The sequence below is a fragment of the Taibaiella soli genome (assembly GCF_003236175.1).
Lineage (GTDB): Bacteria > Bacteroidota > Bacteroidia > Chitinophagales > Chitinophagaceae > QKTW01.
In genome coordinates, this window is record NZ_QKTW01000010.1 from 31,958 (window position 1) to 89,628 (window position 57,671).

The 57,671-nt window shown below is 43.2% G+C and carries 45 protein-coding genes and 1 tRNA gene (1 of these 46 cut by a window edge); 19 read left to right on the top strand and 27 right to left on the bottom strand.

Features of this window, described 5'->3' with window-relative positions; all coding sequences use genetic code 11:
* Positions 1–178 precede the first annotated feature (178 nt).
* Positions 179–388 (bottom strand): hypothetical protein, encoded by a 210-nt coding sequence (locus DN068_RS06580; protein WP_110998109.1) that lies wholly within the window; start codon positions 386–388, stop codon positions 179–181.
* Between the two features lie 1,106 nt (positions 389–1,494).
* Between DN068_RS06580 and DN068_RS06585 the strand changes: the two genes are divergently transcribed.
* The 4 genes from DN068_RS06585 (at position 1,495) to DN068_RS06600 (ending at position 7,240) form a co-directional block, all read left to right on the top strand.
* The gene (locus DN068_RS06585) at positions 1,495–2,838 is read left to right on the top strand and encodes a DUF2252 domain-containing protein (RefSeq protein ID WP_207798865.1); all 1,344 of its coding nucleotides are present in this window, start codon (positions 1,495–1,497) and stop codon (positions 2,836–2,838) included.
* Positions 2,839–2,892: 54 nt separating this feature from the next.
* Positions 2,893–4,506, top strand: coding sequence for a rhomboid family intramembrane serine protease (locus DN068_RS06590; RefSeq protein ID WP_110998110.1), 1,614 nt, complete (start codon positions 2,893–2,895; stop codon positions 4,504–4,506).
* 143 nt (positions 4,507–4,649) lie between these two features.
* Positions 4,650–6,284: a rhomboid family intramembrane serine protease gene (locus DN068_RS06595; RefSeq protein ID WP_110998111.1), complete on the top strand. Its 1,635-nt coding sequence runs from the start codon at positions 4,650–4,652 to the stop codon at positions 6,282–6,284.
* A 23-nt stretch (positions 6,285–6,307) separates the two neighbouring features.
* The gene (locus DN068_RS06600; RefSeq protein ID WP_110998112.1) at positions 6,308–7,240 is read left to right on the top strand and encodes a hypothetical protein; all 933 of its coding nucleotides are present in this window, start codon (positions 6,308–6,310) and stop codon (positions 7,238–7,240) included.
* Here the strand turns inward: DN068_RS06600 and DN068_RS06605 are convergent.
* The 13 genes from DN068_RS06605 to DN068_RS06670 form a co-directional block, all read right to left on the bottom strand.
* Entirely contained in the window at positions 7,215–7,412 is a 198-nt protein-coding gene (locus tag DN068_RS06605) for a YqaE/Pmp3 family membrane protein (protein WP_110998113.1), read from the bottom strand. The genes DN068_RS06600 and DN068_RS06605 overlap by 26 nt on opposite strands.
* Before the next feature lie 15 nt (positions 7,413–7,427).
* Entirely contained in the window at positions 7,428–8,849 is a 1,422-nt protein-coding gene (locus tag DN068_RS06610; protein WP_123985255.1) for a hypothetical protein, read from the bottom strand.
* A gap of 115 nt (positions 8,850–8,964) precedes the next feature.
* Positions 8,965–10,377 carry a type III PLP-dependent enzyme domain-containing protein gene (locus tag DN068_RS06615; RefSeq protein WP_110998115.1) on the bottom strand — a complete coding sequence of 471 codons (1,413 nt, stop codon included), beginning with the start codon at positions 10,375–10,377 and terminating at the stop codon, positions 8,965–8,967.
* A gap of 279 nt (positions 10,378–10,656) precedes the next feature.
* Positions 10,657–11,343: an ABC transporter ATP-binding protein gene (locus DN068_RS06620; protein ID WP_110998116.1), complete on the bottom strand. Its 687-nt coding sequence runs from the start codon at positions 11,341–11,343 to the stop codon at positions 10,657–10,659.
* Between the two features lie 12 nt (positions 11,344–11,355).
* Positions 11,356–12,255, bottom strand: a complete 900-nt coding sequence (locus tag DN068_RS06625) for an ABC transporter permease (protein ID WP_123985256.1) — start codon at positions 12,253–12,255, stop codon at positions 11,356–11,358.
* Between the two features lie 376 nt (positions 12,256–12,631).
* Positions 12,632–13,447, bottom strand: a complete 816-nt coding sequence (locus tag DN068_RS06635; RefSeq protein WP_110998119.1) for an NHL repeat-containing protein — start codon at positions 13,445–13,447, stop codon at positions 12,632–12,634.
* A 407-nt stretch (positions 13,448–13,854) separates the two neighbouring features.
* Positions 13,855–16,002, bottom strand: coding sequence for a S46 family peptidase (locus DN068_RS06640; RefSeq protein ID WP_165836302.1), 2,148 nt, complete (start codon positions 16,000–16,002; stop codon positions 13,855–13,857).
* A 444-nt stretch (positions 16,003–16,446) separates the two neighbouring features.
* Complete coding sequence (locus DN068_RS06645; protein WP_110998121.1) at positions 16,447–16,824, bottom strand: DUF3592 domain-containing protein; 378 nt, start codon at positions 16,822–16,824, stop codon at positions 16,447–16,449.
* A 103-nt stretch (positions 16,825–16,927) separates the two neighbouring features.
* Entirely contained in the window at positions 16,928–17,521 is a 594-nt protein-coding gene (gene lptC / locus DN068_RS06650) for an LPS export ABC transporter periplasmic protein LptC (RefSeq protein ID WP_165836303.1), read from the bottom strand.
* Positions 17,514–18,812, bottom strand: a complete 1,299-nt coding sequence (locus DN068_RS06655) for a hypothetical protein (RefSeq protein ID WP_123985257.1) — start codon at positions 18,810–18,812, stop codon at positions 17,514–17,516. The genes lptC and DN068_RS06655 overlap by 8 nt, the downstream gene beginning before the upstream one ends.
* Positions 18,793–19,539, bottom strand: a complete 747-nt coding sequence (locus tag DN068_RS06660; protein WP_110998124.1) for a type III pantothenate kinase — start codon at positions 19,537–19,539, stop codon at positions 18,793–18,795. The genes DN068_RS06655 and DN068_RS06660 overlap by 20 nt, the downstream gene beginning before the upstream one ends.
* A 78-nt stretch (positions 19,540–19,617) precedes the next feature.
* Entirely contained in the window at positions 19,618–20,268 is a 651-nt protein-coding gene (locus DN068_RS06665) for an LON peptidase substrate-binding domain-containing protein (RefSeq protein ID WP_110998125.1), read from the bottom strand.
* 96 nt (positions 20,269–20,364) lie between these two features.
* The gene (locus DN068_RS06670; RefSeq protein WP_165836304.1) at positions 20,365–21,495 is read right to left on the bottom strand and encodes an O-antigen ligase family protein; all 1,131 of its coding nucleotides are present in this window, start codon (positions 21,493–21,495) and stop codon (positions 20,365–20,367) included.
* Positions 21,496–21,682: 187 nt separating this feature from the next.
* Here DN068_RS06670 and meaB point away from each other — a divergent pair, with 187 nt between their 5' ends.
* From meaB to DN068_RS06690, 4 genes are all read left to right on the top strand, one after another.
* Entirely contained in the window at positions 21,683–22,570 is an 888-nt protein-coding gene (gene meaB / locus DN068_RS06675) for a methylmalonyl Co-A mutase-associated GTPase MeaB (protein WP_243630137.1), read from the top strand.
* A gap of 29 nt (positions 22,571–22,599) precedes the next feature.
* The gene (locus DN068_RS06680) at positions 22,600–24,186 is read left to right on the top strand and encodes a heparinase II/III family protein (RefSeq protein ID WP_110998128.1); all 1,587 of its coding nucleotides are present in this window, start codon (positions 22,600–22,602) and stop codon (positions 24,184–24,186) included.
* Positions 24,187–24,190: 4 nt separating this feature from the next.
* Positions 24,191–25,282: a non-hydrolyzing UDP-N-acetylglucosamine 2-epimerase gene (gene wecB / locus DN068_RS06685; RefSeq protein ID WP_110998129.1), complete on the top strand. Its 1,092-nt coding sequence runs from the start codon at positions 24,191–24,193 to the stop codon at positions 25,280–25,282.
* Between the two features lie 268 nt (positions 25,283–25,550).
* Entirely contained in the window at positions 25,551–26,801 is a 1,251-nt protein-coding gene (locus DN068_RS06690) for an MraY family glycosyltransferase (protein WP_110998130.1), read from the top strand.
* 626 nt (positions 26,802–27,427) lie between these two features.
* Here the strand turns inward: DN068_RS06690 and DN068_RS06695 are convergent.
* Positions 27,428–30,142, bottom strand: a complete 2,715-nt coding sequence (locus tag DN068_RS06695) for a T9SS type A sorting domain-containing protein (RefSeq protein ID WP_110998131.1) — start codon at positions 30,140–30,142, stop codon at positions 27,428–27,430.
* Between the two features lie 732 nt (positions 30,143–30,874).
* Here DN068_RS06695 and DN068_RS06700 point away from each other — a divergent pair.
* Positions 30,875–32,761, top strand: coding sequence for a DNA polymerase III subunit gamma/tau (locus DN068_RS06700; protein ID WP_110998132.1), 1,887 nt, complete (start codon positions 30,875–30,877; stop codon positions 32,759–32,761).
* A gap of 161 nt (positions 32,762–32,922) precedes the next feature.
* Positions 32,923–34,608: a pyruvate dehydrogenase complex dihydrolipoamide acetyltransferase gene (locus DN068_RS06705; protein WP_110998133.1), complete on the top strand. Its 1,686-nt coding sequence runs from the start codon at positions 32,923–32,925 to the stop codon at positions 34,606–34,608.
* A gap of 270 nt (positions 34,609–34,878) precedes the next feature.
* Here the strand turns inward: DN068_RS06705 and DN068_RS06710 are convergent, their stop codons facing one another.
* On the bottom strand, positions 34,879–35,565 hold the full coding sequence (locus DN068_RS06710; RefSeq protein ID WP_110998134.1) for a porin family protein: 687 nt from the start codon (positions 35,563–35,565) through the stop codon (positions 34,879–34,881).
* A 20-nt stretch (positions 35,566–35,585) separates the two neighbouring features.
* Between DN068_RS06710 and DN068_RS06715 the strand changes: the two genes are divergently transcribed.
* From DN068_RS06715 to DN068_RS06750, 8 genes are all read left to right on the top strand, one after another.
* Positions 35,586–35,894, top strand: coding sequence for a hypothetical protein (locus DN068_RS06715; RefSeq protein ID WP_110998135.1), 309 nt, complete (start codon positions 35,586–35,588; stop codon positions 35,892–35,894).
* A gap of 89 nt (positions 35,895–35,983) precedes the next feature.
* Positions 35,984–36,748, top strand: a complete 765-nt coding sequence (locus DN068_RS06720; protein ID WP_110998136.1) for an MBL fold metallo-hydrolase — start codon at positions 35,984–35,986, stop codon at positions 36,746–36,748.
* Between the two features lie 64 nt (positions 36,749–36,812).
* Complete coding sequence (locus DN068_RS06725) at positions 36,813–37,346, top strand: TlpA family protein disulfide reductase (protein ID WP_207798866.1); 534 nt, start codon at positions 36,813–36,815, stop codon at positions 37,344–37,346.
* Positions 37,347–37,445: 99 nt separating this feature from the next.
* A complete protein-coding gene (locus tag DN068_RS06730; RefSeq protein ID WP_110998209.1) occupies positions 37,446–37,697 on the top strand; it encodes a type B 50S ribosomal protein L31 in 252 nt (83 codons plus the stop codon).
* A 138-nt stretch (positions 37,698–37,835) separates the two neighbouring features.
* Positions 37,836–39,038, top strand: coding sequence for a GlmU family protein (locus tag DN068_RS06735; protein WP_110998138.1), 1,203 nt, complete (start codon positions 37,836–37,838; stop codon positions 39,036–39,038).
* Between the two features lie 45 nt (positions 39,039–39,083).
* Positions 39,084–39,851 (top strand): triose-phosphate isomerase, encoded by a 768-nt coding sequence (tpiA, locus tag DN068_RS06740; RefSeq protein ID WP_110998139.1) that lies wholly within the window; start codon positions 39,084–39,086, stop codon positions 39,849–39,851.
* A gap of 80 nt (positions 39,852–39,931) precedes the next feature.
* A tRNA-Glu gene (locus tag DN068_RS06745) sits at positions 39,932–40,003 on the top strand.
* Positions 40,004–40,091: 88 nt separating this feature from the next.
* Positions 40,092–40,544: a DMT family transporter gene (locus tag DN068_RS06750; protein ID WP_110998140.1), complete on the top strand. Its 453-nt coding sequence runs from the start codon at positions 40,092–40,094 to the stop codon at positions 40,542–40,544.
* A gap of 54 nt (positions 40,545–40,598) precedes the next feature.
* On the opposite strand, the gene DN068_RS06755 is transcribed toward DN068_RS06750, so the two are convergent.
* The 3 genes from DN068_RS06755 to DN068_RS06765 form a co-directional block, all read right to left on the bottom strand.
* Entirely contained in the window at positions 40,599–41,021 is a 423-nt protein-coding gene (locus tag DN068_RS06755; protein ID WP_165836305.1) for an OmpA family protein, read from the bottom strand.
* Positions 41,022–41,349: 328 nt separating this feature from the next.
* Positions 41,350–41,628, bottom strand: coding sequence for an HU family DNA-binding protein (locus DN068_RS06760; RefSeq protein WP_110998142.1), 279 nt, complete (start codon positions 41,626–41,628; stop codon positions 41,350–41,352).
* A gap of 99 nt (positions 41,629–41,727) precedes the next feature.
* Positions 41,728–42,075, bottom strand: a complete 348-nt coding sequence (locus DN068_RS06765) for a hypothetical protein (RefSeq protein ID WP_123985259.1) — start codon at positions 42,073–42,075, stop codon at positions 41,728–41,730.
* Between the two features lie 191 nt (positions 42,076–42,266).
* On the opposite strand from DN068_RS06765, the gene DN068_RS06770 reads away from it, so the two are divergent.
* The gene (locus DN068_RS06770; RefSeq protein ID WP_123985260.1) at positions 42,267–42,833 is read left to right on the top strand and encodes a hypothetical protein; all 567 of its coding nucleotides are present in this window, start codon (positions 42,267–42,269) and stop codon (positions 42,831–42,833) included.
* Positions 42,834–42,947: 114 nt separating this feature from the next.
* Here DN068_RS06770 and DN068_RS06775 read toward each other — a convergent pair whose 3' ends face one another.
* The 8 genes from DN068_RS06775 to DN068_RS06810 all read right to left on the bottom strand — a co-directional run.
* Positions 42,948–43,166, bottom strand: coding sequence for a helix-turn-helix domain-containing protein (locus DN068_RS06775; protein ID WP_449651986.1), 219 nt, complete (start codon positions 43,164–43,166; stop codon positions 42,948–42,950).
* Positions 43,167–43,175: 9 nt separating this feature from the next.
* On the bottom strand, positions 43,176–43,679 hold the full coding sequence (locus DN068_RS06780) for a hypothetical protein (protein WP_110998145.1): 504 nt from the start codon (positions 43,677–43,679) through the stop codon (positions 43,176–43,178).
* Positions 43,680–43,960: 281 nt separating this feature from the next.
* A complete protein-coding gene (locus DN068_RS06785; protein WP_110998146.1) occupies positions 43,961–47,020 on the bottom strand; it encodes a beta strand repeat-containing protein in 3,060 nt (1,019 codons plus the stop codon).
* Positions 47,021–47,198: 178 nt separating this feature from the next.
* The gene (locus DN068_RS06790; protein ID WP_123985261.1) at positions 47,199–48,968 is read right to left on the bottom strand and encodes a tetratricopeptide repeat protein; all 1,770 of its coding nucleotides are present in this window, start codon (positions 48,966–48,968) and stop codon (positions 47,199–47,201) included.
* A 207-nt stretch (positions 48,969–49,175) separates the two neighbouring features.
* Positions 49,176–49,670, bottom strand: a complete 495-nt coding sequence (locus DN068_RS06795) for a hypothetical protein (protein ID WP_123985262.1) — start codon at positions 49,668–49,670, stop codon at positions 49,176–49,178.
* A gap of 145 nt (positions 49,671–49,815) precedes the next feature.
* On the bottom strand, positions 49,816–53,406 hold the full coding sequence (locus DN068_RS06800) for a right-handed parallel beta-helix repeat-containing protein (protein ID WP_110998149.1): 3,591 nt from the start codon (positions 53,404–53,406) through the stop codon (positions 49,816–49,818).
* 146 nt (positions 53,407–53,552) lie between these two features.
* Positions 53,553–56,498 carry a right-handed parallel beta-helix repeat-containing protein gene (locus tag DN068_RS06805; RefSeq protein WP_110998150.1) on the bottom strand — a complete coding sequence of 982 codons (2,946 nt, stop codon included), beginning with the start codon at positions 56,496–56,498 and terminating at the stop codon, positions 53,553–53,555.
* A gap of 146 nt (positions 56,499–56,644) precedes the next feature.
* A protein-coding gene (locus DN068_RS06810; RefSeq protein ID WP_110998151.1) for a right-handed parallel beta-helix repeat-containing protein crosses the window boundary here: on the bottom strand, positions 56,645–57,671 show its 3' end. It continues 2,567 nt past the right edge of the window; only the last 1,027 of its 3,594 coding nucleotides appear in the window; its start codon lies off the right edge, out of view; the stop codon is at positions 56,645–56,647.

The window sequence follows — 57,671 nt, forward strand, 5'->3', positions numbered from 1 at the left end:
ACGTCCACTCTCTGAGAGTCAACCTTCGAGCAAATAGCATCAACATCCGAGCTTTTTACTCCGAGTCTGGTGTTCAGAACCTCAACGTCCAAGCAAATAACCTCGACGTCGAAGCTTTTAACCTCAATTCTGCGCACTTAAATAAAAAAAGTCCTCCGTTTCGGGAGGACTTTCACTATTAATTCAACATTTTCTCATACAACTCCGTTTCGGGCAACAATGCTTTGAGCAATGCCAGGCAATTGACGTCATCAATTCTATCTGGCCGGCCGTCTTCATTGTACCGTTGCAGCACAGTGATGAGGCTTTCCTGCAAATCGCGGAGCATAGCCGCGGGATCGCAGGTGTCGATCTCAATGATCAGTTTGTTTTCGGTAGCACGTACCATCGTTAATAATTTAGGAATAAAAAAAGCCCGTGCTTAGATGTCCTACGCTTATTAACGGCGTTCGGGGGCTTTCGCCTCCCCGCATCATACACGGGTGTAAGTTGAATTTTACTTGTCATTGGTTAATAATTTAGGAGCTGCAAACATAATGTAAAAAGGGTTGAGTGACAATAAACAAAATTGTCGGGTCTGGTATAGCGTAAGTGTTTAATTACATGGTCATCCCGATGACGACGAAGGAGGAAGTGGGGATCTGATTTCGCGCTTAATGCTCCCGGCGAGCAAGCACACGTACAGTTGAGCGAAGTCTCCCGACTTCGTTCCAGCGGACGCGGTCTCCTGACCGCAGCAATCCGGTCGGGAGACCGGTTTCCATTACAACAAAGTCAGAGACTTTGCTGAACGGAGATTTCAATATATTATTGAAACAGGCCTTTGCAATAGCTACACAAAACTCAACGTATCAACACGCCTATCACACAAAAAATATTTGTTTTTAAACACAGTTCATCCCGATGACGACGAAGGAGGAAGTGAGGATCTGATTTCGCGCTTAATGCTCCCGACGAGCAAGCACACGTACAGTTGAGCGAAGTCTCCCGACTTCGTTCCAGCGGACGCGGTCTCCTGACCGCAGCAATCCGGTCGGGAGACCGGTTTCCACTACAACAAAGTCAGAGACTTTGCTGAACGGAGCCAGTCTCCCGACTGGCAAATATTTTGGACTAGAAACGAGACGTAGTCAAAGACTGCACTGAATTATAGACACGAGAGCGCTACGCTAACGCTCGCGCCAGTGAAATGTATATTGATAGATATTCTGGCGCTGAAATGTGCGACGCAACTCAGGATTAACCGGAGCGATGAAGTTGGTGGCAAAAAGTACCAGGCGCGAGTATCAAACGCGAAACCTGTTCCTCCCCGCAGTACTGTGGGGATACCTCGTCCTCGGGGCGGCCCGTATTTTCGCGGTTTCCCTTTTTAGTGCAGTTTGCTTCGTTCCTCGCAACAACGCGAGTGGGCCTATGTAGTGCGAACCACTCACGCTCGCATCAGTGGATTATTTTCGTTAAATTAGAAGGATAATTAATATAAAAACCTTTCACATGGATTTCTATCAGCAAGGAAAAGATGCCCGTCAAAAAGCAAATCGCAAAGAGCATGCAACCTTTAAGCTTAACCCCAGGCGACCAAGCGTCTTGAAAATGATTACAGATTCGAACTACGACCGTTTACAAAACCTGATTCCAATCCGTCATAAGCGAATGAGCGCCTCACCCTTTGCCTTTTACAGAGGTACCGCCGGTATTATGGCCCAGGACCTTTACTATTTGCCGCATGCCGGCATCAACATACAGGCAATCGGCGACTGTCACCTGATGAATTTTGGCGGTTTTGCCACACCGGAGCGCAGCATGATTTTTGACGCGAATGATTTTGATGAAACACATATCGCCCCCTGGAGCTGGGACCTGAAGCGTCTTGCCACGAGCTTTGTATTGGCGGCCCGCGACAAAGGCATGAGTGACGATGACGCCCGTGAGATTGCTTTTACGCTCGCGCAATCCTACCGCAAATTCATGCATGAATTTGCGGAAATCAGCTTGCTGGATCTCTGGTACATGAAAATTGACGCGGTAGAGATAAGGAATCAGGCGAAAAGTGAAAAAGCAAAAAAACTGATTGATGAAGCACTGATCAAATCACAAAAAGGAACGCACCAGAAAGTCTTCTACAAAATCACCCAAAGTGTTTTGGGCAATTTCGAAATCACTGATCAACCGCCCCTGATCTATCACCCAATGGATGTAAAAAAGGAGATCACCGCGATCAATATGTTTCTCGATAAATATGCAGATACGCTTCAGGGCGACCGTCGCTGGTTGTTTGAGCAATATCGCGTAGTGGATGTTGCACTGAAAGTGGTGGGTGTTGGCAGCGTGGGTACGCGCTGCTATGTGGTATTACTGATGAACCAAAACAATGAACCTCTTTTCCTGCAGGTAAAAGAAGCCCGCCGTAGCGTATTAGAGCCTTACACAGAAAAAAGCCGTTACGCACATTATGGCCAGCGCGTGGTAGAAGGTCAGCGACTGGTGCAGGCGGCGAGTGATATTTTCCTGGGCTGGAGCACTGGTCCTCAGGGAAGGCATTTTTATTTCCGTCAGCTTCGCGACCGGAAGATTGCACCGGAAGTAGATCTTTTCGACAAGACCCTACTCAACGCTTATGCCCGCCTCTGCGGCCGGATGCTCGCGCGGGCACACGCAAAAACCGGCAACGCCAAACTACTCTCCGGCTACATGGGCAAAAGTGAAGTGCTCGATGATGCCATCAGTCATTTCGGTATCGCCTATGCCGACCAAACTGAACGCGACTACGAAGATTTTATGAAAGCGATCCGTTCCGGAAAATTGAAAGTGGATGATGACCCTGCGATGGAAAAATAGGTGGTGATATAGGGAAAGAATGTAATTTCGAGCGATAATTCAGTACTGCTACAGATGAAAAATCTGACTTATAAACTCAAATCGATCTTCTTTCCGCTTTTACTTTTCTGCTTTAGCTTCATCGGAGTCTATTCGGCCTTTAACTGGCTGTTTATTATACGGCTGAAACTCCTTCCGATCAAAGAAGATGCAGCCAATTTCTTCTTGCCCACGATTCTCGCAGGAGTGCTTCTGTATTTCTTTATCAATCCACGGCTTGAAATTTTAATTCTGCAAACCGAAAACGGGAAAAGCAGAAGATTCTTCTATTTTCTGGTGATGCTCATAACAGTTCTAGCGCCAACCACTATAGCGCAGGATTGGATCAGCGCATCGGGAAGACAAATCAACCTACATTCCATTGAAGAAATCAATTCACAACCCGAAGGCAAATATTATACGCTTAAAAATTATTACATAGATAAGAGTAAAGCTATTTTCTACCCCACAGCAGCTGTTGGAGGCAAGTACAACGAAAATATTGGCTTCAATGCATACTATGTAATCCCAATCTACCCAACAATTGCGGACACAAACAAAGAATGTAGTGCGTGGCTGGGCAAGCAATATTCGCACAGAATCAGCAACTCCGGATCTGAGCAAAATAAAGTGGATTCGTTTTCAGCGTTTATTACCGCTTCGCAAGAAAAATTTGCTGCCGAAGATGTTCAAAAATTCACCTACCTCTCCCGAATTGGAAATACAAACGACGCGGACGAATACAAAAAGGCACTGGAATCAGAGCGTAAAAACACTAAGCTGACAATTTTGGTAGCGTCACACGAACCATTACAAGCGCGTTATGGAGAAAAACCTTTCTGGTTTTGCATCACGTTATCTGGTGGAATTTTACTGGTGTTTCTGACATTACTATTTGCCGGTGTAAAAAAGAAACTAGCAAACGTAATCTACGACAAATCATACCCGGGATACGCTACCGTCCGCAAAAAGCGATATAGCGAATTTGAATGGTATACATTTTTCATTCCTTCGAAGACTTTTTTTGTGACTCCAATACTGGTCGATTTAAACATTTTGATCTTTATTGCGATGATATTTTCTGGTTCTGACATTATCAGTATCAGAATCGATGACCTAATAAAATGGGGAGCCAATGATGCCATGTCTATCCACAATGGTGAGTGGTGGCGTCTGATCACCGGCATGTTTCTGCACGGTGGCTTTATTCACTTGACTAATAATATTTGTGCACTTGTTTTTGTGGGAGTAATCCTGGAACCTTTTTTGGGCAGAGCTACTTACACAAGTTTATATTTAATCACAGGCATTATAGCAAGCATTACCAGCTTGTGGCTGAATGCAGGTGTGAGCATCGGAGCCTCAGGTGCGATAATGGGTTTTTACGGCGTATCTCTGGCTCTAATTGTTACCCGGTTTATCTCTCCCGACTCAAGACGATTACTACTCATTCTCATCGCCATTTTCGTCCCAACCAGCTTGCTGATGGGTTTCTTAGGCCGCGCAGATAACGCAGGTCATATTGGAGGTCTGGTAAGTGGCCTTGTTCTTGGGTTGACTTATGTGCGCTACATGAAAATAAAAAACGGTTCCGCTCAGCCCGATGTTAGAAACAGCAACAATCAGCGCGATCACTCTATCAACATCTAACCCATGCCTCAATCCATTCAATCCGTTAAGCGCCGTTTGCGGAAAGGAGCAAAATTTCTTCACCCTATGGTAAACAATCCGAAAACGGTTTGAATTCTCCCGAAGAAATATAATTTTAACCCCAATATCTACACACACAACAAATGAAAGGTCTCGCTTATAAACTCAAATCGATCTTCCTGCCGTTTTTATTAATTGGCATCAGCACTATCGTGCTTTATACGTTCCTGAACTGGCTGCTCTTTGTGAAGTTTAATGTTTTCTCCGTAAAAGAAGATATTACCAACCTATTCATTCCAATCTTTATCGCTATAATACCTTTATTAATTTGGGTGAATCCGAAGTTCAAGAACCTAAAACTCGAGAACAAGCAAGGCAAAAGCTACGGCATGCTTTATTTCATAATCATGATGATTGCAATCGCGATTCCGACAGTCATTGCGCAAAACATTATGATTGCGGCTACGTCGAAATTGTCTGCACTAAACAATATCAACGAAATCAACTCGCAACCTGCTACAAAATATTATACGCTCAAAGAATACTATGTTGACAAAATCCACGCTGGCATTAACTCTGAAGCGGAGATTACAGGCAAGCACAATGAAAATGTAGCCTTCAGAATATACCTTTCTTTACCGATTTACAAAAGCGTTGCCGATACCACACAAGAACCTATTGCCTGGCTGGGTAAAGAATATTCTAAAACTGTCGACAACCCAAAGACCGATCAGCGGAGAGATGAGCTATACCATGAGTTCGCACAAAACACGCAAGCATTATTTGACCAGGCAGATTTTCAACAATTCACTTACCTGACGCGCCTTGGCAATACTGATGAACATGATGGTTTCAACAAAGCGATAAAACAAGCTGGAAGTGATAAAATTGTACCAGTACTGACCGCATCAGACGAACCTTTTGAAGGCGGCGTAGGCGACAGGCCCATATGGCTGGGCGAAAGTTTTCTTGGCGGTGCATTGATTATATTCCTGATGCTTTTAATTCCAGGCGTAAAAGAAAAAACATTTTATCCCGAAGCGAAAAAACACGAACAACATACCATCAGCAATGAAGCAGTAAATGCAAAGGCGGAAGATTTTAAATGGCATAACCTATTCCTTCCTTCGAAGGAATCTTTCATCACACCGATTCTGATAGATCTCAATCTCATCGTTTTTATCATCATGGTATTTACCGGCGCAGGCTTGATTTCTATTCAAAGTGAAACACTGGTAAAATGGGGTGCGAATTACGGTCCGCTTACAAAAGACGGTGAATGGTGGCGACTACTGACCAGTACCTTTTTGCACGGAGGTATCATGCACTTGTTGATGAATATGTATGCGTTGCTATTTGTCGGACTGTTCCTCGAAAAATCGTTAGGACGTGGTGTATATCTGGTACTTTACCTGATAACCGGCATTATCGCCAGCGCTACCAGTCTCTGGTGGCATGCCGACACGGTGAGCATTGGTGCATCGGGCGCTATCATGGGCATGTACGGTGTGTTTCTCGCACTGTTGCTCACAAAAATTTATCCGCCGGAATTCAACAAAGCTTTTCTCGCCAGCACAGGAATATTTGTTTTATTCAATCTGACTGCGGGAATGCAAGGCGGCGTAGATAACGCAGCACACGTTGGCGGATTAATAAGTGGCTTCTTGCTCGGTTTGCTTTATGTGCCTTATCTGAAGTTTAAAACTAAAGGAACTCCAATTCCGGATTTCATACAAAGCACGACTGACGAAGAAAATCATGCTGCGAATAATAATTAATGTTTCTGATCTCTGTATTCTAAATGAACCCTGAATTTTCATTTAAACTGCGGCGAATCTTCCTGCCGTATGCAATATTTACGGTAAGTGCTATCGCGCTCTATTCGTTGCTAAACCTGTACGACTATGATGACGAGTTTCCTGTCTTCACAGACACGACAGTAGATCATTATTTCCCTTTTCTATTTACACTGATCCTCTCGCCTATCTTCATATTCCGCAGGTTTAAACTTTTAGACCTCAATCCCAAAAACAATCCCAGACTAGAGCCATACGCGCCCATTTTCCTGGCATCTGTTGTAACGATTGGTTTTTCGATCGTCACCGCACAAAACTATTTACGGGATACCTACGGGAAATTCGTCCACCTTCAGCATATCGACGACATCCAGAACACGCAAAATCGTTTCTACACAGTTGGGAATTTTTATGTCAAGAAAAGTCATCCGCGAACGATTCTCAGAACCTATACAACAGGCAAACACAGTGAGCATTTAAATTTCGACTATTACTTTTTGCTTCCTCTTTACAATACTGTTACCGACACTAACCAAACCTGTAAAGCCTGGCTAGGTTGGATTTACAGTGAAGAGCAAAATAACCGCGGTGACGCGTACCAAGACAGTGTTGAAAAAGATTTTGTGCAGCGGGCATCTGTTATTTATGAAAAGCAAACCTTCCGAAACTTTCCTTATTTAATTCGCATCGGCAATACGGATGAACGCGTACGCTTTCGCGATATAATTCCCTTTGGCCTCCCCAAAGATAAAATGCCCATACTTGTAATGGCGGATGAGCCTTACAAACAAAAACGCAATATGGATTTATTGAAATTCCTGGGGGCATTTATCATTACGCTAGCATTGCCGTTTGGAATTATACTGTGCAATGACTTAAAAGAGGATGCCATGATTGACGAAGACCGTTACACTAGCCTTTTCTCATCGCCCGAATAAGCTTTCTATTCCGCCGGTTCTCCCGAGATTCCTGCAATGAAACCACCGCCCATATCGCAGCGGGAATCCAGCCAAGAATGGTAATCTGCAACAGCAGACAAATAAAACCTGTAATAATTCTACGTCTCAGAAAGAAGGACAGCCAGGGAACAAGAACGGCGATGAGCGTCATTTCCCGAAATTAAGATTAATTCCGTTTCAGCAATTCAAAATACCTATTACTGTCGATCGTGGTAAAATTGCCAAATGTCAGAGAATCCTGCGCTTTTTTGTCTTTGATGATCAGCCAGTCGAACGTCGCGAGTTGCTCTTTATTTAATACAGTTACGTCGGTCCGGATTTTATCCTTATGCAGCAATTCATACTGAAGACGTTCACCTGTGTAATAAGAATAAGGATCCTGTCCCCAGTCCAATACACCGATTTTATGCGCATCGGGCGTATGCGGAATATTGGCAAATGCATTTGCGATGGCGAAATCACAATCGTGCTCGGCACGGAATGCTTTAAAAAATGCGTTGTTTAGCAAAAATATACAGCATACAGAAAGAGCAATAATCGTAGTCAGTACAAAACCATTTGCTGAAGTAATTTTTATTAAAGCTCGGTCAAGTATCGCCATTAAACCAAGAGAAACGAACGGAACCAAATATATCCAGGTGCGCTCAAAAGGAATAACCCGGTGCAACAATAATATAAAGAAAGGCGACAAGAGGAATACCACTACAAACCAGTCAAACGTCCGGTTCATTGCCCGTTTTTCGGTCGCTCCCAATACTGCAACAGCCAGGATAACAACCAACAGGAAAGACATTCCCCAAGGCATTCCTACCATCCATTTTGCAACTGATATCAAATGTGTATTCACCTTCGGCAGCAGCTCAGCTTTAGACAAATGAACTACATGACTAAAAGCATCCGTACCATTAAGTTTCAAAACCGGCCGGTACAGCAGATAGGTGCCCATGCCGGCAAGCAAATTGCAGATCGTAAATCTTACAATCAATGCTTTTTCCCGACGGAAAATCAACAGTAAATACAACGCGACATTTGCCGCAAAAATCGCATAGACGCCAGACGGTATCGTATACAAAACGCCGCAAACAGATATTATGTACAACAAACTGTTCCGGAAAATCTGCCTTTTCTCCAGCAGTGCAACGATTGCCATAAACATCAACCAGACCATAAGCGTCAAAAGTGCATATCCTCGCGCCTGCACAGCGTAGTTCAGCATTGGATGGGAAAAAGCAAGCAGAACTGCGGGGAGAATGATGACCTGTTCTTTGTAATACCGCGATGCAAACCTTACGAAAAGAACATTTAAGAGCACGGCGCTGCAAACACTGATAAGACGCATTTTTATTTTGGGATCACCCGGAAAATGTTCCATCACGGCCGTCAATACAGAAAAAAGAATATGGTTATTGGGAAGCGGATAAAAAGTAGCCGATACTTTAATACCCCTGCTGGTGAAATTGTAATAGGTCCACGTCTCATCATAGTGCAATGGCAACGTAACTGTGTAATAGAGTAAAAGCGCAAATAATAAGGCCCAGAAACAATAAAAAAAGACCTTGCAAGGGCGGGTAAGGTTCGGTAAAAACATGCGCAAACATACAAAAAGAGCTGCTAATAGTGGACGATTAACAACACTCCTAACTCATAACCATAAGAAAGGTCCAGCGTTTTGCCGGACCTTTCTCTATCTGATATGAATTAAATTATCTGATATAACCCAGAATTTTCAACATGCTTTGTGGCGTTTGCTCCTTAGCATACAGCCAGTCTTCGAGCTCGCCGTTTTTATCGTATTCAACAACAACGTGCTTCGGAGAAGGAATCATACAGTGTTTGATACCTCCGTAGCCTGCCAGTTGATCCTGGTATGCACCGGTGTGGAAGAAGCCGATATACAAAGGCTCCGGATTTTTCTCCCGATCAGCCTTCGGCAAAAACACTGCATTAATATGTTCTTCCGAAGTATAGAAATCGTGACTATCACAGGTAAGACCACCCAAGTGTACTTCCTGGTATTCTTCATCCCAGCGGTTTACCGGCAGCATCAGGAATTTCTCCCCTATACCCCATGTATCCGGCAATGTAGTGATGAATGAACTATCGATCATATACCAGATCTCACGATCGTTCTGCATTTTCTCGTCGAGTACGCTGTACACCACGGCACCAGATTCACCTACGGTAAAAGAACCAAATTCGGTATAGATATCCGGCATGTCCACTTTATTTTTCTTACACACCTTTTTGATGGTAGAAACAATTTCGTTGGCCATGTATTGGTAGTCGTATTCAAAACCGAGCGAGTGCTTGATCGGGAAGCCACCGCCGATGTTGACGCTATCCAGTTCCGGACAAATCTTCTTCAATTGGCAGTACAGGTTGATCACCTTATTCAGCTCACTCCAGTAATAAACATCATCCTTGATGCCTTTATTCATGAAGAAGTGCAGCATTTTCAGCTGGAACTTTTCATTGCCTTTGATTTTATCTACGTAAAATTCCAGTACATCACGACTGCGGATACCGAGGCGCGAGGTATAGAAATCAAACGTTGGTTCTTCTTCTGCCGCAATACGGATACCAATTTTCACGGGATCTTTAGCGCGGATCAGACGCTTGTAATCCTCAAACTCGTTTTTATTATCGAGCACGGGAATTACATTTTTAAAACCGTCATTGATCAAACGGGCGATATTACGTGTATAGGTTTTTGTTTTAAAACCATTACAGATAATAAATGTTTCTTTATTGATCTTACGACGCTTGTACAGTTGCTTTACAATTTCAATATCGTAAGCAAAAGAAGTTTCCAGATGCACGCCGTGCTTCAGGGTTTCTTCTACGATAAATGAGAAATGGGAAGCTTTGGTAACATAACAATAATAATAGTTACCGTCGTACTTATGCTTTTTAATGGCGTCGTTAAAGATTTTCTTAGCCTTGTTGATCTGCATCCCTATTTTAGGTAAATACGTCAGCTTAAAGGGCGTTCCGTATTTGTCGATCAACCTTTTCATATCCAATCCATTGAATTGGAGATAATTGTCTTTAACTTCAAAACCCTCCTGCGGGAAGTGGAAGGTCTGATGAACGAGATCAGTGTATGTATTATTCATTTATCCGGCTAGAGCTAAACGGCTAAAAATGTTTTTAGAGCACAAAAGTATATTTTTCTCTCGGCAATTGGACAATTGATTATTTAAGATTGGAGATTCAATTTGCGCTGTCTCCTCCATAGGACAGGAATTTCAAGATTACCTGATTAAATAGACCTGACTACCGGGCAAACTCCTGTACGGAACTTACCGAAATCCTGTACAGAAGTTCAACAAATCCTGTACAGGATTTTCCCAGGTCCTGTACAGGATTTCTTGTTAGAAATCTGAGAAGACCCCTTATTGACCGGAACCAAGTATCCGCTCCACCAATCCGCCTACAAAATCTACCTTCATTTCTTGTTCCAGGGATGCAAATTCCTGCTCGTGAACAGACCGGACAATTTCGCCTTCGCGCAGCAAATGAATCTCGTCACAGGTTTCGCTCAGCGTAGAGAAAATATGCGAGGAAATAATAACCGTTTTACCCAATTCCCGGAGCTTCCGGATAATTTCAACGATCACAATATTGCTTTGGATATCTACTCCGTTAAAAGGTTCATCCAGAATAAAATATTCGTTTTGCTGCAGCAGCAAAGCCGTCAAAGCCAACTTCTTCTTCATGCCGGTTGAATACGTTGCTGCATACTGACCCAGCGGTAAGTCAAAAACATTCCGTTGGTCTAAATTATCAACCTTCACGTCCCGGGCATTGCAAAGCAAACGGATATACTCCGCGCCGGTAATCTTCGGAAAAAAATAAGGTTCCGTCAACAGTAGTCCGAGATGGTCTTTCAGCCGGTCTTTATCCGATTGAATGTTTCCGCTGTAATCTTCCAATCCGGCGATACAACGAAATAAGGTTGTCTTCCCTGCCCCATTTTTTCCGACAATTCCATATACATGTCCACGTTCAAACTGCAGATTAATATTCTGCAACACAGTTTTACTACCGTAGCTTTTAGAGAGATTTTGCAGCTTTATCATCCAACAGTTCGTTTAAATGTTTTGCGGAACGCAGAAAAAATAAGGAATAAGTACAATCAAAAACAGCGGCATTGCGATACATACAGCCAACAAAATGGTTTGCATCAGGCTCATTTCACTCGGATAAGCCGCGTATTTGGCAACAATCATGTAAATAAGAAACGCGTAGCCTATTGCCAAAAACAGCAACAACATACCGATATCATGGTAAAAGAAACAACCGAGCAATAATACGATTGGCAATACGATAACGGAAACATGCAACAGCGCTGTAGCTATTTTACGGAGCAAAAACTGACGTCCATCTAGTTTGTACGACCACACAAAATATTCGTGCTCCGGCTTCACATAAAAAAAGAGGCAAACACCAAAACTGATCATTAATGCAAATAGACCAAGATTGAAATTGCCAACGAAACACGCGATCAGACTTACTGCATAAGTCAACAAAAACAAATAAAAACTGTTTCTGAAACCAACTATAAATTCGAAAGGTTTCTTAGCAAAAGGTGTAGGAATGGTAATATTCGCCGTTGTACGAAATCTGGCGAAAGCCAGCAATGAAGCGAATAGCGGCAGCACACACGCAAAAAGGAAATATTGTTTATAACAGAGAAAAAACACAAAAGGCAATACAGCTAACACGTTCTCCGTTATTCTCAGCTGGTTTAATTTCCGCTTCGGAAAGCATTGACTTAAAAAATCATTTCGCTTTAGCTCCGATAATTTTCCAGCCAGGCTCAACGCCAATAACGGATAAACATAGACAGCATAGGGCGTCTTGTAAAAAAGATATGCTGAAATACCAACAAAGGCAGCCATCGCCAATACATATCCGATCAGCGGATGGATTCCTGCATCCTTGAACCAACGATTGGTCATGCGGACCTGAAGGGAGAAGTAATGTTTCAATGGTCAATGGTGAATGGTGAATCGTCCACGCAGTGCAACTTTACGTTGTTTTAGTTTAAGGAAATCACAAATCCTGAATGTTCGCTAATTTCATGTGATGAACCTTGGTAAAATATTTCTGTTTACCGTAGCAATGATCGCTATTATTATCCTGGCAAAATGGGCTCGAAAAAAAGCAGGCCGACAAAAAAATCCGGAAGCCACATTAACTCAAGAGATAGTATGGTGGGTCTTGACAGTAGGTATTATTTTCATTCTGGGATGTATCGTTAATTATGTAGGATGCTTCAACTAACTGTCCGTTTGACGTCGTCCCTCCTCACAACAACCCGTATTATTGTATGTGAGGTTTTGACTTTTGAATTTTGACTTTAATTTACTCCGGCATTCTATACAATACCAGCCGGTCATTATACAATACATACAAGTTATGTCGTGCAATGACAGCATTGATAATCGGCTCTGGTTGCGGAAGCAAAATGATATTGGTACGAAGTGATTTCAAATTATAAGACATCAGACTATCCTCGCGACGATAAATAAGCTGGTCGCCGTAAACCTGCAGAAACTTTACGTTCGGAATAGAAAGCGTATTGATATAGCTGGCGTATTGATCGAATACCATAATGCCTTCGGTAGTATCGCAGATATAAAGTTTGCGTTCCTTCTCTACCATAAATACAGGTTGCGGCACCACACCTACTTGCTGGCGCAGATCATTGCTGGATGCTATTTCCTGCAGCTGATCGTCGATTTTACGAAGACGGGCATTAAACTGATCGTACACCCATAGATTACCATCAGCACTATTAGCCACCACCGGCGGATGTGTCAAACCCATTTGCGTGAGATTGATTTCATTCTTTAAAGCCAGCATACGATCCAGGATTTCCACTTTTGAATAATCAGGATAATAAAGGATTAACCGAAGCGGATTCGTCGCATCTATTGCCTCAATATTACCATTGAAAATAACCCGGTAAAAAGCGCTGCTGTCACCGGCATCCGTAAAACGGATCAGATTATTACCTGCGCGCACCACATAAACATTGCCCAGTTCGTCTGCAGTCAGCAGTTTACCTTTCATCGGTATCGACTTGATCACATGCAGCGAATCAGCCGCTGTGGACTTTCCCGCGAAAGCGAATACAAAAAACAAGAAAGGTAACAGGTAGCGCTGCATATATTTCATTCTGACCAAATGTAAACAAAAAAGTGGTCCCCGTTATGGGACCACTTTTTAAGTATCAAGTAGTAAGTATCAAGCTGTGATTGCAGATCCGCATTTATTGTAAACGCGAAATCAGATTGTCACTTCGTCGTTCCTCCTCATCGCAACAACCTACAGGGTTTGGCACCACTTTTTAAGTATCAGACTATGATTGTTGCCGGGCTTCGACTCCGCTCAGCCTGACAAACGCGAGCGATACCCACCTCACAAACGCCCCGTCAAAATATGCAGATTGCTTCGTACCTCGCAAAGACGTAATGCAGAAAACCTTCGCGTCATAGAGTCTCCGTGAGCAGCACCCTTATGCGTCTTTGCGTGAATCCACTATTGAGGACAAGCTTTCAGCTTTAGGCGTTGAGCTTTCAGCCTTAGTTATGCACGTCCATTTCCTCAATCAGATTCTGGGCATGGCCCATTTTATCGATCAGGAACAGGATGAAGCGAATATCACAAACAATGGTGCGCTTATATTTTTTGTCGAACGCGATATCACCGCTCATTGCTTCCCAGTTGCCGTCAAATGCAGCACCGATCAGCTCTCCGTTTGCATTAATCACCGGACTACCAGAGTTACCGCCGGTAATATCATCGGTTGTAATGAAACAAGTATGCAGCGTGCTGTCTTTATCCATATAGCGACCGTAATCTTTCTTGTTATACAGGTCAATCAGTTCTTTCGGAACATCAAACTCATCGCTGCCCGGTTTATATTTATCCATCAGACCATCCAGCGTCGTGAAATAATCATACTTCACACCATCCTGCGGACGATAGCTTTTTACAGAACCGTAAGTAATACGCATCGTAGAGTTTGCATCCGGGTAGAACAATTTGCCTTCTTTCATTTTCATCAGACCGCCTACATAAGCTTTCGCGAGTTCTCTTTTCTTTTCGCTGAAAGCCTGCACTTTTGGTTCGTAAAATTCGGTGTAGTTGTGTACAAAGCTCAGTGCATACTGTGCAGCAGCGTCATTCGCGATATCTTCTTTCTTCGGATTTTTCGTGAATGCATCAAATTTTGCATCATCCAAAAGCATTGTGTTGTTGAACACATAATCTGCATAATCAACGAAAGTTTTATCCAGATTATCGCTGCCGAATTTTTTGAAGATTACATTCTGGTAAATATCCGGATGCTGTGATTTAGGCACTTCTTTGTAATACATTTTTGCCATTTCAGCCAGCATCTCCTGTTCTGTACCGCGGTCGTAATCTTTCATCGCAGCTTTACGCGCAGCAATCAGTGCATCTGTATATTTCTTTACCGTGTCTTTATCACCTTTATCCAGTGCTTTGTGCAACGGATCCAGCGCAGCAGCAATTCGTGCAACAGCAGAAGCTTTGAAACACTCAGAATAGAAGATGGTTTGTTTTGCGTACGGTTTGTAATCAGCGTAGATATTTGCAAAACGGCTCATCAGATCGGCACTTGCTTTATCATTAACTTTCGCCCATTTGATGAATGCAGATTCTTCGTTTTGCTTTTTAGAAATAACGTTCAGGCGTTTCAGTTGCTCCGTCTGACCGATATAGTATTTCCAGTAGTTAGCGATACGTGCGTATAAACCTGTTTCTTTCAGATAAACCGCTTTGTCTTTCGCCATATGACGGCGCATGATTGACAAACGCAGATCGCGGATGGCTACGATATCCGGATTTTGTTCGTTGATCGCGAGATCAACACCGTAAGATGTTTCGTAACGATTCGTACGGCCGGGATAACCGAAGATCATTGCATAATCACCTTCCTGAACACCTTTAATAGATACAGGCAGGAATTTTTTAGGCTGATAAGGAACGTTACTGTTAGAATACTCAGCGGGTTCGTTGTTTTTATCGGCATATACACGGAACATAGAGAAATCCGCTGTATGACGCGGCCACATCCAGTTGTCGGTATCACCACCAAATTTACCGAGTGATTTCGGCGGCGTGCCTACCAGGCGAACGTCTGTATATTTTTTATAAACCAGCAGGAAAAATTGGTTGCCATTGAAATAATCTTTTACACTCACAACGTATTTACCACCTTCCGCTGCGCGGTCTTCGATCTTCTTTTTTACTGCTTCAAATTTCTTTGCGTATTTCTCACCAGTTGATTTGCCCACCGCCTTCATTACTTCAGCAGTTACATCGTCGATGTGTTGCAAATACAATACAGAAACACCTTTCGCCGGCAATTCCTGATCGTGACTGTATGCCCAGAAACCATTATCGAGATAGTTTTTTTCTACCGTACTCAGGCTGGCAATCGGATCGTAACCACAGTGGTGATTGGTCAGCAGCAAACCGCTTCCCGATATCATCTCACCGGTACAACCGCCATTAAATTGCACAATCGCATCTTTCATGCTTGCATGATTGATGTTGTACAGATCATCTTGGGTAAGTTTCAGACCCATACGAACCATGTCATTATAGTTCTTACCGATCAGCGAAGGGATCCACATACCTTCATCTGCGCGTGCCATCTGGAAAGTGGCAACCGCAAGAATGGACAATAAAAGTTTTTTCATAATCTGCGAAAAGATTCTAATGCCCGCGAAAATACGCATTTCAGACGGCTGATGGCTGATTTTCTAGTCGCTGGCTGAATTCAGAATCAAAACTTTTTTTACCGAACGTCTTAACTCCGGTCATGCTTCGTTGCGTCGCAGTACGTTCATCGGCAATACTACTATTAACCACTGTTCTGAATAAAATATAAACCCAAAGCGCGTAGAAAACAACCGTTCGGCAAAGTCTCTGACTTTGCCGCAGTGGCGCCCGGTCTCCTGACCGGAGAAAATAAATACAGTGGTGGCAGTACAGACGTTGCACACAACGTCTTCAAATAATGAGGAAAATAAACTTTAAAAACGCACTCGCGCATGTCATATCGACGAAGAAGACATCTCACCTAATACGGGCAAAAACTTGCAAAGGGAATTCTCCTTCGGAGGAGCTAAAGGAGGCCAAAATTATTTATGCATATATCCAAAAATGCCAAGTCCGATCAGAAACATCCCGAATAGTATTCCTCCAATCTGAAAAATAGCTTGCACACTGGAAGCTACAATAAAAGAACCTGGTGTTTCTGCATCATAGCAGACATCAATTTCTTTGCCCTTCCTATAACCAAGCGTACCATGTTTCAGATTTGCCGGATTTCCCGAAACCTCAGTGCCATTTTTGTCGATAAAGCTGACAAATAAATAGGCAGCTCTGCCTTCCCTGACTACATCGGACACGACACCTTTCGTATGCGTCCCTTTGAGTTTAAACCGACGATTCAGGAACAGGCCACGAATAAAATAAATAACAATGCAGATACCGAATATGCAGGGAATAAAATACATGTTGAGATCGAGGCTTGAAGTTTTTTAATATTGACACGGAGAAAAACAAAATTCTTAAAATCACAGGTGTCAATCTCCAATCACAAATATTAAATCGCCAATATTATTGCGGCACACTACCCTTGTCCACCTTCACTTCTCCACGTGGATTTTTAATTTCATAGACGGTAAAATCTTCGTTGGCTTCCAGACCGTCGCCATACATTACCTGAGTTGGTGTGGTAATGCGCACAAATTTTGAAGTATAGAATTTCTGGATCTTTTGATTCCAGACCAGTTCTTCCGTATTCAGGCGCTCCCCTTTTTTATTGACGATAACGATGCTGTCGCGGATAAGTACATTACCCTGCGCATCATAATAGCGCGCGTAGCGGGCATCAAGCGTGTTTTCCACTTTCATGCTGTCGTTATAAAACTCTACATGCACGCCTTTCTTCATATCGATGTACGGCGGTCGTGCTAGTTCATTACGAACAAATTCCTTTGCCTGCAGTTTAGCTTTTACCTTACCGCGCTCACTGTACATAATCGTTACATCCGTCGCACGATCCATCTGCAGCGTCGATTTATTTACCAGCGCGTCAATTTCTTTCGGATCATTCTGACAGGCACTGAACAGGCACAAAAACAAAATACCCGGAAATACGCTCCGGGCATTTGTCTTAAAAGTATTTTTATGTAGCCTCAGCTTAGTCATACTTACGTTTGATAAACCATTTATCATTCAAAGATATGCCTAATGAGAAACGAACAAAGTTTTCTTTAATCAGGCCGTTGGTTTCTGTACCACGTTTACCGATTTCCAGTGCTGTATGCAGGCGGTCAGTACTACGTTTGAACGGAAAGCTCGCGCCAACTGTTACCGCGTAATAATCAAAACCAGTATTATTCAGCTTCACATAATCACTACCATAATAACCACCAATGCGGTAAGTCACACGCTGGAAATAGTTATAAATGCTACTTGGATTAGGAGTAAACTCAGCACCCACGCCCACTCTGTAAGAATCCTGCACCGAATCCGGCGCGCCAAAATTCGTATACTGACTCCATTTAGTAGCAGAATAGTCAACATTTACGGCCCAGCGATCATTGCCTGATATCTGTGCACCAAAGCTGTAAGATGTCGGCAAATGAATTTTGCCTTTCACAGCAGGATCGTAATAAGAAGTATCCTGAACTGTAGTACCGCCAATGATTGCGAAATTTACATAGTAGTTATCACGAGCAACATTCACATCCTGCCCGATAGTTGCCGTCGCTCCCAAACGCAATTTCAGCTTGCTGTTCAGTTTAGTTTCATACATGGCACCACCTTTCCAGTAAATACCGCCGATTTTATTATAGCGTGTAAATTCAGAGCTCAGGAATGGAATAGTATCAGCCTGTTGCAATACACTTGAGTTACGAATTGTACCAAAAAGGTAGCCGAAATTAAAGCCTAGGCTAAAACCTCCGATTTTGTACGCCGCGCCGAGATAAGCATAGTTCAGACCACCGTCACCGGAATACACATAAGTGTTTTTACCAAGTCCGTTGATCGTAACACTATCCAGCATTTTATAGTAGACTTTCGTCTGCGGTCTCAAACCGAGACTCAAACCGCCGTGTTTTCCCATTGGGATACCGATTGCCAGATAAGACAATGTTGCAGTACCGGTACTATAATTAGAACCGTTACTGTGAATGCCCAGCATTTCAGCTTCACCGGCCAGTTCGTATGTAGTGAGCTTTAAACTCGCATAAGAAGCCGGGTTGTCCGCGTTGATGGCAAAAGGATTGGCATAGGCTGTTGAAGCGCTACCCATTCCCCTAACACCGATGTTGGACGTATTTCTCAGCGTACCGAGGCCATATCTTGAATAAGGATCATTCTCCTTTCCAGACAACGGACTACTGCCTGTTGTATTGGTTTGGGCCGTAGCGGCAAAGCCGGTGGCCATCAGTAAAGTACCGAGAAAAAAATGTCTAACGTATTTGTGGGACATTATGTTTTAATATTAGATTTAGCCCTTCCAGCAACAGATTTGGGTCTGCAAATATCTTATTTTTAAGTTTGGTTCCAAAGAAAGCTGCATCACCACCAGTTAATACCGCGTTAAAATCAGGATATTGTGCGCTGTACGCATCAATCATACCATCTATTTCAAACGCCATTCCATTCACAACACCGCTGCGCATGGAAGTTTCGGTATCATAGCCCATTAGCAAAAGATCACCTTCCGGGGCTACTTCCGGCAATTTATCGGTAAATGCATTCATTGCTTTGAAACGCATTTGCAATCCCGGAGAAATCGCACCGCCACGGAAAGCTTTATTTTTATGCAGGAAGTTGTAAGTTATGCAGGTACCAAGGCTGATCACCAGGTTGTTCTTTTCAGGAAAAAGACCATAAGCACCTACTACTAATGCAACGCGATCACCACCAAGTGTACCCGGAGAATGATAAGCATTCATCACCGGCAGACGAGCATTGTCATCAAGCTTCACATAATACTGCACCTGTTCGCGCAGCATCTGCTCGGTTTGTTCGGTTCCGTTTACCACAGAGCAAAAAATAGCAGCCTGCGGCTGATGTTTTTCAATAAGCTCCTGTAATGCCTGATGCGCCTGGGCTTCATCAAAATGCTGCGTTTCAAGCAGCGTGTCGTTAGGGCCAAAGAGCGCCGTTTTCACACGGCTGTTGCCCCAGTCGATACAGAGGTTGATTGCCATTCCTGTAAATTCGTTTCTGGTTTGAATGGGTACAAAATAGTAAAAAACAATTCCGCCTGTATCAAATAATCAAGTAAACTATTTGTCCAGATTCAGATCGTCGATAGAAAGATCGCGAAAATGACCGTTGAGTTGCACCCTGGCCTTCATGTCCTCCAGCTCTTTAATCACCGGCTGCATGCGGGTAAGATGACGGCGTATATATTCCAGCCGCTGCAATTCATCAAAAATACCGAGCAATTCATACTCTTCCTGCACCGTAAAACCCACAAAATGGCCGATCGAATAAGAAATCATTTCACTTTGCACATTCGGAAATTTACTATCCACATTCAGCAGACTGTATAAACGTTTCACCGCATCAAGAATCAAAGTAGAAAGTTTAGAATCCTGGTGTGAAAGCTTGTTTTCGGGATAAGCCACAATCGCGCCGCTGTATAATTTTTCGGGAATCGAACGCACCGTTTCCAATACACGAAAAACTTTTGTGCCCCGCGTACGGATATCCATCTCGCCATTTTCGTATTCCTTCACTACTTCTTCTACTTCCATAATCGTACCCAGGTCGCCCATTTTTTTATCGATTACAGAAGGAATGCCAAACGGTTTTTGTTCGGCAATACACTCTTTCAGCAGTTGTTTGTACCGTTCTTCAAAAATATGCAGATTGAGGCGTTCACCAGGATAAACAACCACATCAAGGGGAAATATGGGAATAAAGTTCGTCATGAGATCGGTTTTAAAAATGCAACAAAATCAGTCCAGCAGCCGGTTACAATTTCATAACAGACCGAACATTGAAAATACGCCAATGCAAGTACATTCTCAACTTACTACGGATTCTTTTTGCGGCGGATAAATCAGCAGATGTCGCTGCCAAAGAAAGAAAAATGTAAACACAAAAACGCCGAGCTGAATCTCAAGTGTAGGATCCACCATTAGCGGCACCATCAATACAGACCAAATAAAAAGGAAAAATGCACTCTCACGGTTCTTTCGCAAACGGCGGAAAGGTGCAAACATCCACAACAGAAAAAACACCAGTGCCGGGATACCAACACCCAATGCTATCACCAGAAACTGATTGTGCGGCAGCAAACGCTGGTCGTCAGGTACCTGCGGATAGTATTGATCGTAGCTCTTCTTCATTTCATCGAGCATATCGCCGGCACCAACACCTGTCAAAGGATGCTGCTCTATAATTTTCGTTGACAGTTCATAAGACATGATGCGACCGATGTCGCCATAGTCGCCCGAACGGACATTTTCCTGGTACCTGTCGTACGCAAAATTTATATAATTGAGGCGCTTATTAAAGGTCGGCACATAACGATTAGCCAGAAAAACACCGATCGCCAGTACCGCGATCAATGAAATACCAACCATTGCATGCCTGCGCAAAACCAGATAAACAGCGAAAAAGATAACGAATAAATAAAGCGCCACCAGCCCTGTCTTGGCCGCCAGCACATGCAGATAAGCCGCCAGCAATGCAATGGATATCGCCGCCAACCACTTCCCCCCCTTGCCAAGCACCCGCCAGATATATACATTCCAGACAATACAAAGCGTAACGACTGCGCTAAATGTAATATGATCATTATAAGCCGGAGTGGGCATCACCTTCGAATAGCCATAACCAGCCACATACTCGGAATAATCTCTCAAAAAAACGCCCATACTATAAGCGATTCCACACAGCATCAGCAAATTGAATACCGCAGTAAACACCCGTAACTGCTTCTGTGAGAATGCCGGCAGGAATGCAAAAGCCAGCGGCATAATAAGAAATGGCAATTTTACCTGGGTGAGCACATTCCACTCATGTTTATTATCACTCCAGAACCAGGATACCGCATACAGCAACACCCATATCAGTCCAAATAGCCACCAACGCTGTTTCAGCCACTCCTTCGGCTGCACATCACGAATGCCGTTGAGCCCAAAAAGGATCATCGAAATAGACAATATGCTGCGGGAACATAGAAAGGAACCGATCATGCATAATGCAAAAAATACAGCAAGATTAGTTTTGGATAACAGTTTATGATTTAGAAATTTAATTTTGCCCACTAGTTACGATTATCAATTTTCTTAAACGGACGCAAAGACCATTTTAGTGCAAGACAAGATAAAACAACTTTTGTCACAGATACAAGCGGGCGATTTTCGCGCGCTGGCAAGAGGCATCACTTTAGTAGAAAACGAATTACCTGGCTACCGCGATATGCTCATGTCATTGAAAGACACGCAAAACGCCAGAGTATTGGGTATTACAGGTCCTCCGGGCGCCGGAAAAAGTACGCTTGTAAACGCGTTGCTGCACCACTGGATCACTGCAGGAAAAAAAATCGCAGTAATCGCCGTAGATCCCTCTTCACCATTTAATTATGGTGCATTGCTCGGCGACCGTATTCGCATGACCGATTTTTACAATAATCCTAATGTATTCATCCGTTCGTTAGCTAGCCGCGGCGCATTAGGCGGTCTGCATTCAAATATTGTAGAAATAACCGATCTCGTAAAAAATGCAGGTTTTGACTTTGTACTGGTAGAAACCGTAGGCGTAGGCCAAAGTGAAGTTGAAATTGCGGGACTCGCAGATTGTACTGTTGTCGGACTCGTTCCTGAAGCGGGCGATGAAGTACAGACACTGAAAGCGGGCATCATGGAAATTGCCAACATCTTCGTAGTCAACAAAGCGGATCGCGAATCTGCCGAAACCCTTTACCGCAATCTCCGCATTCTGGTACATGAACGCGCGACCGACGGAAAAGAGACACCAGTTATCAAAACCATCGCCATTCAGCAAAAAGGAATCGACGAACTGGCGGACGCAATCGAAACTTATTTCGCCGAACAAAATACGCATCCGGAAAAACGACTGCACTTGCTCACCGAGAAATGCTGGCAATTAATCCAGGCGCATCGAATGAAAAATCTGAAACGCCAGGACATAAAAAATGCGCTGGAACACGCTCTCCAGCAAAAAGATTTTAATCTTTACCGCTTTTCAGAAAATTATTATTAAAATTTGCCCATATTTACCGCCACACACTAATGAATTTGCAACGCCTGTATGAAACTATCCGCCATCTGAAATGGCAGCAAGTCTTTTACAGGTTTTACTATCCGCTGAAACGCATTTTTTTCCGTACAAATGCAATTTCCGCTGCCGCATCTGCAGCTGCATCGGATTTCCCGGAGATTAAAATGCCGTTTATCGCAGTTACTGGTCTTTTTCAACCAGCGGATAATAGCTTTCATTTTTTAAACATCAGTCATAGCTTTTGCGAAACAATCGATTGGGATTTTAATGGAAATAGCCGCCTCTGGTGTTATAATCTAAATTATTTCGAATGGTTGCTGGATGAAAATATTTCAATCCAGGACCGCGGGGCAACTATTCTTGATTTCCTAAAGACGCCCGCACCACAACGGCAAACAGCCATAGAACCCTACCCTGTTTCGCTCCGAAGCATCCATTGGATTTTATTTTCCGGGAAACACGGATTTAAAGAAAATAGCCTGCTTCAGGAACTGCATCAGGACATCCAACGTATTGCCGCTTTTCCGGAGCACCATATTTTAGCAAATCATCTTTTAGAAAATGCCTTTGCACTTTTTTGCGGCGCTCATTTTTTTAATGAAAAGAAGTGGTTTCTGAAAAGTAAGACATTACTCAGCGAACAACTAAAAGAGCAAATGCTACCCGACGGCGGCCATTTTGAGCTCAGTCCGATGTATCATGCGCTATTGCTTTACCGTTTATTGATCTGTATTGGTGTTTCAAAAGATTCAAAAAGGTTTCAGGATGAAGCACTTGATACTTTTCTCAGAGAGAAAGCCGCAATTATGCTGGGCTGGTTAAAAGCGTTTTCTTTTGCAAACAACCGCTTCGCCTTAATGAATGACGCCGCAGAAAATATTGCGCCGGACAACATCGCTATTTTCCGATTGGCGGAATTTTTAAATATTTGCAGTCGTGAAACAGAACTAAAAGAATGCGGCTACCGTAAAATAAAGGGAGCAAATTGGGAGATGCTTCTGGATATCGGCAATATACAGCCTGATTATCAACCGGGACACGCACATGCGGACACGTTCAGTTTTTGTCTTAATATTGACAACGAGCCGTTTATAGTGGACACAGGAATAAGTTCTTACGCAAATGACCAAATCCGGCAAGTAGAGCGCAGCACCGCAGCTCATAACACGATTTCGGCTGGCGAAAAGAATAGCTCGGATGTCTGGTCTGCATTCAGAACTGGCAGAAGGGCAATCGTGCAAATACTGGAGGAATCGAAAAACAGACTCCGCGCAGTGCATGACGGTTATAAATATTTAAACTTTTTTCACGAGCGAAATATTTCGTGGAATGAATATAAAATTGAAATAAAAGATGAAATAACAAAAATAAATAAAGAAAAAATCTATACATTACTCCATTTTCATCCGAGCGTTGTATTAAATAAGGTAGCTGACAACATATACATGGCCAATAACACACATATTAAGTTATATGGTGTAAAATCCATTAATATAGAAGAATATCAATTTAATAATTCCTTCAATGAGAGAAAATTGGCAAAAAAATTGGTAGGTATAGCAGATAATAGCACAACTATCGTTATTGAATTGAATTGAAAAGATGCTTGTTGACCTCATAGCCGGCGCGCGGCCAAATTTTATTAAAATTGCCCCAATAATTGAGGCAATCCAGGAAGAACAGAAAAACGGTACCGATATCGAGTATCGCTTGATACATACCGGGCAGCATTATGACAAATTGCTTAGTTCTGCCTTTTTCGAACAATTAGGTATTCCCGAGCCTTATGTAAATCTGCATGCTAAAGGAGAAACACAGGCAGAGCTAACGGCGGCAATTATGCACCGTTATGAGCAGGTTTTACAGACACGCCGCCCCGACCTTGCGTTGGTGGTGGGCGACGTAACATCAACAATGGCTTGTGCGATCACCGCGAAGAAAATGAACAATATTCCGCTTGCCCATGTGGAAGCCGGAATCAGAAGTGGTGACCTGACGATGCCGGAAGAAATTAACCGCATTGTAACCGATGCCATTACCGATTTCTTTTTTACAACGACGAACACAGCTAATGAAAACCTGATACATATCGGTGTTCCGGAACAGCGAATATTTTTTGTGGGCAACACTATGATCGATACGCTGCTCAAACAAATGCCGCGGTTTAAAAAACCTGCACTGTGGGAACAATATAATTTAGCCCCGCAACAATATATCGTTACTACATTACATCGTCCGTCGAATGTAGATGATCCGCAAAAATTAAAATCATTAGTAGAAGCGATCATTCAGGGGGCAAACGGTTTGCCGATTATCTTCCCTGCGCATCCGCGCACGATGAAGGCCTTCGACAAGATTAATGTTTCGGCTGAAAACCTGCATGTCATCGAGCCGTTGGGTTATCTGGAATTCAACTATCTGGTAAAGCAAGCCAAAATAGTCGTTACCGACTCGGGAGGTATCACGGAAGAAACAACCGTAATGAAAGTGCCTTGCATGACACTAAGAGATAATACGGAACGGCCGGAAACCTATACTATAGGAACGAGTATGTTGCTCGGGACCAGTCCTTCCGCTATACAACCAGCGTTTGACAAGCTGTACCGCGGCGAATGGAAAAAAGGTGAGGTTCCTGAACTCTGGGATGGCCATACTGCCAAAAGAATCGTACATATCTTAAAAAATCTTTTCTAAATAATAATTCGCAATATGTATAAAATAGATTTTCATTTATTACTTTTATAAGAGAAATTAAGTTTTGTGCTTAATAGCCCCGAAAGTGCACTGTTTTTATAGGGATAAAATAGAGCAGGAAAATAAAAGTTAAAATATTGTCTTGTTTGGTATAGTTTTTGAACTGCATTAACCGAACAATAATTTTAGGAACTATTGAACTTTTTATGTGCCTGAGTATATTATATACATATAACTTTGCTTTACGTTCTGACTTCATATAAGTATTATGACGAGCCTACCACCATACGTGATCTACATTTTTTCCTTTGTCAGTGCGCTGATACTCAGTATGATGAGCATTCCCAGGATCATCTACATAGCAAAGAGAAAAAAGTTATTCGACGTACCTGACAACAACCGAAAGATCCACTCCCGCATTATTCCCAATTTTGGCGGTGTAGCCATCTTTTTCGGCTTTATTATCATCAGTTCGCTGACTGTTGATACTTCAAAATTCCTGAAGTGGAATTACATTGCAGCCTCAGCACTGATATTATTTGTCACGGGTGTAAAGGACGACCTGCTCAACCTGCCGCCATTAAAAAAAATAGTTGCCCAGTTTGCTGCCGCAGCTATTACCGTGTTTTTCGCTGATATTCGTTTGTCTTCTTTACATGGCTTACTCGGCATTTATGAACTGCCCTACTTACCTAGCGCAATCTTTTCTATTCTCGGTTGCATGTTCGTCACCAATGCGTTCAATTTAATTGACGGCATCGATGGTCTCGCCGGTACTATAGGAGTTCTTTCTTGTCTGATGCTCGGCATTGGACTGGGATTAGAAGGCAACACGAGTGGCGCTTGCATCGCCTTCAGCCTGATGGGTGGCATCGTGGGATTTTTACGTTACAACATTGCTCCTGCCAAAATATTTATGGGTGACACAGGATCACTGCTGATCGGATTTACGATATCAGTACTGAGTATCATGTTTATTAATTCCTATCATGGTCATGGCGAATTTGCCGGAGTCGTTCACTCTCCAAAAGCGGTACTGTTAGTTGCTTTAGCGATATTGTCAATTCCCGTTTTCGATACGTTCCGCGTATTTACTACCCGGTCAATGAAAGGACGCTCTCCTTTCCGCGCCGACAAAACGCATCTGCACCACTATTTACTTGATCTGGGCTTATCACACAGCAGCGCAGTTTCAGTATTATTTACAGCAAACGTTTTGATTATTCTGGTTTCTTTCTTCGTTCAGGATTATAACATGAATCTGGCCGTCGCAAGTCTTTCTTTTGTTGCGTTTGGTTTGTTTGCCATTCTGTTTGTTATGCGCAGAAAAATGGTAAATAAAGTTTCGGGTCCGCAGCCTGGAAAAATCGGGAAACCTGAAATACAAATCAGTGACCCATCTCAGATTTCAAGAAATACGACAGTTAATCTGAACGGTCCGATAACATTAAAAGGTAACAAGCTAAATCTCGAAGAGTCAGCGCCAGCTGAGATTCTGCAGGATGGAACCAATGCTTGAATTGCTGATATCTGATTTTAATAAAAAGTACTTAATAAAAAAGACGCCTCTGTAATATCAGAGGCGTCTTTTATTTTCTTCGCAGAGTCGTACCAACTAATATCATTTCAACTTCTCTTCGACGCGGTGAAATGCCACTTGAATATGAGTTTGAATTGTGTTCAACAGACATTATTGCAAACGTGCATTTCCTGAGATACCGCCTTCGCCGAGGTGGCCAAAACACATCGGCCAAACTATCTGCTTTGATTTAAATAAACACAAAAAGGTTTAGCAGATAAATGCAAACAAACTTTCAGATATAAGTTCGAATTGTGTTCAACAAACATTATTGCAAACGCGGATTTCCTGAAATGCCGCCTTCGCCGAGATGGCCAAAACACATCGGCCAAACTACCTGCTTTGGTTTAAATAAACACAATAAAGGCTTAACAGATAAATGCAAACAAACTTCCAGACTTGAGCTTTTGAGCGTTCAACATTGGCTTTAGTATAAAAAAACAACCCGGCGAGGCAAGAATGCTACGCCGGGTGTATTTCTCATTAGAAAATGAGAAATTGAACCTACCCACGAAAGAAAAGTTACCGTTAGGTATATCTTTTTATTGAAGCCCTTAGGGCAACAATTATTGTTTAATCATCTTTTTAGCTACTACGTCACCGCCAGCTGCCACTTCCACGATGTACATACCCTGAGGTACGCCATTCAATTCTTCAATACCCAGTGTATTCAGACCAGATTGTACCGTAATATTTTTCTCAGCAAGGATCTGACCAACCATATTTTTAATGCGTACCGCTACATTTTCAACTTCAGATGCATAGACATCAACTTTGAAACTGCCGGCGAATGGATTTGGATAGATATTGATATCGCTGATTTTACTTTGGTTATTAACTGCAATCACTTTGCTGGTAGTTTTAGAACCATCAAATGCCACGGAATACAAACGATAGTAAACAGTGTTTGATTTTACCTCGTTCAGTGCATCACGATATTCGTAGCTATGTTGAACAGTTGTAGTACCATTACCTTTTACTGTAGCAACTGTGCTGAAATGTGCACCATCAGTGCTGCGTTGCAGTTCGAAGTAATCATTGTCTTTCTCGTTTACCGTTGTCCAGTTAACGATCGCTGTTGTACCAGATTTCGTAGCACCGAAGTTAGTCAGGTTTACTGCCAGCGGTACCGAAATCAATTGGTTGATCACGAAGCTTGCCTGATTAGTGATTACTTCACCAGATTGTGCAGTAGCAGAAACATAAGCGATGTTAGCAATAGTACCCAGCGCCGGATAAGTAGCCGGAGCCTGAACTTTAAACTGAACACTGTAAGAGCCGCCAGATTCCAGTATACCACCTGCAGTTGCACTTGCACTTGAGCCGATATAGAACATCACATATTTACGACCGTTTGCCGCGGTACCAAGGAATGCGTAGTCATCACCGCTTGCATCAGACATTGTGCCGGTAACACCAGTTGCACCTGAAGTAACGATATTCAGAGAACCTGGAACATAAGTACTGTTTGCAGGAATTGAGTCAATTACCATTGTACCGAGCGCTACACCCTGACCAGAGTTTGTACCACTAATCGTGTATGTGAAGATTTCACTTGTATCGATATTTTTTGCGAGCGAGTTTGGAGGTGTTTGTTTGTTACCTGTTGCCGTTTTCGCGATAGAAACTACTGGTGGTTTCATACGAAGGCTGAAAGCAAATCCACTTGGAAAATACTGATCCGCTTCTGTACCAAAAGTAATGGCGACCTGGCTTGCATTTGGCTGAATACCGTAACCAGTACCTACTTGCAGCTGATCGATATCAATACCGAACTGATTTTTATAATTTGGATTTTTAGTTGTTACCATTGTTCCGTTCGTAGAGATCGTACCGTTCCATATATTGGAAGCAGGATTGTTGGCATCTGTAAACGCATTACCGTTGATCTGTAAGAAGTCACCCGCAGGGTTTGAAGAAGATGCTGCGAGATTGGCATCACCTTCCCATGCAAAAGCCGTCAGGTAAGCGTCACTAGCTGCCAGCGTACCGCTTGGTGCATCGAAACCGTTCAGGGTAACAGGCACCGTAGTAGAGGAACCACCTGAGTATATTTTCATGTAGCCATCGTAAATGCGAGTACTGTAATAATCGGTCTGAGCGCTGTTTTCATAAACTACTACGATAGACCAACCTGCAAAATTCCCCCCGGTAACACCACCAGTTGCAGCAACGATATCTGCTACCGTATAAGTACCTGCACCGTTTGAGTTAATGAAAGAAGTAACATCAGCATAGCTTTGGTAACCCACGCCTGCAGCTTCATTCAGTGCAATGGTATCAACACCGAGTGCTGTAACATTTGCGTAAGAACCACTGCTGCCTTTACGGAGTTTTACTGTTTTCAGATTTGCTGCATTTGCAGTGATGGCTGTTCTTGCAACACGACCACCCCAATAAAGGCGTGCAAATTTAACAGTGTTTGTACCTGTTGACGGAAGAACCAAATCTGCCGAAGAGGCATTGTTTACACTTGAACCAGCAGGAACTGCGCCAGTCAGACGAGCATCCAGTGCAAGCTGATCATTTGACCCCTGATTTCTTCTGTGAACTTCAACAGTGATAATATTTTGTCCTGCAACCAATGAAGAAGAAGGAATTGTGAAGTTTACGTTGCCCGAAGTAGTACCGCGACCAAGCGTTGCACCTGTACTGAAAGTAACGTTACCGCTTGTTATGTTATCACGTCCGTTACCAGAACCATTCAGTTCAGAGCCATTCAGATAGACAACCGCACCTTGACGGTCTTTCAGGTTAAGTGTAAAGTTGGTGTATGCGCTTGGATTTGTTACGTTGAATTTAATTCGGAAGTAGGCCGTATTTCTTGTTGAGCTGCCAGTTAAAGGTGTAGCGCCTGTGTAATTAGACCATGATGCGTCATTGAAGGAAAGTGCTTCCCAGCCGGATGGCTCAGATGTTGGCAGCGTTTCTTTCCAGGTAGAACCAAGATCAATAAGAGTGTCTGTGTACGCAGCAACCCAGTCAACATTTACAAACTGCATGTTTGAATTATCGTTACCATACTGGCTTGTTTCGCCGTTTCCGTAACTACCAAAATCATTCATTGCAGTAGTGTTCACTGTAGCACCGCTAGCCAGGTTTCCACTAGTAGTGTTATAGATGGCCATGCTGGTATTACCAAACATTGTGTGACCACCTTTCAGATTCTGAGAATAGATCAGATTATAAGCTCTCTGACCATAGGTTGCGGGCGCGCTCATTACCGCGGCGGCCAGCAACGCGTTCATAATTGCATTTCGGGGTAAAATGTTCTTTTTCATTTTAATTTTTGGTTTTTAGCTGCATGGCTTTCTACATGCGTTTTCGTTTCGTATTATTAGGTTTTAAAAAAACGGGCGGATATCGACAGGGTTACCGACACCTAGGGCTATGACACGACCGGACCAGTATACCATATGGTTCTGATTCAAATACGTGAGCAGAAAAAAACGAGCAAATGCTCCGAATATGTAAGGGAATTTTTTTACATCAGCTAAAAACAAAAATGACGCTCATGCAAATGCAGGACATGCAGCATAAGATCCGCTTTTTTAATTTCAGGCTGTGTAAAAGGAAATAGTTCCGTTACTCCGGATGGAGGATGAGTAACATGAGAATGCCTATACGGCATACATACGCTCATAGCGTTCAATTTGCTTCGTTTCATTGGGCGGTTTTTAGAGTAAACAGTGATTATATAAAACCAGTTGTTCAAACTTGGAAATGCAAATAATATAAATTAAATGGTGCTTTCGTGTTTTAACATTTCCTGATGCAAAGATTGCGAATAAAATATACTTACACCAAATTAATTTTTGCAAATCGATTGTTAATGAATCTAAAACCCTTTACCAGTAAGCATTTTAAAAGTCAAAAAAAGCTTTTAACTAACAAATAATTTATTACCAGACTATATAATAATCCACAAATAACTTTAACTTATCTACAGAGATTGCCGGATTCTTAAATTTCCAGTAGGTTTGTAAACTCAGAGATTTTCTCAGGAATAGCACATGGCTGAAAACTATATTGTATCTGCCCGGAAATACCGCCCGCAGACCTTCGATACCGTTGTGGGTCAGCAACATATTACTACAACGCTGAAAAATGCCATCAGGCACCAACAGCTCGCTCACGCATATTTATTTTGCGGTCCGCGTGGCGTTGGTAAAACAACTTGTGCCCGCATTTTAGCGCGTACGATCAATTGTGAAAACCCAACGCCTGATATGGAGGCTTGCGGTGAATGTAATACTTGTCTCTCCTTTAAAAACAACACTTCTTTTAACGTATTTGAGCTCGATGCCGCTTCTAACAACTCTGTTGATGACATCCGTAACCTGATCGACCAGGTACGTTTTGCACCGCAGCAGGGGAAATACAAAATCTATATCATAGATGAGGTGCACATGCTCAGTGCCGCTGCCTTCAATGCTTTTTTGAAAACACTTGAAGAGCCGCCTCCCTACGCAATTTTTATTCTTGCAACCACGGAAAAGCATAAAATCTTACCGACGATTCTTTCCCGTTGCCAGATTTTCGATTTTAAACGAATCACAACAAACGATATCGTCGATCACCTGCAATCGATTGCTTCGAAAGAACATTTGAATGCGGAAGAAGCCGGCCTGCACGTTATTGCACAGAAAAGCGAAGGTTGTATGCGGGATGCGCTTTCTATGCTCGACCGCATTTCCAGCTTTACCAACGGTGTACTCTCTTATGCCGCTACAATGGAGCATCTCAACCTGCTCGATGCCGACTACTATTTCCGCCTTACGGATCATATGTTGGCACAAGACGTAGCGGGTACTTTGCTTTTGCTCGATCAGGTATTGGAGAAAGGATTTGAAGGTGATGTAATCATTGGCGGACTGGCAGAACATCTCCGGAATCTGCTGCTGTGTAAGGATCAGCGCATGGCCAAATTGCTGGATGTTCCCAATGACCACAAACCAATTTATTTCGAAAAAGCCAATCAGACACCGCCGGCATTTATCCTCTCTGCATTGAATGTGATCAATGAAGCAGAGCTGGGCTATAAAAATGCCACGAATAAACGTTTGCACATTGAGCTTTGTCTGATACGTCTCTGCTACGTATTACATGCAACGCAAAACAGCGATGCGGTAAAAAAAAACTCCAGTAATGTAGTTCCGCCGCCGGCTCCAATGCCTCAGGCACAAATACCACAGACTCAGACACCGCAACCGCCGGCCAGACCTGTCATGCAGGAGCCTGTCATGAATCAGCAGCCGGCCCCGCAGCAAACATCAGTTACACCTGCAAACGGACAGAACCTGCAAGAACCAGGGGCACAATACCATCGTGCGGCAGCGCCTCCTCCACCCCAACCGGTTCCGCAGTCATTCGGCCCACAAAACATGATGCCATCTTCAAAAGCGACTACAACAAGTAGCAATGCGAATGAAGGTGCAGGCAGACGTATCCGGAAAAATCTGCTCGAAAACATTGATGCCTCACTTAGTAATGCAGGCGCTGATACAACCACTGCGGAAACAAAAGAACTCACGCTGGAATGGGCAACAGAATTATACAATCAGTATAAACAAAAAGCCCGCGAGGAAAGCAAATCGGTCCTTTTTGCCCAATTATCAATGATGCAACTGGAAGTACATCCACCAGAAGAAGTACGCATTATAGCACCTTCGGAGATTACGGAAATGTACGCCCTCGATCAACGAAACGACCTGATTGAATATTACCGGGCGCATACAGGCATCCGCGTGCGGGTGACGACAGAAATCCGGGAAGATGTAACCATCGTACACGAACAAAAGGCGATATTAAGCAAACCGGAAATATATGAGGCCATGGTTCGTAAAAATCCGAATCTTGGAAAGCTGAAGGATGCATTAAATCTCCAGATCGAATATTAATTAAATATTTAACAAGACAAGGGAAACTTTAAAAGAAAACACTATTCTTTCATTGACAGACCATTGTTTTATTAAATCCGTGCTTTTCCCAAACAAAAAGCGATTCAACCTATCAACTTATTGATTACTTTTGAAACTCAAAATAAACAGAGAAAAATTATATGGCCGAAGCGATACGTATGCCACTGCTTAGTGATACGATGAAAGAAGGGGTGATAGCGGCTTGGCACAAAAAAGTAGGTGACACGATAAAATCTGACGATGTACTGGCTGATGTTGAAACAGACAAAGCCACTATGGAAGTTACTCCTTATGTAGATGGTACATTGCTGTATATAGGTGTAGAACAAGGAAAAGCTGCGAAAGTAAACGATATTATTGCCATCATCGGTAAGCCAGGTGAAGATTATAAGTCTTTGCTGGACGCTCCTGCAAGTGCACCAGCTGCTGAAGCTCAGCCACAAGAACAGGCAGCTCCGGCACAACCGGCCACTGCTCCGGTTGCTGAAACTCCGGCACCAGCTCCCGCTGCACAACCACAACAACCACTTTCCGGCGATGCTACGGTAATCCGTATGCCGTTGCTGAGTGATACGATGACTGAAGGTAAAATCGTTGCGTGGAACAAGAAAGTAGGCGATATAGTAAAAAGTGATGACTCAATTGCAGACGTGGAAACCGACAAAGCAACCATGGAAGTGGTTCCTTATGTAGACGGCACGTTACTTTATGTTGGTATTCCTGCAGGTCAGGCGGCCAAAGTAAATGAAATTATTGCCATCATCGGCAAACCAGGCACTGATGTTGCACCTTACCTTGCACAAGATGGAGCAGCAACTGCACAACCAGCTGCTGCTCCACAGCAGGAGGCAGCTCCGGCTGCGACAGCAACTCCGGCACCTGCAACTACTCCGGCAACAACAGAACAACCGGCTGCTTCTTCAGACGAAAGACTGAAAGCATCTCCGCTTGCTAAAAAACTGGCTGAAGCTAAAGGTGTGGATCTGCACCTGGTAAAAGGTTCTGGCGACAATGGCCGTATTGTAAAACGCGACGTTGATAATTACCAGCCTGCTGCACAACCAGCTGTTGCAAGCGTACAACCGGCTGCAACCGGTGCTGCTAAAGCTCCTGCCACCGTTGCACAACCTGTGGTTACGGGTCAGGAAGGACATGTGGATCATCCGCTGTCTCAAATGCGCAAAGTAATTGCCCGCCGTCTGGCAGAAAGTAAATTCACTGCGCCGCATTTCTACCTTCGCATGACGATTACTATGGACAACGCTATTGCCGCCCGTAAAGCGATCAATGAAGTGTCTCCGGTAAAAGTTTCATTCAACGATCTGATCATTAAAGCCGTGGCAATGACGCTGCGCAAACATCCTGAAGTAAACAGCTCCTGGATGGGTGATTTTATCCGCGAAAACCAGCATATCCACGTTGGCACAGCCGTTGCAGTTGATGAAGGACTGATCGTTCCGGTAATCAAATTTGCAGATCAGAAATCGCTGTCGCAAATTGCTCAGGAGGCAGGTTCGCTGATCGATAAAGCACGCAATAAAAAATTACAGCCGCAGGAATTTACTGGTAACACGTTTACCATTTCTAACCTCGGCATGATGGATATCGATGAATTTACCGCGATCATCAATCCACCAGACAGCTGCATCCTCGCTATCGGTAAAATCGAAGCGACGCCAGTTGTTGAAAACAATCAGGTTGTGATCCGCCAGTTGCTGAAACTCACCATGAGCTGTGACCACCGCGTGGTAGACGGCGCTGTAGGTGCACGTTTCATGCAGACACTGAAAGCACATCTGGAAAATCCGGTAACGATGCTCGTATAACAATCAGCAAGTACAAATAAAAAAATAAGCGCTCCAAAAGGGCGCTTATTTTTTATAGCATTATACGATAAAAGTTATATCCTCACGAAGCTCGGGAACATAGGAGTACAGTCGATGAAATGTGCGACGCAACGAAGCACAACCGAAGTAATGAATGTTGGCAGCAAAAATTGATACAACAAGACTTCTCCCTGCGCGAAATCAGCCCGCAATGCGAAACCCACAATGAATAAGACTCGTGCAAAGACACCCCTTTCAGGGGATGAGGCATTACTGGAAAAGGTACATCAGACGAAACGTCCAGGTATTGTTATACTGCTGCGCGCGACCAAATTCCGGATAATAATCTTTACGGATTGACATCAAGGAATACTGAAAACGCAGGTTCAGGAACAGACCTTTGATCAAATGCAGATCACCGCCGATCACAAAATTCAAATCAGATTTTTTGAAAGGATATTTTCCTAGCGTATCGGCCCAGGAACCATTACCGCCGGGTGGTTCCGGATTGGTAGTTACACTTTCGCTGCTGCTGATCAGTTGTGCGAAAGAGAACCCCGCGCCAAAATGACTTTTTTGTTTATCAAAATAATTGAACAGAACAGGAATTTCAGCATAGTTGAGATTGATGCCGTATTTCTGAATTTCATAAGCGCCGGAATTAGACAACTGTTGTTTATTTCCATTGCTACCCTTCTGCGAAAATAAGAGCTCCATGCTAAATGCAGCGTGTTCCGCGACGCGCGCATACATAATACCCCCGAGATTCAAACCCACTTTATGATATCCGGCATAACTGTCTCCGTCTACCTGCGCAAAATTCGCTCCAACCAAAAGACCGCCATAAAACACACGGGGAACTTCTTCGTAATATGTAGAGGGATTTCTTTGCGCGCTTACTGTATTGGAGAAAACAACCACCGCGATAAATGCCGCGAAATATCTAATTTTAGACATCGAAACCTTAAATGTTGCTAATGAGTTTCAAATATACGGCAAACACCCTGAAAAAACTGGAACAGTTGTTTGAAGAGGCCCGCTACATCGTCAGATATGAGAAAGGTAATTTCAATTCCGGGTTTTGTATTCTTGAGGCAAAACGAGTAGCTGTAATCAACCGCTTTCTGAATACTGAAGGGCGCATCAATGCATTAATTGAAATATTGCCGTCACTTACAATTAACGAAGAAGAATTAAGTGATGAAATGCAAAAATGGTACACGCAGCTGAAAGGCAAATCACTTTCGAATGATGAGCCTTCTGTACAAACAGAAATGGACGCATAAAATGGGTGAAAGTGAAATTCACAACGTCAATGTACCGGCATCGTTTGCCCAAATCATAAATAATAAATCTTAAATTTTAAAAGGCTCACTTGAAAATAACATTTCTTGGCACCGGGACCTCTCAGGGTGTACCGGTCATTGGTTGTGACTGCAATGTCTGTACATCCACAGATAAAAGAGATAAAAGACTGCGCAGTGCTGTTTGGGTTGAAACGCCCGAAGCAAGTATAGTTATCGATTCAGGGCCAGATTTCCGCTATCAGATGTTGCGGGCTAATGTGCGCAAACTGGATGCACTGGTATTTACACATGGCCACAAAGATCATATTGCCGGGATGGACGATGTGCGTGCCTATAATTATTTCCAGCAGAAAGCCATGGATGTATATGCAACCAAAGAAACGCAGGATTCCTTGCACCGTGAATTTTCTTACATATTCGCGGGACTCGATTATCCGGGTATTCCGCAGATCAATCTTCACACAATTACGCCAGACAGGCCGTTCTTCATCAACGGACTGGAACTGATACCGATCCGGGTTTTACATTACCGGTTGGAAGTGCTCGGTTTTCGCATTGGTGATTTTACCTATATCACAGATGCTAATTTTATTGCGCCGGAAGAGCTCGCGAAGGCAAAAGGCAGCAAAGTATTTGTGTTAAATGCATTGCGTCGCGAACCGCATATTTCCCATTTTACCCTGAATGAAGCTGTGGCTATTGCCAAAGAAGTTGGCGCTGAACAGACGTATTTTACACATATCAGCCACCAGCTCGGTCTTCACGAAGAATTGAATGAAGAATTGCCTAAGGGAATGCAACTAGCTTATGATACGCTCTCTTTTGAGCTTTAAGTTTTTTTTAATCGCAATCTGTATATATTTACAAGCTTTAAAACAGAGCTTTAGAAACCAAAAAATGAAAAAATTTCTTACCGCAGTGATATTTGCGCTGGGCATCGGAACTGCCGCGCATGCACAATATGAAAATACTAAAATCAAAGTAGGCGAACCGGCTCCGGAATTGGCTTTCAATAATCCTACCGGCGAAACCGTTAAATTGTCGGAACTCAATAAAGGCCATTTTGTACTGGTTGATTTCTGGGCTTCCTGGTGTGGTCCTTGCCGCCGCTCTAATCCTGCACTGGTAAATATTTACAACAAATACAAAGACCAGAAATTCAAAGACGCCAAAAAAGGTTTTGTTATTCTGAGTGTTTCACTGGACCAGAATAAAGACGCATGGTTGGCTGCCATTGAAAAAGACAAGCTGGTTTGGCCTTATCACGTTAGCGACCTGGGCGGCTGGCAATCCAAAGCTGCGGAAATCTATGGCGTTCAGTTCATTCCGCAGGCATTTCTGGTAGGTCCTGATGGAAAAGTGATCGCAAAATACATGACTTCGGAAGCGGCAGAAGCTGATCTGGAAAAGTTTGTTGCGAGCAAAAAATAGTCTGTAAAAGCAGATTTTATTTGGAGAAATATTGAAAATTAACTAACTTCGCACCTCGTTTTAACACGCATGGCCAAATCCATGCACAAAAGGCAATACATGAAAAAAGATATCCATCCGAAAGGTTACCGTCTGGTCGTATTCAAAGACATGTCTAACGACTACGCATTCCTGACTCGCTCTGCAACGAACACAAAAGAAACTATCATGTGGGAAGATGGCAATGAGTACCCATTGATCAAAGTGGAGATCTCTCATATGTCTCACCCATTCTACACAGGTAAATCTGTATTCGTAGATACTGCAGGCCGTATCGAAAAATTCAAAAATCGTTACGCAAAGAAGAAATAAGTTCTTCTTTTACAATACTTGCTTCAAGCATGAAAAATCCCGACTTTTGCCGGGATTTTTTTATGTCTGTACCCTATTCTGTTGTCCCTGTTTTAAGCGAATTTTATCAACTTACAAACAACTACTATAACTGACCATATGCAGCTTATACTTTTTGACGACCAATCGCGCTTCGGCCTGATGCCTTTCACCAGAACCCGCCCCGCGGCAGATATCCGTTGTGGCATATTTACCATGCGTGAACGCTGGGAAAAATTGCTGGGACAAAAAAGCAGTTCCATTACTGAAGCTTATTTGCAACAGGTATTTCCGCCGGATGCAGCTGACGACAATCTGCTGGTAAATGGCGGCATCTTTGCTTCGTCAACCCTGGCCAATGCTATTAAAGCTCTGCAGCCCGAAAGCAAACTCGTTAAAGATGACACTATAATTGCTGCAAGAACTACCCGGAAAGAACTTTCTTTTGACGGACTGGCAGCAACACTGCAAACATTCTCTACCGTTTCTTTCGAAGAAAAAATAAACCAGTTAAAAAATACCTGGGATATTTTCTCACAGAATGACCGCGCAATCCGCGAAGATTTTGCAATCATCACAGAAGGAAGACAAAGCGATGTCATTCCCGAAGGTGTAACCGTCACCGGAAAAGAAAATCTGTTTATCGAACCAGGAGCAATCGTTAACGCCGGCACAATTATCAATGCTGCCACCGGACCGGTTTATCTGGCGAAAGATGCTGAAATTCTGGAAGGTTGTATGTTGCGCGGCCCGATTGCGCTGGGCGAACACGCCGTGCTGAAAATGGGCGCTAAAATTTACGGTGGTACCACAATCGGCGAAGGTTGTAAAGTAGGCGGCGAGATCAGCAACGTTGTTTTCTTTGCCAATAGCAATAAAGGACATGACGGTTATCTCGGCAATGCTGTAATCGGCGAATGGTGTAATCTCGGGGCAGACACAAACTGTTCGAATCTAAAGAACAATTATGACGAAGTAAAAATCTGGGACGAATACAACAATAAAAGCATTAAAACAGGCTTGACATTCTGCGGTCTGCTGATGGGCGATCATTCCAAATGCGGCATCAATACCATGTTTAACACGGGCACTGTAGCAGGCGTTTCCTGCAATATTTACGGTGGCAATTTCCCGGAGAAATTCATTCCGTCCTTTTGCTGGGGTGGCAGTGAGGGTATGGTAACTTATGATTTCAACCGCGCGATGGACACTGCAAATCGCATGATGGGCAGAAGAAACAAATCACTTTCTCCGGCAGAAATCGAAATGTATCGCTGGATTTTCGAGCAAACTACCGAACAACGTAATATTTTCGCGAAATAGAATTATTCCTTTTCAAACAATATCAATCAAACTAACAATACAACAATGCGTAAAAAAATTGTAGCCGGCAACTGGAAGATGAATCTCAACCTTGAGGATGGTAAAAATCTCGTTGCGGGCATTTTAGCTGGTAATCCGGCGCTGACAGAAAGCAAACAAGTAGTGATCGCTCCGCCGTTCATTCATTTGCTGCAAACAGGCGTACAAATCGAAAACCAGCAATACATTTCACTGGGCGCACAAAACTGCCATTTTGAGGCTTCTGGCGCATTTACCGGCGAAGTTTCTGCAGCTATGTTACAAAGCGCAGGTGTTCAATATGTAATTATCGGCCATTCTGAGCGTCGTGAGTATTTCAACGAAACAGACAGCCAGCTGGCACAAAAAACAGATCTCGCTTTACACAACGGCCTCAAAGTAATCTTCTGTTGTGGCGAACCGCTGGATATCCGTGATGCCGATACACAAAACGATTATGTTGCAGCACAGATCAAAGCAGGACTTTTCCATCTTGACGCAACTTCATTAAAAGATATAGTGATTGCATACGAACCAATCTGGGCAATCGGCACCGGCCGTACCGCTACTGCTGCACAGGCACAGGAAATGCATGCGCACATCCGCCAGATCGTTGCTGCACAGTATGGAAATGACGTGGCTAATGATATGAGCATTCTGTACGGTGGCAGCTGCAAACCTGCTAACGCTGCCGAACTGATGGCTTGTCCGGATGTAGATGGTGGCCTGATCGGTGGTGCATCACTAAAAGCAGAAGAATTTCTTGGCATTATTGACGCGATGATCAAATCATAAAAATATTTTTTCGATGAAAATTGCAGAAAAACTTGCGGAAGTGAAAAACTTGCGTACCTTTGCAATCCAATCGAGAAAATGGCGTGTTGGTCAATCGGTTACGACGCCTCCCTTTCACGGAGGAAGGACGGGTTCGACTCCCGTACATGCTACAAAGTTCCGCTGAAAAGCGGGACTTTTTGCTTTTCAGCCCAATGCTTATCTCAGTATATCTTAAATTAGATTAAGATATCTTCACACATGAGAAGCGATATTCTATTTCTTGTCCTGGCACTAATCACTGGTGCATTAATTCCGATTCAGGCGGCGACAAATGCCGCATTCAGCAAAAGCGTCGGAAACGCGACAATCACCACGTTAATGGTACTTATCGTGGGACTTATCGGCATGTTTGTATTTGCATTGCTTTCAAGAGTTGCTATTCCCACCAGACAGCAATTAGCTGAGGCCCCCGGATATAGTTACCTTGGCGGATTAATTGTTGCCACCTACATTATCATGATCACGATTTTAGTACCTCGCATCGGCGTGGGCACTTCCATCGGCCTTATTGTAACCGGACAGATAATCTGCGCCGTCGTCATAGATCATTTCGGTCTTTTTAAAACGACCGTACAACCTGTAAATGTTACGCGTCTGGCCGGCATGATACTCATGATTCTCGGCGTGTACCTTATAATGAAAAGAAAGTAGTGCTGGTGGCCATTCTCCATCCTTTGCAAACGCTCAACAAATCGCACTCCGAAACTAATTTTTATAATTGTGCAATATTACAAACTCGACCCTTCTATTCTGTTGTCGTCCCTCCTCAGTTGTGTTAGACGCCACCGGATTTTTAAACCCGAGTCCCCATGTAAAAATTCTTCTATCGTCTACATTGTTATAAACAAGCATCGCTTTGGCACTGTCGGCCCTTTTCTGAGAGAGATTTATGTTTGTACCTTCCCCGCCGACCGTATCTGTGTAACCGCAAACAAGAATTTCGGTTTCCGGATGCTTATTTAACGCGTCCGAAAACCGTTTGAAAGCGGGAAATACTTCCGCTTTTATTCTAGCTGATCCAAAATCAAACAAGACATTGTTTCCAAATACGACTTTTACAGTATCATTCAAAATGCTTACTTCCGCTTCATTCACGGACTTCTTCAAGTCAACGTATGTTTTTCTCATGTAAGCAGAATGCTTACAGGAAAACAAAAACAAACTTGCCAATGCAAGGACCATACAATTACGAATCATTTTTGTGATGTGTTGTGGGGACTAAAATACTTTAAGTTTCTATTGCATCCAATTCCGAATTAACCAACAAACAACAGATATTATTAAATTCTACCACAATATAATTTATACATAATAATAATATGATTTAAGGAGAGCGGATTCCACAACCGACAAACAAAAAAATACCCGCCAGGAAAGAATTCCCGGCAGGTTCCAGTTTTAAACGAAAAATTTACATTTCGACTAAGTCGCGCCCCTTAATAGAGGAACAAAATTTTTATTTTTTAGCAATTAATTCGGCGAAATCTTTGCCAGCCTTAAACTTAGGCGCACGAGTCGCTTTAATTTTCATCAGTTGACCGGTTTGCGGGTTACGAGCCATGCGTGCAGCGCGATCGGCAACAGAGAAAGTACCGAAACCAACGAGTGTTACGCGTTCTCCTGCTTTCAATGCTTTCATAATGTTTTCCATAACAGAATCCAAAACCTCTCCGGTTAGTGTTTTTGTAATGCCAGCGTCTTTAGAGACTTTGTCGATAAGTTTTCCTTTGTTCATTTGGTTATTGTTTTAACGATCATTAATTTATATATCAATTTCCGGGCCAATCTTGCCAGCCTGCGCCATATTTAAAAACGCTATAGCTAAGTGCCCATTTTAGAGATTCATAATTTCGTAGAATCGATCAGGAAGATTACCATTTTCATCATACCATTCCGGCAGGCAGTAAAATCCCTTTCTTCTGGAATTATAATGCAAGCAAATCCATTCACGTTTGCATGCGTGAAAAATCTGAGTCGTATAGTAAACACGTCTGTCTGTACTTTTTTCTGCAACCGGAAAATCCGTTTCAAGCAAATCGATCAGCTGTTCTGTCGACAAAGGCAGCGCCTGCCTTGCAAGTGCAGTGGCAATTTTCTGCCCCCAACCAAGTCTTCCGTCAGACCTGATGTTTTTTCGGTTAGTTAGATTGCTTTCGTTCGGGATACTATTGAATCTATTCATTACCCTCATCTCTATTCTGTTTGTATTATCACACTTCTAAGAGCCTACTAAATCAATAACCGTGCCAATTTTAAAACACACGCATATTAATCAGCAAATCAAACAATTAGGGAAATAAAATCTTTTTTAAGCCTTTCTTTTGATAAAAAACGGCATGAAAAATGCTATGTACTAAGTGAAAAACTTTAGAAATGAAAAGAATCATTGCTTGTATGGCGCTCATTGCGGCCGGAAGCCAATGCGTAATGGCGCAGGATGTAAAAGAAACCACTGTAAGTTTTATGAAAGCAGATCATGCAGCATTTAGCGGCAGCTATAACTATCCAAAATCTATGGTAGAAAAAGTACTTGCCGACCGTCTCGCAGCAACAGGTCTCGATCATGGAAAGTCTACAAGCGGTTTCAAGAGATATTCAGAAACAATCTGGACCGGCATCACAGATACCAAAGGCGACATTTATACAAAGGTATCAGGGTCGAAGAAAAATGCGGTGGTTTATGTACTTATCTCAAAAGGCTATGACAATTTTATCAGCAGTACAACAGATTCGGGGACGGCTGCCAAAACCAAAGATTTTTTGGTTGGTCTGGAGAAAGATATCAGCGCTTACCAACAGCAACTAATTTTAGAGGAACGGCAAAAAGAACTGGCCAAACAGGAAAAGAAAGAACAGGATTTACAAAAGAAATTGGACAAGCAAAGTCTAGAGCTACAAAAAGCCCAATCCGCGTTAGATGCGACGAAGTCTAAATCATAATTTACAGCCAAACGAAAAGCTGCTCAAGTATGGGCAGCTTTTTATTTAATGACTTTTTTTAGCTGAAAAAAATACGGTGAAATGAACTTATAATCCATTACTACAACCTACCATTCAACGGTCATCACATTTGTATTCCAAAATGTCGCCGGGTTGACAATCGAGCACTTTACAAATAGCTTCCAGCGTAGAAAAGCGGATTGCTTTTCCTTTGCTTTGTTTGAGTATAGATAGATTGACATTAGACACTCCTACCCGCTCTGATAATTCTGTAAGACTCATTTTCCGTTTCGCCATCATCACATCCAGATTTACAATTATTGCCATTTCCATACTTGTGTTTTAGATAATCAGTGAATTTTCGAAAGTTTCCATCATGTGCTCATAATTGCGTTCGTTCTTTCCCCAGGAGATAATCCCGAAAATGCAAACCGAGCAAAAATCAACTTTGGTGGTTCCGTTTTCTTCATGCAGTTTGATATAAATATTTTCTCCCCAGGAAGACATCGTCGCTTTAGAAGTAGCAAACAAATCACCAGATACTTTATCGGCATGTCGAACCTTGAAACCTGCTTCTGACAAAACTTCCGCCATTTTATCAACTAAAATATCTTTAGGAAGATCGAATTCTTTCTGATGTTTGACTTTACTGGTAAAAATATTGTACCTGCTGGTAAAATAAGGTTTGAAATAAAAATTGCCGCGCACAAATACGCTGAAGAATAAAAGACAGCCCATCACAGCTCCAATGATATAGAACGTCTGTTGAGATTTTGCCGAAATGAACATTATTGCGGCCATGTAGACAATGAAAAAAATAAGGTTTGATGCTTTTCCTTTTTTCATAAAAATTGATGTTTTGTTTTTTGTAGGATTTGAGACAAATGTAAAACAAGAAAAATGAAAAGCAACTATTTATTATCGATAATCGATAATTTTTTACCCAAAATCGTTCAAACTTCTTTTGAGTTGTGAGTTCAATCGATCCAAAATAAGGGGTTGAGCAAATCAGACATCTGAGATCGCAAAACCAGCTTCATCGGTGCTTCAACAATGCTAAGGCCATAAAATAAAGCCGCCCTGCACGGAATTGTGCAGAGCGGCGATGCATTTAAACCCAGAGATATTTATTGTTTCACCAACTTAATTGTTGTCAGTAAAACATTGTTGTTGTCGTACAAATGCACGATGTAAATACCAGATGAAATATTTTCAAGCGAAATAACGCCGTTGCCTTGTGCGCGAATCAACACCTTACCTTCGAGACTGCTGATAGTAGCAGTTGTTCCATTCGGCGCATCAATGGAGATGCGATCAGCAGCAGGATTCGGATAAATACTAATGGCTTGTTTACCGCCAATCGTTGGTACGCCTACCGGTGAATAAGTCGCCGTTGCAGAACAGCCATTCGCATTGGTAACAACTACAGTGTACGTGCCTTGTTGTGTATAGGTATAGTTTTGGTCAGTCGCACCTGCGATATCAGTACCATTCAGCTGCCATTGATAACTTACAAAAGACCCGGTGCTTAAGGTAGTACCATTTGCAGTGATCACCGGAGTCGGCGCAGCATCTACAACCACTGTGCTATCTGCGGTTGTCGCGGTACAAGCACCGTTGGTAATAACGACATGATAAGTGCCAGCGGCAGTTACCTGATAAGTATTAGTCGTTGCGCCGCTGATGTCATTTCCGTTGTGCGCCCATTGATAAGTATAAGAAGAACCCGTATCAGTCTTCAGTGTTACGTTACCACCATCGCAAAACGCCAACGGACCAGAAGCAGTAAGCGTACCCGCAGGTGTGTTATTTGTTACCAGAACCGGCAAAGAGATATCATCGCAACCTAAGAGATCAATTTTAACCGCATAGTTACCACTTGTCGTAGCCGTATAGCTCGCATTCGTAGCACCCGCAATGCTGGCACCGTTCTGGCGCCACTGATAAGTGTAATTTGTACCACTGGCGGCAGTCAACACTACATTTCCACCATTACAGAATGAAGTAGCACCTGAAGCAGTAACTGTCACTACCGGCATTGGATTCACAACAAATGTAATTGGCGTAGCAGTCGTATCCACACAACCGGCAGAGCTCGCTACCGCTACCCGGTAAACGCCTTGTGTACTTGTTGTATAATTTGTACCGGTAGCACCACTGATTGCCGTATTGCCCTGAAGCCACTGATAAGACGCGGCACCTGCAGTTGCATCGATAGTGATGGTATTTCCCGCACAAACCGTTGTTTGTCCTGTAGTGGAAATAAGAGAATTTGGTTTAGCATTAGTCGTAATGTTGGCTGTTGCTGCTGCAGTACAGCTACCATTTGCTACGGTATAAGTAACGACAAGCGATCCCGGACCTACTGCAGTCAACACACCAGTGTTGGTCACAGTTCCATAATACTGATTGGAACTCGTCCAGATACCGTTGGCAGTTGGGTTAGTCAAAGTAGCTACCTGTCCGACGCAAAGCGCTGTTGGTGCGGTGATGGCGCCCACCGTCGGTGTAGCCGTAACTGTGATTGTATCATTTTTAAAACCAGTAGTCGTCGTATAAGTAATCACAGCCGTACCTGCTGAAACAGCGGTAACAACACCAGTACTGCTTACCGTAGCCACAGTGGTTGTAGCGCTCGACCAGGTACCGCCGGCTGGCAAACCAGTCAGCGCTGAAGTAGCGCCTGAACATAATTGGTTGCTACCAGTAACGGCAATAACCGGCGCTGAGAATTCGTAAGCACCGATATCCGGAGTAGTGGCACTTCTGGTTGCGTTATTAATATCTGTAGTAATGCTGGCAATTGGCGTACCGATATTATCAATCAGCGAACTGTTTGGCAAGAAGTTGCCTGAAGAAGGATTAGAAAACAATGGCTCCAGATTTACAGAAGCCAGATCTTGTGAAACAGCCGTCTGCCAGGTAGCAACTGTTGAATAATTTGTACCACCGGCACGACCAATATAATTGGAACCACCCGCACCATTGATGTAAAAATCATTATAATTGGAAGTATAGGTAGTGGCCGCGGTATTCATGTAGATACCATATTTGGAACTAGTTCCGCCTCTGGTAATGGAAACCAGATTATTTTCAAAAACGAGGCCTGACGCTGCGTTGCTCTGGTAAAAACCAAAGCAACTTGCGTTGCTTGCGGCCGCCGAACCGGCATTATCAGAAGAAACCGTGTTATAGTAATACTGCGTATAAGAAGCGCCGGTATTGTAAAACGCATACTGAGTGCCGTCGCCATTCATATCATAGACCACATTGTTTGCGAAAATATTTTCGTTACCAGCAGAAGCTACAGCCTGTGTGGCAAAACCGTAAACGGAATAAGGACTCGTTCCGGTCAACGAACCAAAGAAATTATGCACTTTATTTTTCGAAACCAATGTGCTTTGATTTCCGTTACCAAGATTAATACCGTACATACTGCCCAGCGTTGCTAATGTAGCCCGGCTGATATCGTTCTTTTCAATCAGCAGATTACTGTTGCCGTATACATAAATACCGGTGTAATAAGGATTCAACAATGTATTGCCCGTCACTATATTGCCGTAAATACGTGCAGCAGGATCTCCGATCACCGTAATGCCGTAGTAACCGCCGTTGATAGTATTGTTGCTGATAGTGTTGCTATCGCAAAGACTGTTGGTAATAGTTGAGATGCTGGTGCTGCCGTTGATGCAAATGCCGTTGAAACTAAATGTCGAAGCTGCCATATTCACCGTACAGTTACTGATTGTATTGTGATCGGCATTGTTGATGAGCTGAATCGCAAAGCCTCCTGCTGTGCCAGTCGAACCGACAGTGAGGTTGTTAATCGTCACATAATCGGCATTATTGAGACTAAGCGTTGCGTACGGACTACCTGTCGCGGCGTAGTTTAATGCGTTGCCGTTTCCATTGATCGTAACGGTATTGGTTGTCGACGAACCCGGAATGAGCGGAATAGTCACTTGCTCCGTGTACGGGCCACTAGCCGATGCAACATTAATAACAACCGGACCGGACACCCCGGCTCCTAAAGCAGTAGCTGCATCAGTAAACGAAGCGAAGTTGGCACCGCCGGTTAATTGCGCGCTATTGATTGTGTAAGTTCCCCCGGCAAGTTGGGCATAGGCTCCCGGCACGGAGGCACAGAGGGTGAGGAGGCCGAGAAAAAGTAGGCGTTTTCTTTTCATCAGAAAAAATATAGAGGTTAAAAATTTCGACCACAAAACGAACCTCGTGGCTAAGAATAAAAATCTTTAACTGTATATTATTTTTCAAAAAAGAACGGGGTACAAACAAGGGGACAGTTTACTTGATATTGAATAATAACCAATTGAGTATTACACATTATAACAAACCGACTATTCATTAAACCGAAGAAATAACCATTTTGATGTCCGTTGCTTCGTCGATGTCCAGTTTTTTGCGAACGCGCTGGCGTGCCTTTTTTACCGAATCGGGAGAAATACCGAGCGTTGCTGCCATTTCCTGACGAGAAAAATCCAGCTTAACTAAAGTCAACAAGCGGATATCGCCGGGTGTAAGATTGGGGTATTTTACTTTCAGATTGGAGAGAAAATCTTTGTGTACCAAATTGACCAACCCGGTAAATTCCTTCCATGCTTCGTCGGTAATCAATACCACATTTTTGATCCTGTTGAGCGCTTCTTGTTTTTCCGGACCATCATTTTCCTGCGTTGCCAGTGCCTCATCCGATTCGGTAATCTGAAGATCGAGCTGTTCCAGCAATTTTGTTTTTTCCCGGAGGCTTTCAATATAAATAGCCAATTGCTTTTCCGCATTTTTCAATTCCGCGGTCAATAAAGCACGTTCTGCTTTTTGTTTTTGCCGGAGGCGATATAAATATTGTGCGATGATGACAATCACCAGAATGGCGACGATAATAATAGCATTCCGGAACAAAACCTGACGCTTTCGCTGATCTTCTGCCAGTCGCATTTTTGTTTCGGCAAGATCGCGGGCCGTTTTAAACTCAGCTTCTTTGAGCATGGCAGAAGTCTTATCCCGCAACAGCAAATCGCTGTATTTTAGAAAAGAGTCGTTCATGACCAATGCCTTTTCATAATTTTCGGTTTCACGATAGAGCTTTGTCCGCAACGCATAAAAACTGAAAAAACCGTTGTTGGTATTACAATTATAGGTTTCAAAAAGATGTTGCATTGTATCAAGACATCTTTGTGCGCTGGTAATATCCCCCAACTGATCGTAGACCTGTGCAATAAAAAACATCGATCCACAAGCGCTCGCCCAGCTTGACCGGCTGCTGCTGATCTGGTAATCCTGCCGGAGATGTTCCAAGGCTTTCTTATACTCTTTCAATTCAAAATAAGCAGCTCCGATATTTCCATTTACACTGCCCACCTCAGCGGTGTCTTTCATAGCATACGCTGCTGCCAGGGCTTTCTGACTATAAAAAATGGAAGAATCGTACTGCCGCTGTTTAAAATAGGCAAGGCCGAAATTACCGTTCAACTCATAGACAAACTTAGGATCGGATGAGGTATATTTTTGTGCAGCATGCAAATAGTACAAGCCTTTTTCGCAATCATGATAATCACAATAAGTGCTGCCGATACAAAGTAAATATGCTCCGGGATCGGGCAGCTGATCTACGCCGATATCTTCCAAAGCTGCATTTGCGGCAAACAGAAAACTAACTCCTTTCTGGAAGTTACCATATTTATATAAGGCATTTCCGATGCGATACTGGAAATAGGCGTTGAGTAGCGGATATTTTTTGGGGTCGTTTAATTTTAAAGCCTCTTCATAATAATGAATGACCTGTGCCGAATCGGTGGTGAGCGTTTCATAGCTGAATGCGGGATTTAGCACGAAATCTTTCTTCAATAGAAAATCGGCAGCAATACCCAGCAATCCGGCTTTTACAACAGAGCTCCTTGTATCCTCGGCTTCGGCAATTAATGCCTGAAATCTTTTTTCAGCGACCAGGGAATCCGCATTGAGGAACTGTTCGCCGTAAATTTTCCGGCTGGCTGCCAGTACTGCTTTTTCATTAGTGACCGATACGTCTTGAGGAAAGAAGTTTTTTCCAGAAGTTCCGGCAACAAAAAACGTGAGCAATACAATCGTCAATAAAAAAGGTAACCTGATCTTCACTAAATGCTTTGATGTACTTGTGGAAAATTATCCGCTCAATATGACGATATTTTGCGAAGTTTCCAATAAGCCCGAAGAGCCAGGCAGGGAACTACGCCAATGCTGAGACAAAATTGAGTTTTGGTTTACGGCCAGATAGACGTGGTTAAAAAAGAAGGCGTTGGGTGGAAAGATTTTATCCGTTATTCCAATACTTCCGATTTAACTCTACCTGTTGAAATTGTAAATACCGTCTTTATCCTGCCGATAAGCGCGACTATCGAAAAATATTGTATCCATTACATGCATATTACAGCGTCCGGCCGGCTGATAGCTAATACGGGCAGTGTCATTTCCAACGCGATTTGCGAATGAGATGACTATTCTACTACTTTTCAACAGATAGTTGTCTGGAATAATAATGGGGATCGACGTTCTTGCAAAATACCTTCCAGAGACACTATCGACAATAATATCCCAGGAAGTATCCTGATCAACCATTGAGACTGCCGGCACGCCGATATAATTCTTCGTCATTGGATTCAACAAGTCGGCGCCATTGCTGTCAGACACGCGAAAAATAAAAGGCCGCATTATGTCTGCAGCGCTACATTGCGTTTTCTCCTTACTACAACTGCTTTGGAATAAAATTAAAAAGATCGCCAGGATCAGCGTCTGTGGTTTCATTTTGCCAGCTACTAAACAAGCAATACTCTTATTCACGGGTTCTTTAAGGTTTAAAAGTCTAATTCAAATCTAAAAACTATATGCATCAGTTCAAAATGTGTCTTAGTTCAAAAACCGCAATTAATTGCAATAAAAAAAGGGCCGGTTAGCCGGCCCTGTCTTCCATTGATTGTATTTTATACTAGTTTCTGTTGATCGTAAACCGGATCACGGTCGTTCCTACCCCATTTATCTTCAGGAAGTAGTTGCCGGATGGCAGTGATTTTTCCAGATTCAACTTTTGATTTAACTGTCCGTTCTCAACTGACGCTTCTTCATTGTAAACACTTTGACCGAGCATGTTGTACACTTCCAGCGTCACGGTGCTCAAACCTTCTGCCACGCCTTTTATGGTAAAGCTGCCATCGTTTGGATTTGGGTACAAACTGAAATCGCTATTAGTGTTAGTGACATTACCAACTCCAGTACCACCAGTCACCTTCATCTGATAATCGGACGTTTGATAACTATTACCACAAGGATCAGTGTTTGTCACTTTCAAACTGATCAAGTCATTGTTTTGAAAATCTGTGCCTGCTATAGCAACATAATTAGCACCTGTTGCACCAGAAATATTTGCAGAATTTTTCTTCCATTGATACGCCGGCTGGGCGCCGCCCGTATTCACATAAGATGCGAATGTTACTTGCTGACCTGCGGTTACATTGGCACCAGGGTAAATAGTAAAACTGGCAGTTGTGTTGTACACATTGTACACTGTCATAGTGATATTGTTACTCGCGGTCGCATAAAGAGTAGCGAGGCATACTTCACTACTGTACATTTCACACGAGATTACCTCGTTGTTTGCCGGTGTGTATGTGAACGTAGGACTATTTGTGCCAATGCTATAGCCATTTTTGAACCACTGATAATTTGGATTAGTACCACCGTGGGTTGTATTCACCGTAAACGTTGCCTGCCCCCCCTGACACAGCGATGTATGCGGTGTCGCAATCGTTATGGTAGGCGTAACACTCGGAGTTACTGCAATTACAGTATTTTGAGAAGTAGCTATATTACCACAGGAATCGATTGCTTGGAATACATAAGTTCCTGAGTCTGTCGCCTGTACCCCCAACACACTATAATTCACTGTGGTAGCACCTGTTATCGCAACGCCATTTTTCAGCCATTGGTAATGGGTAGCATTGGTTGCAATACAGGTGAGACTAAACCAACCGCCGGAACATACAACAGTACCAACGGTTGACGGCTGTTGGGTAATTGCTGGTGGTGCTTTCACCCTCAGTTTTACAGAATCCGAAAACATGTTGCCACATACCGCACTTGTGATCACTAGTTTGTAGATACCCGTATCGATATAAGTAGCCGTTGGTATTAAGTAGGATGTAGTAGTAGCACCCTGAATATTTTGGCCATCTTTCTGCCATTGAAAACTAAGACCGTTGGTGCTGCTCAGCACGGCCGAGAATCCGGCAGCACTATTGAAACAAGTAGTTGCTGGCACTGGCTGTGTGGTGATGGTTGGAAGACCGGTACACACTTCGTAAGCCCCCATGTCAACTGTAGTACCAACCAAACGAGGTCTGGCCGCAAGATCCAGGTCAGTATTCAGGTTGCCGACATATAGTGGATTGCTGCCCGTATTGATACAAGGACTTGCTGGTAACAAATAATAATTTCCCGCCGCCGTATCTGTAAACAAAGGATCTGAAGTACCTACAATATTACCATTAGCTGTGCTGGTTTGTCCGTCAATAAGGCTATATTTTGCGGTAAAGGCGGCTGAAGTGTTTCCTAAATAAATACCAGAACCAACGTTATTGCCCCACACGATGGAGTTATTGATTTTTACATTACCACCGAACTGCCAGATACCGCCGCCTAAGCCAACACTTTGATTGTTGGCAATAGTACAGTTTGTAAAGACCGGAGACGCAGAAGCCTGGTTATAAACGCCCCCCTGATAATCATTGTTCGCGGCTATCAGACAGCTGGTAAAGTTGGCCAGAGAAGAGTCATTAAAAACACCGCCACCATATGTACTGCTCGTGCCATTGTAGGTCATCGAACAGTTATTGAACGTTGCGGGGGAAGCGATTCTGTTACAAACACCGCCACCATACTCACTAATACTGCTATAAAAAGTGTTCTGACTAATCGTACAAGAAGAGAAAACAGCAGCAGAAGACTGATCATTGCAAACACCTGCGCCGTAGCATTTACCATAGTTAAGCTGGTTATTCGATATAATACAATTAGTAAAAGCAGGAGCAGAAGAAATGCCGTTATATACACCACCGCCACAAGCCAAACTGGATCCATTTACGCTATTTGTACTGATTGTACAATTGCTAACTGTTGGCGAGCAATGGTTGTTATTACAGATACCACCACCATAGCCGGTACCGTTGTTTCCAACAGCACTATTCTGCTTGATAATACAGTTTGTAATAACCGGTGACGAGTAGTTGTTATTGTAAATACCACCGCCCTTTCCGGTATAGCCACCGTTATTATTATTAATCGTACAACCACTGATTATTGGCGACGAAAAAGAATCATTGACTACAGTACCATAAGTATTATTACTAAAGACAGAATTGATAATCGCACCTGAAGTGTTGAAATTAATGACGCCACCCTGACTATTGTACTTAACACTGCTATTGGTAATGGTAAGCGCGGTTTTATAACTGTAGATACCAATTGTATAGTTGCCACTAATAGTGCAATTGTTAAAAACAACGGTAGCTTTTCTATTATAAATTGCGTAACTACCGTTATTGGTATCAAGCGAGCAATTCGTAAAGGTTGGGGCAGACGCACTATCGTTATATACAGACGCGTAAGCTCCGTAGTTTCTGTTAAACGTACATCCAGTAACAGCAGGAGCCGAACGATAATTATACATACCACCACAGCCGGAAGGACCAGAGTTGTAGACGGAATTGTATCTGAGTACGCTATTGGTAATAACAGGCGAAGAAAAATAATTAAAGACGCCTGCACCTTGACCTGTATTATAGAGAACGTAGCAGTTTGTAATTACAGCAGCACTTTGATAATTATAAATGCCCCCACCAGAACTAGTAGCCGACAAACTACTGCTATTTCCTTTAATTGAACAATTAGCAATAGTCGGCGTAGATTGAGCATTGTATATACCAGCACCTTTATCGGCATAATTACTATCAACCGCACAGTTTGCAATCGTAAACGACGTGTTGTAACAAGCGATACCACCACCTGCAGACTGAAGCACATAACTACCATTAATCAATGCAGAGTCGATACCATTGGCATAGCCTCTTTTGATCCCAAAGCTGTTCAATGTGGCAGTTCCCATGCTGCCGGATGCAATCACAACGTGGTAGGCATTGTCTATATTGGTATTTAATGTACCAAGATCACCGCTCAGAATCGTCAAATTAGAAACAGAGTCCCGCTGCGTTACAGACGTTTCCCCACCGGAAAAACCACCATAAAGCTGTACATCCGCTTTCATGACAAATGCATTTGTCCGGTTGTTGAGGCTAACAGCAGAGGTGTTGTTGGCAAGGTGTGTCGGCAAGTATCTGCCATTTGCGACCCAAATCTGATCGCCCACCGACGAGGCGTTAATCATTGCCTGAATATCGGAAGCAGCATTCGTCCAGGAGGAACCGTCTTGCAGGCCGGCACCGGCGACGGTTACGTAGCGTACGCTGGCGTGGACTGTATAGGTAAACGCCAGCAACGCTGTTAAATAAAGTATTCTTCTAAACATAGGTTTGCCTTAGTATTGGCGGCGCAAAGATATTGCTATTCTAACATTCAAGCAATGACAAGCACGGTACAATCCATTGAATCCAACACGATATAATAAGACAGGGCCGGTTAGCCGGCCCTGTCTTCCATTGATTGTATTTTATACTAGTTTCTATTGATCGTAAACCGGATCACGGTCGTTCCTACCCCATTTATCTTCAGGAAGTAGTTGCCGGATGGCAGTGATTTTTCCAGATTCAACTTTTTATTTAATTGCCCGTTATCAACTGGCACTTCTTCGTTGTAAACATTTTGACCGAGCATGTTGTAAACTTCCAGCGTAACAGTGCCCAAACCTTCTGCCACGCCTTTTATGGTAAAGCTGCCATCATTTGGATTTGGATACAAACTGAAATGACCACTGTTATTACCGGCGTTGATCACACCAGTTGAGCTTGTGTGTACATACATTAGGATAGTTGTACTTACACTCACTACACCACAGGCGTCCGTATTTTTTACTGATAAACTAATTTGATCGTTGCTTTGAAAATCTGCGTTAGCAATAGCGTTATAAGTGTCATTCGTTGCTGCAGGAATATTAGTTCCATTTTTCTTCCATTGATATTGTGGCGCTGCGCCGCCATTCACAACACTAGATGTAAATATTACAGATTGTCCGTTCAACACGCTATCGCCTTGATTAGAGCTTATACTCACTACCGGTGCAACAGCTGGATTAATGCTGACGATTGCACTTCGACTGGTATCCGCATTACCACAAGAGTCTTTTACTGTCAATATGTATTTACCAGAATCAGCCAACTGTGCGTTGACTACGACAAAGATTGAGTCTGTCGCTCCTGCAATCATGCCACCATCTTTTAACCATTGATAACTTAAACCCAACACATTGGTTGTGGTAGACAAACGCAAGTTACTACCTGCACACAACGTTGTATCTGTCGGTTGCTGGGTAATTTTTGCCGGCGATTTTACTGTCAGATAAGCAAAGGCTGAATAAAATTTTCCGCAGGCAGAACCGCTCATGACTACCTGGAAGGCGCCGCTATCGCTGTAAGAAACATTGGAAACTGTATAGCTCATCGCAGTAGCCCCAGGGATATCCACCCCGCCTTTTTGCCATTGGAAACTAAATCCGGTGCTATTGCTGACTGCAATTGAAAATGTGGTTGTACCATTCAGACAACAGAAACGTGATACCGGTTGTGTTGTAATCACCGGGTGACCGCCACAATACTCTACCGCTCCCATATCAATCGAAGTATCAATCAGGCGGAACTTACCCTCAAAATCGAGATCCGTATTGAGGTTACCGGTGTAGAGCGAATCCGCACCAGTGTTGATGCATGGACTTCCGGGCAGCAGGTTGTAATTGTTCAAGAGCACACTCGCCAGCATTGGATTTACGGTACCTGCAATATTCCCGTCGGCCGTACTATTCTGGCCCTCAATAAGGCTATGTTTTGCAGTGAACGTTGCAGTACCATCTGCCAGATAAACGCCGTCACCCGAAGCATTGCCCCAGATAATACTGTTGTTGATTTTTACATCTCCTCCATATTGCCAGATGCCACCACTGCCTATATTGCTTTGATTATTCGTAATGGTACAATTCGTAAAAACAGGAGAAGAGGAATTTTTGTTGTAAACCGCGCCACGATTAGCGGTATTGCCAGTAATCACACAGTTTTTAAAAATGGAAGAGGAAGAATCATTATAGACGGCTCCGCCATCTGTATCGAAATCACCATTATCAACAATCCAGCAGTTGTTAAAGACAGCAGCTGAAAGTCTGCTATTGTATACAGCACCACCATTGGTTCCTACGTTATAGACAATCGTGCATTTATTAAAGACAGGGGCTGACGACAGGTCATTGCATATGGCACCACCATAACTTGTGGGGATTGCCGTCAGACCGCAATTCGAAATGGAACAATTAGTAAATGTCGGCGCGGAAAAATTGCCATTATAGATACCGCCGCCGTAGAGATTTAAATTAGAACCGCCGATAAAGTTGGCATAAATATTACAATCAGTGAATGATGGCGAGCTATGATTATCGTTGTATATACCGCCGCCATAATAATCAGTATAATTTACACCTGACGACTGTGAAGTGTTCCGCTCAAAGGTGCAATTTGTAACGACCGGTGAGGAATAGTTCGTATTGCGGATACCTCCACCTGCTCCTATGCCGAAGTTAAGGGAAATAGTACACCCCATAATAACCGGAGAAGAGGAATCGTTTGAAATCCCAACGATATTGCGGACAATAGTGCTACCGGAAATGGTGCCCGCAGCATTGTGATTCATAATACCTCCAGCTGTATTGCGACTGATGTTACAGATTGTAATCGACAAAGTGCTTTGCTCATTATAGATAGCACCGCTCTTACCTGAGCCGCCGCTTAAGAGTGCTACGCCGGAATTATACCTGAACATATCCCTGGAAACGGTCAGGGTCGATTGGTAATTATACATGCCCGCACCTTTGATGCCCGAGTTGCTGTCTACAAGACTGTTTACAACAGCCAGAGCAGTGCCGTAACAGGCAATACCACCACCTGTCATCTGCAAAATGTTGTTCCCGTTGACCATTATGGAATCAGAGCCGTCTGCTTGTCCCCATCTGATTGCAAAGCTATTCAGACTAGCAGTTCCCAGATTGCCGGAAGCAATCATCACGTGATAAGCATTATCGATAGAATCTCCGCTTATGCCCAGATCACCACTCAGAACCGTCAACAAGGAAGTTGAATCACGCTGCGTAGCCAGTGTCTCCGCACCGGAGAATCCGCCATATAGTTGCACGTTTGCTTTTAATACGAAAGCGTTGTTACGATTGTTGAGGCTGATGGTTGCTGTATTGTTAGCCAAGTGTGTCGGCAAATAAGTACCGTTGGCCACCCATATCTGATCACCGGCCGCAGCGATATTAATCATCGCCTGAATGTCATTGGAAGCGTTGCTCCAGGAAGAACCGTCTTGCGCGCCCGCGCCTGTAGACTTTACATAGTGTACGCTGGCTTGACTGGCATTGGTGGAAACCAGCAATGCCGCCAGATAGAGTAATTTTTTGAACATAGGTTTGCCCTTAAGTATTGAGCGGGGCGAAGATAGGGCAATTCTGGCATTCAGGCAACGACAAGCAAATACAGATCTTTCCAACCGCGCTATAATAAGACAGGGCCAGTTAGCCGGCCCTGTCTTATATTTATTCTTATTTCCTATTAATTTTTATTGATCGCAAACCGGATCACAGTCGTTCCTACCCCATTTATCTTCAGGAAGTAGTTGCCGGATGGCAGTGATTTTTCCAGATTCAACTTTTGATTTAATTGCCCGTTATTAACTGGCGCTTCTTCATTGTAAACATTTTGCCCGAGCATGTTGTACACTTCCAGTGTAACATTGCTACAACCAGTGGCCGCACCTTTTATGGTAAAGCTACCGTCGTTTGGATTCGGGTACAAACTAAAATGATAATCATCATTACTGATATTGTTTATACCTGTTGGTGTTACGTACATCAGCAAACTTGTGCTTACGCTATCTGCACCACAGGCGTCCGTATTCCTTACCGATAAACTAATCTGATCGCTGCCCTGAAAATCTGTGCCGGCAACAGTTGTATAAGAATCATTCGTAGCACCCGGAATATTGTTGTTGTTCTTCCGCCATTGATATTGTGGCGCTGCGCCGCCATTCACGACACTAGATGTAAATATTACCTGCTGCCCTTCCAGTACGCTGTCACCCAAACCACAACTTATAGTTACTAAGGGGGTAACAATTGGATTAACCGTCATCTCAATACTATTACTAGCTACAAAAGCAGTATCAACACACGTCAGACTGCTGTTGAGTATACACTTAATCACATCTCCGTTTGCGGGCATATAAACACAAGTGGCACTGTCGCCGCCCATCGGATTATTATTCTGATACCACTGATAATTCGGTGTATTACCTCCGTATGTAGTTGCCACGGCAAACGTCGCTAACGTGCCCTGGCAAATAGTATCATGAGCAGTTGCAATTATAATAGTAGGCGTATAGATTGGATGCACGGTCGCCAACACATTTTGAGAGGTAACAGTGTTACCGCAGGAATCCATTGCTTTGAGCGTATAGCTGCCAGAATCTGCAATTTGAGCGTTAGTCACGATATAGGTTACCGTAGTGGCCCCAGTAATTGGATTGCCATTCTTCAACCACTGATAACTTAAACCAGAACCACTGGCGGCGCCGGACAAA

What these genes read in the sequence shown, in the direction of transcription:
- DN068_RS06580 (WP_110998109.1), bottom strand. Translation starts at nt 388, where the DNA reads ATGGTACGTGCTACCGAAAACAAACTGATCATTGAGATCGACACCTGC.
- DN068_RS06585 (WP_207798865.1), top strand. Translation starts at nt 1,495, where the DNA reads ATGGATTTCTATCAGCAAGGAAAAGATGCCCGTCAAAAAGCAAATCGC.
- DN068_RS06590 (WP_110998110.1), top strand. Translation starts at nt 2,893, where the DNA reads ATGAAAAATCTGACTTATAAACTCAAATCGATCTTCTTTCCGCTTTTA.
- DN068_RS06595 (WP_110998111.1), top strand. Translation starts at nt 4,650, where the DNA reads ATGAAAGGTCTCGCTTATAAACTCAAATCGATCTTCCTGCCGTTTTTA.
- DN068_RS06600 (WP_110998112.1), top strand. Translation starts at nt 6,308, where the DNA reads ATGAACCCTGAATTTTCATTTAAACTGCGGCGAATCTTCCTGCCGTAT.
- DN068_RS06605 (WP_110998113.1), bottom strand. Translation starts at nt 7,412, where the DNA reads ATGACGCTCATCGCCGTTCTTGTTCCCTGGCTGTCCTTCTTTCTGAGA.
- DN068_RS06610 (WP_123985255.1), bottom strand. Translation starts at nt 8,849, where the DNA reads ATGTTTTTACCGAACCTTACCCGCCCTTGCAAGGTCTTTTTTTATTGT.
- DN068_RS06615 (WP_110998115.1), bottom strand. Translation starts at nt 10,377, where the DNA reads ATGAATAATACATACACTGATCTCGTTCATCAGACCTTCCACTTCCCG.
- DN068_RS06620 (WP_110998116.1), bottom strand. Translation starts at nt 11,343, where the DNA reads ATGATAAAGCTGCAAAATCTCTCTAAAAGCTACGGTAGTAAAACTGTG.
- DN068_RS06635 (WP_110998119.1), bottom strand. Translation starts at nt 13,447, where the DNA reads ATGAAATATATGCAGCGCTACCTGTTACCTTTCTTGTTTTTTGTATTC.
- DN068_RS06640 (WP_165836302.1), bottom strand. Translation starts at nt 16,002, where the DNA reads ATGAAAAAACTTTTATTGTCCATTCTTGCGGTTGCCACTTTCCAGATG.
- DN068_RS06645 (WP_110998121.1), bottom strand. Translation starts at nt 16,824, where the DNA reads ATGTATTTTATTCCCTGCATATTCGGTATCTGCATTGTTATTTATTTT.
- lptC (WP_165836303.1), bottom strand. Translation starts at nt 17,521, where the DNA reads ATGACTAAGCTGAGGCTACATAAAAATACTTTTAAGACAAATGCCCGG.
- DN068_RS06655 (WP_123985257.1), bottom strand. Translation starts at nt 18,812, where the DNA reads ATGTCCCACAAATACGTTAGACATTTTTTTCTCGGTACTTTACTGATG.
- DN068_RS06660 (WP_110998124.1), bottom strand. Translation starts at nt 19,539, where the DNA reads ATGGCAATCAACCTCTGTATCGACTGGGGCAACAGCCGTGTGAAAACG.
- DN068_RS06665 (WP_110998125.1), bottom strand. Translation starts at nt 20,268, where the DNA reads ATGACGAACTTTATTCCCATATTTCCCCTTGATGTGGTTGTTTATCCT.
- DN068_RS06670 (WP_165836304.1), bottom strand. Translation starts at nt 21,495, where the DNA reads ATGATCCTTTTTGGGCTCAACGGCATTCGTGATGTGCAGCCGAAGGAG.
- DN068_RS06680 (WP_110998128.1), top strand. Translation starts at nt 22,600, where the DNA reads ATGAATTTGCAACGCCTGTATGAAACTATCCGCCATCTGAAATGGCAG.
- wecB (WP_110998129.1), top strand. Translation starts at nt 24,191, where the DNA reads ATGCTTGTTGACCTCATAGCCGGCGCGCGGCCAAATTTTATTAAAATT.
- DN068_RS06690 (WP_110998130.1), top strand. Translation starts at nt 25,551, where the DNA reads ATGACGAGCCTACCACCATACGTGATCTACATTTTTTCCTTTGTCAGT.
- DN068_RS06695 (WP_110998131.1), bottom strand. Translation starts at nt 30,142, where the DNA reads ATGAAAAAGAACATTTTACCCCGAAATGCAATTATGAACGCGTTGCTG.
- DN068_RS06700 (WP_110998132.1), top strand. Translation starts at nt 30,875, where the DNA reads ATGGCTGAAAACTATATTGTATCTGCCCGGAAATACCGCCCGCAGACC.
- DN068_RS06705 (WP_110998133.1), top strand. Translation starts at nt 32,923, where the DNA reads ATGGCCGAAGCGATACGTATGCCACTGCTTAGTGATACGATGAAAGAA.
- DN068_RS06710 (WP_110998134.1), bottom strand. Translation starts at nt 35,565, where the DNA reads ATGTCTAAAATTAGATATTTCGCGGCATTTATCGCGGTGGTTGTTTTC.
- DN068_RS06715 (WP_110998135.1), top strand. Translation starts at nt 35,586, where the DNA reads ATGAGTTTCAAATATACGGCAAACACCCTGAAAAAACTGGAACAGTTG.
- DN068_RS06725 (WP_207798866.1), top strand. Translation starts at nt 36,813, where the DNA reads ATGAAAAAATTTCTTACCGCAGTGATATTTGCGCTGGGCATCGGAACT.
- DN068_RS06730 (WP_110998209.1), top strand. Translation starts at nt 37,446, where the DNA reads ATGAAAAAAGATATCCATCCGAAAGGTTACCGTCTGGTCGTATTCAAA.
- DN068_RS06735 (WP_110998138.1), top strand. Translation starts at nt 37,836, where the DNA reads ATGCAGCTTATACTTTTTGACGACCAATCGCGCTTCGGCCTGATGCCT.
- tpiA (WP_110998139.1), top strand. Translation starts at nt 39,084, where the DNA reads ATGCGTAAAAAAATTGTAGCCGGCAACTGGAAGATGAATCTCAACCTT.
- DN068_RS06750 (WP_110998140.1), top strand. Translation starts at nt 40,092, where the DNA reads ATGAGAAGCGATATTCTATTTCTTGTCCTGGCACTAATCACTGGTGCA.
- DN068_RS06755 (WP_165836305.1), bottom strand. Translation starts at nt 41,021, where the DNA reads ATGAGAAAAACATACGTTGACTTGAAGAAGTCCGTGAATGAAGCGGAA.
- DN068_RS06760 (WP_110998142.1), bottom strand. Translation starts at nt 41,628, where the DNA reads ATGAACAAAGGAAAACTTATCGACAAAGTCTCTAAAGACGCTGGCATT.
- DN068_RS06765 (WP_123985259.1), bottom strand. Translation starts at nt 42,075, where the DNA reads ATGAATAGATTCAATAGTATCCCGAACGAAAGCAATCTAACTAACCGA.
- DN068_RS06770 (WP_123985260.1), top strand. Translation starts at nt 42,267, where the DNA reads ATGAAAAGAATCATTGCTTGTATGGCGCTCATTGCGGCCGGAAGCCAA.
- DN068_RS06775 (WP_449651986.1), bottom strand. Translation starts at nt 43,166, where the DNA reads ATGGAAATGGCAATAATTGTAAATCTGGATGTGATGATGGCGAAACGG.
- DN068_RS06780 (WP_110998145.1), bottom strand. Translation starts at nt 43,679, where the DNA reads ATGAAAAAAGGAAAAGCATCAAACCTTATTTTTTTCATTGTCTACATG.
- DN068_RS06785 (WP_110998146.1), bottom strand. Translation starts at nt 47,020, where the DNA reads ATGAAAAGAAAACGCCTACTTTTTCTCGGCCTCCTCACCCTCTGTGCC.
- DN068_RS06800 (WP_110998149.1), bottom strand. Translation starts at nt 53,406, where the DNA reads ATGTTTAGAAGAATACTTTATTTAACAGCGTTGCTGGCGTTTACCTAT.
- DN068_RS06805 (WP_110998150.1), bottom strand. Translation starts at nt 56,498, where the DNA reads ATGTTCAAAAAATTACTCTATCTGGCGGCATTGCTGGTTTCCACCAAT.